Below are 51,398 nucleotides of genomic sequence, written 5' to 3' on the forward strand. Positions count from 1 at the left end.
TTGTACGTCGGGATGATCACGGAAACGCGTGACCCGCTCACGATGGCTCTCCTCGGGGATCTGGGCGACGTCTAGCAGCGTCACCCAGCCCTCGCCGGGGATCACCTCCATGAATGCGACCCGGGCGGCACTCTGGAAGGTGAGAGCCGGCCGGCCGGTTCGCATACTGTTCGAGTGGCGGCAACCAGCGATGCGGATCCGGTACCCCGGGTGAGCGTGGTCATCCCGACCTACAACCGACAGGGCATGTTGCGCGAGACGCTGCGCAACCTGGCCCGGCAGACCATCCCGGCCGACGAGTTCGAAGTCGTCGTCGCCGACGACGGCTCCTCCGACGACACCCGCGCCGTCGTCGAGGAGGCGTCCCGACAGCTGCGGATCAAGTACCACTACCAGCCCGACGAGGGCTATCGGGTGGCGCTGGCCCGCAACTCCGGCGCCCGGCTGGCCTCGGCGCCGATCCTCGTCTTCCTCGACACCGGCGTCTATGTGGGGCCCGGCTTCCTCGCCGCGCACCTCGCGGCCCACGCCGGCTCGGACCGGCTGGTCGTGCTCGGCTACACCTGGGGCTACGACTTCGAGAACGAGCCCGTCGACGGCCTGGCCGAGGCGATCGCCGAATCGCTGCCCGAGGTCGTCGTCGAGCGGTTCCGCGACAAGCGGCCCTTCTCCGATGCCCGCCACGCGGCGTACGCCAAGACCGATTTTGATCTGAGCCGGATGGTCGCCCCGTGGGTGCTGCTCTGGTCGCTCAACTTCTCCGTGCCCGCCGAGGACTACTGGCTGGTGGACGGCTTCGACGACGGCATGAGCGGCTGGGGCCTGGAGGATGTGGAACTGGGCTTCCGGCTGTTCCGGGCGGGCCTCGGGTTCCGGCTCAGCCGGGAGGCCTGGGCGGTGCACGCGCCGCATGAGCGGTCCGACCTGGCCGACGCGCTGGCCAGCACCATGCTGAACATGCGTCGGATGATGACCAGGTATCCGGAGCCGGCGACCGAGCTCGCCTGGAACCTGCTGAACAACGACGACGACCTGCTCGACGTGGACGAGCACTACCGGTTCCTGATGGCCTGGACCGAGAAGGCCCGCTCCCTCGACGTGGCGGCGGAGGTGGCCGAGTTGCTGCCGGAGTTGCCGCCCGGGCGCGTCGCGGTGTTCGGCGCGGGCCGCCGGCTGCCGGGGGAGCCGGCCGGGGTGGTGGCGTTCGACTTCGACGCCGACGCGGTGGCCGGGCTCGGCGCGGCCCACCACGCGATCGGCATCCGTACCCAGCTGCCCGACGGCGCAGTGGACGTCGTGATCGTGACCTCGCGCCTGGCCGGACTGTGGCCGCGCTGGTCGGCCGAGATCCTGGCGGAGGCCGCCCGGATCGGTGGATCGGTGCGGCTCACACCCGCGTTGATACACGGGACGAACAGCGTTTCCCGATAGACTTGAAGATCAAGGTCGATCAATCCCTACCTGGAGGATTCCGGATGGCAACGTCACGACTCGGCAGCATTCTGCTCGGTTCGGCCGACCCGGAACGGCTGCTCGCCTGGTATCGCACAGCGTTCGACCCGGTGCTGCTGCCGTCCGGCTTCATTGACTTCGATGGTTTCGACGTGCTGGTGGACGGCCGCGACGACGTCGCCGCGACGACGGCCGAGCCCGGGCGCGTCATCCTCAACTTCGAGGTTCCCGACGCCCGGAAGGTGGCCGCTCACCTCGACGAGATCGGCGTGACCTGGATCGCCCCGCTCGAGGAGCGCAAGGACGGCCTGTTCGGCACGCTGGCCGACCCGGACGGCAACTACGTGCAGGTCATCGAGCTCAACGCCGCGTACCGTGCCGCCGCACGCGGTGGCTCCGGGCTGCTCGCCGGCTCGGTGGCGTTCAACGGGTTCTCGGTCGACGACATCCCGCGTGCCGAGAAGTTCTACCGCGACACGCTCGGGATCCCGGTGACCGAGGAATACGGCATGCTGCATCTGCAGCTGGCCGGCCACCGGCAGGTTCTCGTCTACCCGAAGGCGGACCACCAGCCGGCCACCTACACGATGCTCAACTTCCCGGTCGACGACATCGACGAGGCCGTGGAGTGGCTGCGTGGGCGCGGCGTGGAGCTGGAGAAGTTCGACGGCGTGGACGACGACGGCGTGTTCCGTCAGGGCGGCCCGCTGATCGCCTGGTTCCGTGACCCGGCCGGCAACATCCTGTCCGTCATCAAGGAATAGAGCGGCGTCGAGCCGCACGGAGGAAGGTGAAGCGCCGCCTCGAACACCCGAGAATTCGGATAACGGCCGGTTCGCGTTCTGGACCGCGCATTGTCCGCAAGGGACGCCCGGACGACGTCCCTGGACCGAGGTTTCGAGGAGGACGCGGTGGAGACCACCGAGCTACCGACGCAGATCGAATGGGTTCACCGGGCGTCGGAACTGGCGCCCGTGCTGACCGAGTACGCCGCGTGGAACGAGGAGAACCGACGGATCCACGACACGGTGGTGGAGGCGCTGACCGAAGCCGGGCTGTTCCGGCTGCGGGTGCCGGTGGCCGACGGTGGATACGAGTGCGACGCCTCCACCATGGTCGCGGTGGCCACCGAGCTGGCGCGGGCCGACGCCTCCGCGGCCTGGACCGTCTCGGTCGGCTGGATCACCTCGTGGATGGCCGCGCTGTTCCCGCCGGAGGTGCGCGCCGAGGTCTTCGCCGACGCGGACGTACGCACGTGCGGAACCCTGAGCCCGTCGGCCGGCGCGGAGCCGGTCGACGGCGGTTTCCTCGTGACCGGGAAGTGGGGCTTCGTCAGCGGAGCGCCGCACAGCCAGTGGCAGATCCTGGTGGCGATGGCTCCCGGCCCGGGCGGCGACCCGTGGCCGGTCATGGCCCTGGCCCCGCTCTCCGACCTGAAGGTCGTGGACGACTGGCACACGTCGGGCCTGCGCGGGTCGGGCAGCATCACCACGATCGCCGACAACCTGTTCGTCCCGGCCGCGAGGGTCGTGCCGCTCGCGCCGGCGCTGCCCGAGGGGTACGGCGCGGGCCGTGCCGGCATCTACGGCGCTCCGCTCGTGGCGACCGCCGCGGCCTCGGTGTCCGGCCTCGCGGTCGGCATGGCCCGGGCCGCCGTCGACCGGTTCCGGCAGCGGATCGCCGGCCGGGGCATCACCTACACCTCGTACCGGTCGCAGGCGGCCGCGCCGGTGACCCATCTCAAGCTGGCCGAGGCCGTCCTGCTCGCCGACGAGGCCGAGTTCCACGCGCAGCGGCTCGCCGGGCAGCTGGACGCCAAGAACGCCGCCGGACAGCCCTGGACGGTCGAGGAACGGGCCCGTGCCCGGGTCGACATGGGACGGGCCTGCCGGCTGGCCCAGGACTCGGTGGACATCGTGCGCCGCGCCAGCGGCGGCTCCTCCATCTACACGAGTGAGCCGATCCAGCGCATCGCCCATGACATCGAGGCGATGAACATGCACGCCCTGATGCAGCCCGAGACCAACCTCGAGCTGTACGGCCGCGTGCTGAGCGGGCTCGAGCCGGACACCCTGTATCTGTGAGCGCGTGACGAACGGGCTCCCCGGCCGCCGGCCGGGGAGCCCGTTTCCGGTGTCGCGTCTACTTGATGGCCAGCGGGTTGATCGGGGAGGCCACCGCCCGGCTCACCTTCAGCGGCGGCGCCGCGAAGAAGAACTCCCAGACCCCGTCGTTCTCGCAGTCGGCCGCGAGCTCCTCGAAGTCGAGGATCTCGCCGAGCGTCATGCCCATGTCCCGGATCAGGACCATGTGGACGGTCAGCAGCGCGTCCGGGTTCTCGCCGGGGAGCACCTCGATCGCCCAGTTGTCCGAGCAGACCGCGGCGACGTCGCGGTCGCGCAGCCAGGCGCAGCAGGCCTGACCGAGGCCGGGCTCGCCGGCCATGAACGCGTTCCGGTCGCCGTCGCGCAGGAACTTGCGGCGCCAGCCGGTGCGGAACAACAGGATGTCACCCGGTCCGACCTCGACGCCGCCCTGCCGCCGGGCGGCCTCGTCGAGGTCCTCGGGGGTGATGACGGTGCCGGCCTCCAGCCAGTCGACGCCCTTCAGCGCCGCGATGTCCAGCAGCACCCCACGCCCGGCGATGCCCGGGCTCTGCTGGTCGATCGCGCAGTGTGCGGCGCCCCGGACGGTCACGCCGCCGGCCGGGAAGCCGTTGTACATCCGGTCGTCGTAGTAGACGTGCGACAGCGCGTCCCACTGCGACGACCCCTGGAGCGCCATGAAGACGTAGTCGTCGGCGAACCGGAACCCGCCCGGGAACACCTGCTCGGCACCGGTCTCCGACATCAGGTGGACGGGGTTGATCCGTCCACCGCCCGGCTGCGGCCCGTTCTCGTCGAGCGGGATGCCGAGGTCGAACACCTTGCCCCGCCGGATCAGGCGGCCCGCCGCGACCAGCCGCTCCGGCGTGATCAGGTTGGTGGTGCCGCGCTGGTCGCCGGGTCCCCAGCGCCCCCAGTTGCTCAGCCGCGCGCCGAGCGCCCGGAAGTCCTCCGTCGTGGCCTGCTCGGTCATGTCATTCCTTGATCAGCCGGCGGAACGCCCGGACGTCCTCGACGAACAGGTCCGGCTCCTCCAGGGCGGCGAAGTTGCCACCCCGGTCGAACTCGCTCCAGTGCACGATCGACGGGAAGTCCCGGTCGGCGAAGCGCCGGATCGGCACGAACGGCGCGTGCGGGAAGACGGCCACGCCGAGCGGCGCTTTGATCGCCGGATAGCGTCCGGTGGACACGTTGATCGGCAGGTTCTCGGCGATCTCGTAGTAGAACTGGGCCGAGGAGCCGCCCGTGCCGGTGAACCAGTAGATGCTGGCGATGGCCAGGAGGCGGTCACGGTCCACCGCGTCCTCGGGAGCGGTGGCCGAGTCCGTCCAGTCCTTGAACTTCTCGGCGATCCAGGCCAGCTGCCCGACCGGCGAGTCGGTGAGCGCGTATGCCACCGTGTGCGGCCGGGTCGCCTGCAGCTTCATCGATCCGGCGAGGTCCCGGACGAACCGGGCCGACCGCGCCAGCCGGGCCCGGTCCTCGTCGTCGAGGTCGTCGAGCTCGCCCGGATCACCGCTGGGCGGCGTGGGCAGCGTGTTGAGGTGCAGCCCGGCCAGGTGCTCCTCGTCGACGCCGGCCAGCGCGAGCGACACCCCGGAGCCGAAGTCGGCGGCCTGGGCGAGGTAACGGTCGTAGCCGAGACGGCTCATCAGCTCCGCCCAGGCCCGGCCCGTACGAGGGTTGTTCCAGCCCACGTTCGGGTTGGGGCCGGAGAAGCCGAACCCGGGCAGTGAGGGGATCACGAGGTGGAACGCGTCGGCCGGGTCGCCGCCGTGTGCCCGGGGATCGGTCAGCGGCCCGATGACGTCGAGGAACTCCACGACGGAGCCCGGCCAGCCGTGCGTCATGATCATCGGCATCGCGTCCGGCTCCGGCGAACGTACGTGCAGGAAGTAGATGGTCGTGCCGTCGAAGTCGGTGGTGAACTGGGGGTACTCGTTCAGGCGGGCCTCGACGGCACGCCAGTCGAAGCCGGTGCGCCAGTGATCGACCAGGTCCTTGAGATAACTCGTCGGCACCCCCCGTTCCCAGCCGGCGTCGGGCAGCTTCTCCGGCCAGCGGGTCTGGTCCAACCGGCGACGGAGATCGTTCAGTTGCGACTCGGGTATCTCTACGCGAAACGGCTGCATCCTGCAATGGTCGGCGCGACGCCCGGCGAGGCGCATCTCCTTCCTTGCCGTCCACCGGCCGTCGTACCGTGGAGGCGGACGCGGGCACGGAGAAGGGACATCGATGAAGTACCTCATGCTGGTCTGTGTCGACGAATCGCTGGTTCTGGGGCCGGAGGAGGCCGCGACCATGTCGGACTGCCCCGGGCCGTGGGCCGATGTGGACGGGCGCACCGTCTGGCGGGCCGGTGGGCAGCTGCAGGGCGTCAGCGACGCCACCACGGTACGGGTCCGTGACCGCGAGGTGCTCATCTCGGACGGCCCGTTCGCCGAGACCAAGGAGCAGATCGCGGGCTTCGACGTCATCGAGTGCGCCGACCTGGACGAGGCGATCGAGGCCGCGTCCAGGCATCCGGTCGCCCGGCTCGGCGTGGTCGAGCTGCGGCCGTTCCGGCCCGAGTGAGGCCGGCTAACGGTAGGCCCGGGCCTGCAGGCTGAAGAGGTCGTAGTAGAGCTCGCCGCGTCGCATCAGCTCGTCGTGACTGCCGGTCTCGACGACCCGGCCGTCGCGCAACACGATGATCAGGTCCGCCATGCGCACCGTCGAGAAGCGGTGCGACACGAACAGGGTGATCGCGCCGGTGCCGGCTCTCAGCTGCTCGGCCTGCTGGGCGTAGGACTCGAACAACCGGTGCTCGGCCTGCGGGTCCAGCGCCGACGTGGGCTCGTCGAGCACCAGCAGCAACGGGTTCTCCCGCATCAGCGCCCGGCCCAGGGCGAGCTTCTGCCACTGGCCGCCGGAAAGCTCGGTGCCCTCCGTGTAGCTCTTGCCGAGCTGGGTGTCCAGCCCCTGCTCCAACTGCCGCAGGACGTCACTGCCCTGCGCCCGGTCCAGCGCGTCGGCGATGGCGCCGTCGTCGCCGATCCGGGGCACGTCACCGAGACCGACCACCTGGCCCGCGAGCAGCTCGAAGCGGACGAAGTCCTGGAAGCCCGCGGCCAGGTGCTCGCGCCAGGACTCGGCCGGGATGCGGCGCAGGTCGATGCCGTCGACCAGGATCTGCCCGGTGGTCGGCCGGTAGAGGCCGCAGAGCAGCTTGACCAGGGTGGTCTTGCCGGCGCCGTTCTCGCCGACGATGGCCACACTGGCCCCGGCCGGCAGGCTCAGTGACACGTCGGTCAGCACCGGTTCGCCGGTTCCCGGATAGGTGAAGCTCACCTCGGTCAGCGTGATCCCGCTGCTCAGCCGCTCCGGCGGCGCCTGGTCGACCGGCACCGGGTGGTCGACCGCGACCAGCTTGCGCACGAAGTCGAACCGGCGCAGCATGCTGCCCATCCGCTGCAGGGTGGCGAGCAGCGTGACCGCCGCGGTGACCTGCTGGTTGACCTGAGTGGCGAGGACGATGACGGTGACCACGTCACCGATGCTGCGGCGGCCGGCGATGGTCTCCCGCACCACCAGCAGCACCGCCGCGACGTAGGCCAGGCCGAAGATCACCTGCCCGAGGGTCCGGACCGCGGCGGCCCGTCCGTAGGAGCGGACCAGCCCCCGGCTCGCCCGCTCCCACTCGCGCAGATGCCGCCGGCGCAGCTCGTCGCGGAGCCGGAAGACCCGCAGCTCGCCGGCGAACCGGGCGGAGGTGGACAACCGGAACAGGTTGAGGGCGATCCGGGTCGGAGTGGCGGTGTCGGTCTTGGCCCGGTCGATCCGCGACTCGGCCCAGCGCCCGCAGAGCAGCGGTGGCACCGCCGCGATCGGCAGCAGCAGCAGAACCGGGTTCAGCGCGGCCAGCAGGAACGCGGTGAACACCACGGCCAGGACCAGCCCGAGAATCCCGAACAGCGACTCCAGGGCGCCGATCAGCCCGCGGCTCTCCCGGTGCAGCACGGTCAGCTCGTCGGCGTACTCGGCCCGTTCCTGGTGCTCGATGCCCTCGGAGCCGTTGGTCAGCAGGATCAGATCGCGCACCACCTCGAGCTCGGCCAGCTCCGCCAGCTCGGTGTAGAAGATGTGCGCGAAGTGCGCGAAGGTCAGGCTGACGACGGCCAGGGCCGCCACCGCGATGCCGTACCAGACGGCCGCGGTGACGTGACCGGAGATGACCGCGTCGGTCATCAGGCCCAGCATCAGGGCCAGCAGGGGACCACCCACGGTGCCGGCCACCATCAGGCCGGTCGCCGCGAGAGTCTTGCGGCGGTCGGCTCGCCAGGAGATCGCCAGCAGCCGCCAGGACCCGATCAGCGTCGTCCTCATGCCGTCCTCGCCCTCTCGTCGGTGAACCGGTCGGCCTGCAATCGGAACAGTCGTGCGTACTCGCCGTCCCGGGCCATCAGCTCCTCGTGGCTGCCGTGCTCGGCCACCCGGCCGCCGTCGAGCACCACGATGTGGTCGGCCTGCCGCACGGTGGAGAACCGGTGCGAGATCAGCAACGTCGTGGCACCCTCGGTGAGCTGGATGAACTCCCGGAAGAAGCTGGCCTCGGCGCGGACGTCCAGGCTGGCCGTCGGCTCGTCCAGAACGAGGATCGAGGCGCCGTGGCGCAGGCCGAACAGCGCCCGGGCGAGCGCCACCCGCTGCCACTGCCCGCCGGACAGGTCGGCGCCGTCCACGAGGTGCCGGGCCAGCGGGGTCTCCAGGCCGCGGGGCAGGGTGTCGAGGGCGTCGTGCAGGTTCACCGCCTCGATCGCGGACCGGATCCCGGCCCGGTCGCCGAGGTGCTCCACCGCGCCGAAGCCGACGTTGTCGGCCGCCGACACCTCGAACCGGGCGAACTCCTGGAAGATCACCCCGAGCCGGGACCGCCACTCCTCCAGCTCGAACGAGCGGATGTCGGTCCCGTCCAGCCGGATGGCTCCCGAGGTCGGCTCGTACAGCCGGGCGAGCAGCTTGACCAGGGTGGTCTTGCCGGCGCCGTTGACGCCGACCAGGGCCGTGCAGCGATCGAGCGGGATGGACAGGCTCAGCTCCTCGAAGATCATGCGACGGTCGCCCGGATAGTGGAAGCCGACCCGGTCGAACTCGATCGTCCCGGTCGGCGGGGCCGGTGGCGCCACCACGACCCCGGCGGCCTGCCCGGCGTACCCGGCGACTCCCTCGCGGAAGAGCAGGACCTCCTTGTAGGCATGCATGCCGAGGGCCGTCTGCAGGTCGGACTCCGGCCAGTACTCGCCGAGCCGCAGCGCGCCGAGCGCCGCCTGCATGACCATCGCGAACCCGGTCAGGGTGAGGCCGGCTGCCACCTGGGCCGCCTCCCGGCCCGCGAAGGCGAACACCACGCCGGCGATGAACAGGCCCAGCGCCGTGATCCGGAGAAACTGCCACAGGTAGATCCGCCGCCGCGCCGCCCAAACCGGCACCAGCCAGTCGAGGTAGCTGCCGCGCCAGAAGTCCACGAAGAAGTTGTGCAACCCGAAGACGCGGATCTCCTTGGCCGAGCCCGGCGCGACAGCAACCTCGCGCAGGTAGTCGTTCCTCAGCTCCTGCGGGTCGAGCAGGAACCGCTCCTCGGCGAACTTCCGCAGGCCACCGCGCTGTGCGTACCGCTGCAGCACCACGGCGCCGGCCAGCGCCGCAGCCGCGGGCCAGGACAGCACCACACCGACCACCACGGCATAACCGGCCAGCTGGGTGTAACGCCCGATCAGGGCGGTGAGGCCGGCGCACGCCTCGCCGGGGCTGAACAGCCAGTTCTCCAGTTCCCGGGCGCCCACCCGGAGGTGCTCGACGAGGCTGGGATCCTCGAGCGGAGCGATCCCGGCGGTGCCGGTGGCCAGGCCCATCAGCTCGTCGCTGACCAGGCCGTCGACCCGCCGCGCGATGAGCTGGCCGAGCAACTCCTGTACCGGCGCGACCAGTTGCTGCCCGACGAAGGCCGCCGCGGCCAGCAGGAAGGCGATGACCAGGTCGTCCCATTGCGGCGATCCGAGGCCGGCGTCGACCGCGGCCGGCACCTTGCCGAGCAGGATCGAGGAGAACACCACGAACGCCGGCGGCAACACGCCGGCGACCAGGTGCACCAGCACCGCAGTGACGATCAGCGGGGCGCCGGCGCGCCGGGTCAGCCGGACCATCTCGAGCCGGTCCCGGGTCAGCCGGACCACGGTCTGCCGGCGGGTCTCCGGGGTCATCGCGTCCTCCCGGCGGCAAGGGCGCGGCTGAGCGGGACGGTCCGGCCGTCGCCGGACGAAATGACGGTGTCGCACGTGTACTGGCCTGTCACCGGTCCTCCAGTTCGCCAGATCATGGGGGTACGGGACAACGACGAACGCGGACCCCGCGGATGGACCACCCGCTCCGAACTTTCTCCACCGGTCAGTACTTCGCGGCGCGCTCACGCCCGGGCGGCGCCGGTCACCTCCTCCAGCCGGCGGCTCAGATAACGACGCTCGGCGTCGTTGGCGGTCAGCCCGAGCGCCCGCCGGTAACTGGCGGCGGCGTCGCTCCGGCGGCCGAGGCGGCGCAGCAGGTCGGCCCGCAACGCCGGCAACAGGTGGTAGTCGCGCAGCCGGCCGGAAGCGTCCAGGTCGTCGACCATCCGCAGGGCCGTCTCAGGCCCGTCGACCATGGCCACCGCGACCGCCCGGTTCAGCTCCACCACCGGTGACGGGGTCATCTCGGCGAGGCGCGCGTAGAGGGACGCGATCCGCGCCCAGTCAGTGTCGGCGGCCCGGGACACCTCGGCGTGACAGGCAGCGATGGCCGCCTGGATCTGGTAGGGACCGATGCGGCGGCGGTTCAGCGTCCGGTCCAGCAGGGCGAGCGCCTCGTCGATCTCCGCACGGTCCCAGAGCGAGCGGTCCTGGTCCTCCAGAGTGATCATGTCGCCGGCGGGGTCGACCCGCGCCCGGATCCGGGAGTGCTGCAGCAGCATGAGCGCCAGCAGCCCGGCCGCCTCGGGCTCGGCGGGCAGCATCTCGACCAGCGCCCGGGTCAGCCGGATCGCCTCCGTGCACAGCGTGTCACGGGCCAGGTCCACGCCACCGGACGACGCGTAGCCCTCGTTGAACAGCAGATAGAGGACCGCGAGCATCCCCGACGTACGTTCGGGCAGGAGGTTCGGCGGCGGCACCCGGAACGGGATCGCCGCGTTCTTGATCTTCTGCTTGGCCCGGACCAGGCGCTTGGCCATGGTCGGCGTGGGCAGCAGGAACGCGTGGGCGATCTCCGCGGTGGTCAGGCCGGCCAGGGTCCGCAGGGTGAGCGCCACCCTGGCCTCCAGCGGCAGCGCCGGATGGCAGCAGGTGAACATGAGCCGGAGACGGTCGTCCGGGATGGCGGCGTCGTCGGGGTCGCCCGGGCCGGCGTCGCCGGTCAGGGCGGCGAGTTCGCGCAGCTTGCTGCTCTCCGTGGTGGCGCGCCGCAGCCGATCGTAGGCCCGGTTGCGGGCCACCGTCGTGAGCCAGGCGCCGGGGCGGCTCGGCACCCCCGACTCGGGCCACGTGCGCAACGCCTCCATGAAGGCGTCCTGAGTGCACTCCTCGGCCAGATCCCAGTCGCCGGTCAGCCGGATCAGCGCCGCGACGATGCGCCCCGACTCCTCCCGGAACGCCCGCACGAGGATCTCCCGGTCCTCCGCTCCCCAGGCGGTCGGCTGCCCCATGATGTCCCTTTCCTCCTCCGGCTTCCCAGACAGACCCTAGTGTTCCCGCACCGAGGACATCGACGCGCGCCACCGGATTCGCTCGTCAGGACTGGCCCTTTCCCCCTTCCCGAGGATCTCTGGCGGGCCGGCGAAGTGCGCATCCTCGAGGAAGTGCGGAGCCACCGGCCGCCTCTACGGTGACGGTCATGACTCTTGCGGCCGAGTCGATCGGAAGTTTCCCGCGGCCACCGCAACCGCCACCCGAGCGGCTCGGCACGTGCGGCGACCGCCGTCCGGAGAGGAAGGCCTTGCCATGACGACCGAAGATCCGCTGACCGAGAAGGCGAGCCCGCCGCCTACGGTGACCGGCCTTCGCGCCGGCGCCGTTTCCGGCCTGGGCGTCTTCGCCCAGGGCCTCGCGGCCGCCGCGCCGAGCGTCACCATCGCCGGCATTCCCGGGGCGCTGTTCCTGGTCGCCGGCAAGGGCGCCCTCTGGGCCGCCGTGATCGGCGGCATCCTCGTCTATCTCATCGCCGCCCTGATCGCCTACCAGGCGCGCCGCACCGTCTCGTCCGGCTCTCTCGGTACCTACGCAGGCAACGGGCTCGGGCCGGTGGCCGCCTTCGTGACCGGCTGGGCGCTCATCCTCGGCTACCTCGGCTTCACGGCGGCCGGCATGCTCGGCGCGGTGCTCTACTTCAGCGACTTCCTGCAGGAGGTCGGCGTGCCCGCCGACCAGCTGGTGATCAGAGTCCTGCTGCTGGTCCTGGCGTCGGCGGCCGCCTTCTACCTCCCGTTCCGCGGGGTGACCGTATCGGTGCGACTGGGCCTGCTCTTCGAGATCCTGTCCCTGCTCGCGATCGCCGTTGTGCTGGTGGCGTCCTATGTACGCCACGGAGCGCACCTCGACGGTGGCCAGTTCGCCCTGCACCACCTCGGCAACAGCGCCACGCTCATCGCGGCGGTGACCGCTGTCGGGTCGTACGCCGGGTTCGAGAGCACCGCCTCTCTCGGCCACGAGGCGCGCGACGCCCACCGCAACGTTCCGCGGGCCGTCCTGCGCCTGGTTTTGGTGCTCTCGGCCCTCTACCTGGTGGCCACCTATCCCGAAGTGCTCGGCTTCCAGGGCCCGACGCCGCTGGACGCCGACAGCACGCCGCTGCCCGTCGTGGCCCAGAACGCCGGCGTCCACTGGGTCTCCTACGTCATCAACCTGTCCCTGGGCCCGGCCATGATCGTGTTCTCGGCCGCCGTGATCAACTCCGGGGCCCGCAGCCTGTTCACGCTGTCCCGGGAGGGCGCGCTGCCCGCGGCGCTCGGCCGGGTGCACTCCGCTTTCCGGACCCCGCACGTGGCGATCATCCTGGTCAGCGTGATCGGCTTCGTCATCAGCCTGATCGGTACGGTCGGCTCGATCGGCCGCCTGCAGTGGAACGTGTACGTCGTCGTCGCCTCCAGCTACGCCTACCTGTTCGCGTACCTGCTGGTGGCGATCGCGACGCCGCTGTGGCTGCGCCGGATCCGGGCGCTGACCCCGGCCGCCGTCGTCCTCTCGGCGACCGCCGGTCTCGGCATCCTCTACGTCATCTACAAGAACCTCGTTCCCGTGCCGCCGGGCGCCTACAAGTACCTGCCCTACGTGTTCCTCGGCCTGCTGCTGGCCGGGCTGGCCGGGTTCCTGCGACTGCGGGCGACCCGCCCCGGCGTGGCCGCCCGTGTCGGCTCCATCCAGACGCTGTCCGAGGCCGAGCAGGATCGCCTCGCCGAGTTGGGCATCCTCGACACCGTCAACGGCAGCCACCGCGCCGATCGGGCCGTGGACGCCATCGTCGACCGCCGCGGGAAGTGACCGGAATCGGCCGGTGACCATCGGCCGTGGCTCTCCGTCGCGGGGCTTCTTCACGGATGCTCACCTCGGTCCGGGACCTCCCGCCACGGTGAATCATCGGGCTATCGTGAGCCCGGGAAAAGCGATCATCGCGCGCAGTTCTTCGTAACCGGTCTCGCCGATCGGTGAATTGCTCGCGGCCGTTCCCGGGACATGCCCGCCCCTTCTTCGAACGCCACGTGACCGGAGCTCTGTCCGGCCGCGTGGTGGGCCATGCCCGGGTCCGGCGCGGAACGAGTCAGGAGTCGCATTGATGTCGGCCGTGCGCGTCAACACGCTGGGCCCGCTGCAGATCACCGCGGGAACGACCCTGACCGTCGCTGCCGGCAAGCAGCGCGCCGTGCTCGCGGTGTTGCTCCTGTACGCGGGCCGGGTGGTCCCGCTGCACCGCATCGTCGACGAGCTCTGGGAGCAGGCCCCGCGTACGGCGGTCAGCCTCGTCCGGCAGTACGTGTTCCACCTGCGCCGCATCCTCGAGCCGGCCAAGGCCGCCGGTCTGGAGATCCACACCCTCGCGGGCGGCTATCAGCTGTCCCTGCCCGCGGCGGCCGGTGACGCCGACGAGTTCCATCGGCTGGTCCTGCTGGGCCGCCGGCAGGTCACCGAGGGGCGCCCGGCCGAGGCGCGGCTGACGGCCGACCGGGCGCTGGCGCTGTGGCGCGGGCCGGCCTTCGCCGACGTGCCGGCCGGGCCGCTCATCGCCGCCGAGCGCGAACGGCTCGACGAGGCCCGGCTCGGCCTCCAGGAGCTCGCCGCCACCGCCGACATGCGCAGCGGTGACGTCACCGGCGCCGTCGGACGCCTGCGGGCCCTGGTGATCGAGCACCCGCTGCGCGAGAACCTGCACGAGGCTCTGGTCCTCGCGCTGTTGACCGCCGGTCGCCGGACCGATGCGATGATCGCCTACCGCCGGGCCCGGGCGACGCTGCTCGGCGAGCTCGGCCTGGAACCGGGAGCGGGCCTGCGCCGGCTGGAGCGCGCCATCCGGGACGACGACGTGTCCCGGTTCCGGCTGCCCGCGCAGCCGGCCGCCTGTCGCTGGCCGGCCGGCTGCGCGCCGAGTTGCCGGTACGCGGGATGACCGCCCCCGGCGTACCGCGAACGGGTCAGTGCTTCGTCGTGCCGGCCGATGCGAGGAGCCGTTCGAAGCACGCCAGCTTCACGTCCTCGTCCTGCGTGCCGTGCATCGAGCCGGGCACTGTTCGCAGATCGCTGTGCCGCACGCGCAGCGGCCAGCCCTCCGGATAGGCGATCCGCCGGCCGCCGCTGGTGCCGACGTGGCTGGCCAGGTTCTCCCACTGGTACTCGAAGCCCTTCTGGGCGACGAAGATGTCCCGTTCGAAGCCGCCGAACCGGCGCGCCACCGGCGCGAAACGGGCGGTGTCGTACGCGATGAACTGGTCGACGACCCGGTTGACCGACCGGACGCCGATCTCGACGTCCGGTCCGACGTCGAACAGCGGCCAGTCCCACTCCTCGTGGTCGTCCACCTTGCTCACCATGACCACCTCGGGATGGCGCTCGAACACCGTGGCCACCGCGTCCAGCACGTCGAAGTCGGGGTCGGTCTTGTGCATGAACGTGTCGTCGGTGAAGGTGATCAGGTAGGGGCTGGTCGTCGTGAAGTGGTGACCGTGGAAGTTGTTGGACGGCGCCCCGGAGAACGCGTTGCGGCTCGTCCGGCGGAAGCGCAGCTCGTCAACGCCGTAATCGTCGAGGCGCGGGATCAGGTCACGGGCCACCTCGGGCGTGGACCGCTCGGCGACCAGGATCACCTCGAAGTCGTGCCGGGTGGGCCGGGTCAGGGTCTCGATCGCGCGCGGCAGCGTCCGTTCCAGCAGCCGCGGGGTGTCGTGGAAGGCACAGGCCAGGGTGAAGAAGGACATGTGGGAGTCACCTCTCGTCGGTGCGTGCGGGGACGATGGCGGCCAGGGCCACGGCCAGCTTCCAGCTGTCGTGGGTGGCCTGCCCGGTTCCGGTGAGGTCGGCGCGTACCACCGGGAGGCGGACGTCGCCGAGCGCGAGGGAGGTGCCGTCCGGAACCAGCACGATGTCGGCCTCCACGCCGTGGCGGCTCAGCGCTGCCACATGGGCGGCCACGTCGTAGCCCTCGGTCTCGCCCGGCTCCGGTTCCATGTTGCAGACGTAGACCCGCTGGGCCGTGGTGGTGGCCAGGGCCACGCGCACCTCGGGGACCAGCGCGGCCGCGAGGATCGACGTGTAGACCGAACCCGGCCCGAGCACGACCTGGTCGGCCCGGTGGATGGCATCGACCACGCCGTTCGGTGTCTTGACCTGCGGCGGGTCCAGCGCCAGGCGGTCGATGCCCGGGGTCTTCGAGATCGCGTACTGGCCGTTCACCTCGCGGCCGTCGGTGGTGGTGCAGGTGAGGTGCACCGGCTCGGCGGTGGCCGGCACCACCCGGCTCCGCGCCGGGTCCATCCCGATGAGCCGGGCCACCTCGTCGGTGGCCTCGACGAAGTCGCCGGTCACCTCGAAGAGCGCGGCCAGCAGCAGGTTGCCCAGGGTGTGGCCGGCCACGTCGGTGCCGGCGAACCGGTGCTCCATGGCGCGGCCCAGCGGGCGGTCGTCCACGTCGGCCAGCGCGGCCAGGCAGCGGCGCAGGTCGCCCGGCGCCGGGATGGCCAGGGCGGTGCGGAGGCGACCGGTCGAGCCGCTGTCGTCGGCGGTGGCCACGACGCCCATGACCGAGTCCGCGTAGCGGCGCGCCGCCCGCAGGGTCGCGGTCAGCCCGCGGCCGCCTCCGATCGCCACGACGTGCGGTCCGCCGCTCATCGGCCCAGGTCCCGGTGCAGGACCGCGGCCGAGACGCCGTGCCGCCGGAGCCGGTCGCCCGCCTCCTCGGCAATCGCGACCGACCGGTGCCGTCCGCCGGTGCAGCCGATCCCGACCGTGACGAAGCCCTTGTTCTCGGCGGCGAACGACGGCAGCAGGTCGGTCAGCAGATCGGTCACCCGGTCCAGGAATCGGGGCGCGGCCGACTGCCCGAGCACGTAGTCGCGGACCGGCTCGTCGAGACCGGTGCCCGCCCGCAGCCGCTCGACCCAATGCGGGTTGGGCAGGAAGCGGCAGTCGAAGACGAGGTCGGCGTCGAGCGGCAGGCCGTGCTTGAAGCCGAACGACACGAAGGTGACGTGCACCGTGCCGGTGCGGCTGCCGCTCTCCGGGCCGAACATCGCGGCCACCCGCCGGCGCAGGCCGTGCTTGCTCAGCTCGCTGCTGTCGAGCAGGATGTCGGCGGCCTCGCGGACCGGCCGGAGCCGCTCGGTCTCCCGCTCGATGGCCGACAGGAGATGGGTCTCGGTGTCCCCACCGGTCAGCGGGTGCACGCGCCGGGTCTCGTTGTAGCGCCGGACGAGCGTCTCGGGCGACGCGGCCAGGAACAGCACGGTGACCGTGGCGCCCGAGGACCGCAGCAGCCGTGCCGTCGGCTGCACCTGATCCTCGCGGGCCGGCCCCAGCACCAGCGCGGTGCGGTCCCCGGCGCGGGTGACGCGGTCCAGGTCCGGCACCAGCTCGGCCGGGAGGTTCCGGACGACGTGCCAGCCCAGATCCTCCAGCTGGTCGGCGGTCACGGTGCGCCCGGCGCCGGACTGGCCGGTGACGATGAGGAAATGGCGGTTGTCCATCGGCGTATCCCTAGGCCAACGCGGACGCGAACAGGTCGAGCCGGCCGATCGGTTCCCGCGGCCGCCAGCTCAGCGGCGGGATGTGGGCGTTGACCAGCTCGCCGTCCTCCCGCAGCTCGGACGCCGGCGGGTGCGGCATGTGCAGGTTGGGATCGTCGTACGTGTCGAAGGCGGAGGCGAAGTCCATCCGGTAGGCGAAGTCGTTGTCCTCGCCGCCCCAGCCCTGATACCGCTCGTCCATCCCGCCGATGTTGTGGAAGGCCGACGTGCGCACCCACACGCAGGCGCCCGGCGGCCGCCGCAGGTGGAAGGCGCGCAGCCGGTCCCGGTCGGGCTCGGCCAGGCCGTCGCGCAGCCGGTCGGCGATGGCGGCCGCCGCTGCCGCGTAGTCCAGGCAGACCATGTCCCGGTACGGGATGTGCCCCGCGGTGCCGGGGCGGCGGAAGCGGGCCATGTTGCGTTCGATGAAGTCGCGCTCGACCAGGATGTCGGCGTCCAGGATGCAGATTGCCTGCGCGCCGGCGGACGCGTGCACCACGCCGACGTTGACCGTCCACGACTTGGCGAAGACGCCCGGGTTGGGCGCGAAGAGATACTCGTCGACCAGCGGTTCGATGCTCTCCCGCCAGCGGGGCTCGGCGTCGGACTCCACGACCACCACCCGGTAGCGGTCACGCGGCACCGACTGGTCGCTCAGGGCCAGCAGGCAGGCGGTGAGGTTGTAGAGCCGCTTGCCGCCGGTGTGCCGGTCCTGGAACGGGATGACGACGAGCACGTCCGGGTCGCCGGCGCCGCGCCGGGCCGGGGCGGCCGCCACGCGGGCGCTGAGCTCGCGCAGTTCCGCCATGTCGACCGCCGCGGTGCCGGGATCGTAGTTCCGGCCGATGTGGTAACCGACCCGCGATCGGCATTCGGCCGTCCAGCCCGCGTCGAGCAGGGGCCGGACCGCGTCCCGCCCGGGTCCGTCGATCTCGGTGAGGGCCTGGCGCAACGCGAAGTAGGGCGCGGGCCGGTCGGGCTGGGTGAGGACGGCCTCGCTCAGCTCGCGGACGTGCTCCACGGGAGAGCGGCGGGCCGTGTCGACCACCGCGTCGGTGAACGGCTGGGCCAGCTCGCAGTAGTACAGGCCGGAGCGGCGGGCGCCCGGGTCGGCGGCCACGACGAGGTTGTCGGCGACGGCCCGGGCCAGGACGGCGGGGTCGGTGGGGACGAGAAGCGACATGGGAACCTCCGGTGAGTAGGCGGTGCGGGGAGCCGGGCGGGGCCGCGGTGTCACGCGGCCGCCGGCGCGATCTGCTCGAAGCCCTGGGTGAGCCAGATGCCGCGCCACACGGCGGGGTCGGACGGCAGGACCAGCTCGACCAGGCTCGGCCCGTCGACCTGGGCCGCGCGCCGCAGGGCGGCGGAGAATTCGGTCAGGCCGGTCCGGACCTCCTCCGGGTCACCGCCGATCGGCACGGCCACCCGCTCGGCCGCGACGCCGAGGGCCTCGGCGACCGCGCGGTACCGCATGCCGCTGACGTTGCTGAGGTAGTGACGCGGCCGGGTCTCGTACGAGGCCGCGGCCTGCTTCTTGAGCGAGACCGACTCGCCGTTGTTGCAGACCACGAAGACGATCCGGGCGTTCTCCTGCAGGGCGGCCACCAGACCCTGGAAGGAGTTGGTGAAGGCCTGGTCGCCGAGGGTGCACATGACCCGGACATCGGTACGGGCGATCGCCAGGCCGGTGGCGATGGGCAGGCCACCGCCGACGAAGCCGCCGTGGCCGCCGAAGACGCGCAGTCCCGCCGGCAGCTCGTCGTAGCTCTCGGAGATCAGGCCGCCGAACATCTGGCTGTCGTCGATCAGCACCGGGTTGTGCCACTCCCGCAGCACCCCGGCGAGGGCACCGACGATGGCGCCGCGCGCCTCCGCCACCTCGGCCGTGGCCGGCTCGGGGGTCACCCGGGCGGCTTCCCTGGCGCCGTCCGGGAACCAGGCCGGACGCCGGTCGGCCAGCCGGTCGGCCAGCCGGTCCAGGATCGCCCCGGGCGTGCCGACCAACATCGTGTCGCCGTCGCCCAGGTACTCGTTCTTGAGCACCTTCTCCGGATCGGTGTTGATCGCGATCTTGGTGCACCGCGGGAGCCGCCCGACGACCCGCTCGTACATGTTCCGGTCCTCGACGGTCACCAGCAGATCGGCCGCGTTCAGCAGGTCCATGTGCGCGGCGCTGAACTGGTTGAGCCAGCCCGCGAAGTTGGTCACCTCGTCGGTGCGCAGCCGCTCGAACAGCATCGGGCCGCGCCGGTAGCGCACCTGCAGGACGGGCGCCCCCACGGCCTGGCTGAGGCGGTCCAGCCCGGCTCGTACGCCGTCGTGGCGCAGGGCGTAGTCGTCGATCAGGATCAGCGGGCGCTCGGCGGACCGCAGGACGCGCACGGCGGCCTCGATCGACGCCTCGTCGGCGACGGCGGCCGGTGGCCCGGCGGGCGGGGTGGTCAACTCCGTCACGTCGATCCAGCGCTGCTCGGCCACGTCCTGCGGCACGCCGACGAGCGCGGGCCGGTGCGGCGCCTGCGCGACCGAGGCGAGAGCGTGCCGGACCTGCGCGACGAAACGGTGTGCGGCGCGCCGCCGGTCGGCCTCGCCGTCGGGCACCGGCGGCGCCTCCCACGACCAGCTGGCGAACGCGCTCATCCCCTCCGACAGGTCCGCCTCGCCGTGCGGTGGCAGGAAGCGGGTCGAGCCGGTCGACGGAAGGCCGACCACGTAGACGGTGCCGGCCTCGTTGCGGCGGGCGTCGGCGACGGCGCCGGCGGCGTTGGTGAAGCCCCGCGCGCCGTGCAGGATGGCGGCGCCGACGTTCGGCTTCAGCAGCGAGGCGCCGGCCGCCATGAACGCCGATTCCTTGTCGCCGCGGCCGTTGACCACCCGGATGCCGGACGCCTGGTCGACCGCGTCGCAGAGCGCGAGCTCGGAGGTGCCGGCGTAGACGAACACCTCGCTGACACCCGCCTCGGCCAGCAGCACGGCCACCGTCTCGGCGCCGGTCAGCATGATCTTCCAGTCGGCGATCTCGGCTGCGGCGGCGTGCGCGGTGGCCGGGAGGGCGTCACCGTCGCCCAGCCCGTCGAGCAGGCGGCGCCCGGCCGCGCCGGCGCCGCCGGCGAGCAGTTGGCCACACCGCAGCGCGTCGGGAGATCCGTCGGGCCGGCGGAACCGCGCGGTGATCCGGGCCACCGCCCCGGCCGATGCGTCGCCGTTGCCGTTCGGCGTGTTGATCGAACTGTTGTCCTGTGGCATCGCCTGGAACCCCCATGGTGTCGAGGAACTGACGAGGTCCACGGTGGACCGTCCGGTTTCAGCCTGAGTTCGGCGTGAATAGGATGGAGATTCAGCACGCTTTCAGTGAGCCTTTGGTGAGGGCACGATCAAGGGCGTGGCCAGTCGCGATGTCTGGAGGAGCCATGGAGAACGCCCCGTGGAATCGCCGGCGGCTCTGGCGGGGGCGAATTGCCACGTCGCTCGCCTTTCTGCTCTTCGGAACGGCATTGGGTGTTTGGACGGCGCGCATTCCGGCGATCAAGCAGAAACTCGGCCTGAGCGACGGGCGGCTGACGTTCGTCCTGCTCTCCTTCGCCGCCGGCTGCATCCTCGGCCTCGCGCTGCTGGGCCGGCTGTCCGACCGCGTCGGCAGCTCCCGGCTGCTGGCGGTGGCGGCGCTGCTGGAGGGGATGTTGCTGGCCGCGGTCGGGTTCAGCGGCAACCTGGCCGAGCTGTGCGTCGCGGTCTTCTGCTTCGGCGCCGCGCACGGCACCCTCAACATCGCGATGAACGCCAACGCGATCGAGGTGCAGCGCGGGTGGGGCGGCCCGATCATGTCCTCGTTCCATGCGATCTACAGCATCGGCGGTTTCGCCGGTGCGCTCATCGGGGGCCAGTTCGCCCGGCACTCCGTCGGTGTCGGCCCGACCTTCGCCGCCACCGGCCTGGGCGTCCTCGTCCTGGCGGCCTGGGCGGCGCTGTGGGTTCTGCCGGTCCGGCCCGCCGTCGGCGAGCCGGGTGCCGAGCCGGGTGCCGACCGGTCCGGCGGCCCTTCGCTGATCGTGGTGTTCTTCGGCGTGCTCGTGCTCTGCACCCTGGTCGGTGAGGGCGCGGCGGCCGACTGGAGTGCGGTCTACCTGCGCGACAACCTGCTGTCGACGCCCGGTTTCGCCGCGTACGGCTACGCCGCCTTCGCCATCATGATGACGGTGGGGCGGGTCTTCGGTGACTGGCTGGCCGCCACCCTGGGTCCGGTCCTGCTGGTACGCCTGGGTGGCGCGGTGGCCGCGGCCGGCCTGGGCGCCGGGCTGCTGATCGACCGCCCGGTGGCCGGGGTCGTCGGCTTCGGCCTGCTCGGGCTGGGGCTGTCAGGCATCGCCCCGCAGGTCTTCTCGACCGTCGGCAGCCGCGACACGCAGCGCTCGGGCCGCAACCTGTCGACGGTGGTGAGCATCGGCTACGTCGGGTTCCTGGTCGGTCCGATCCTCATCGGCGCGGCCGCCACCGTCGTCGGGCTCCCCACGGCGTTGTGGATTCCCGTCGTCCTGGCCGTTTTCGTCGCGGCCAGCGCCGGCGTGATGCGCCCGGAGCGGCGTAGGTCCGAGGCCGTGCCCACCGTGCCGTAGGGCCTGATCGGACTCGGTGCCCGGGGTAGCGACCGGGCCGGGCCGTGACCCGAGGCGGGGTGATCACCCGACGGACGTGCCGGCGTTTCCGCGGCCGCGGCGCCGGGCGCGTCTTCCTGCGTGCGCAGTGACTTTCCGCCCAGCACAGTGGGAGATGCTCCGGGGTGCCCGTTCCGGCATGGTCGAACCAGCCGGGACGCGAAGAACGACGCCGCCGCCCGGTGATCGGCCCGCCGCCTCTCCTCGCGGCTCGGAGGCCAACTCCGTCATCGGTGTCACCCACCAAGCAAGGGGGATCTCTTGCCCAGCCAACCTGTCGGACCGCTACGCCGGCTCGCCCCGGTCGTCTTCGTGCTCGCCCTGGCCGGCCTCTTCTTCACCGTGGCGCGCCTGCCCGGCGCCTCGGCCGCCGAGCGGGCGTCACTGGCGTCCCGGTTCCAGTTCCAGAAGATGGCCATCGCCCTGCCGCCCGGCCTGCCCAGCAACACCGTACGCAAGGTCAATTCGAAGTACGAGCACATCCGGTCCTGGATCTCGTCGGTCGGGGCCGCGATCGCCGTCAACGACCTCGACGGCGGCGGTGTCGCCAACGATCTCTGCCTGGTCGACACGCGGAGCGACGAGGCGATCGTCACCCCCGTGCCGGGATCGGGCGGCACCTACGCCCCGTTCACGCTGAACCCGGCGCCGCTGCCGAAGAGCGACACGATGGCGCCGATGGGCTGCGTGCCGGGCGACTTCAACGCGGACGGCCGCATGGACCTCATCGTCTACTACTGGGGCCGGACCCCGGTGCTCTACCTGCACCGCCCCGGGGCCACGGCGCTGACGATGAGCGCTTTCCAGCCGACCGAGTTGGTCGGGCAGTCCACCTCCACCGATGGCGACTATCACGGGGCGCTGTGGAACACCAACGCCGTGGCGGTGGCCGACTTCGACGGTGACGGGCATCCCGACGTCGGCGTCTTCAACTACTTCCCGGAGACCGCGGTCCTGGATCCGTACGGCAATCCGAACGTGCAGATGAACCATTCGCTGTCGCGCGCCGAGAACGCCGGTGGCCTGCACATCCTGCACTGGACGTCGGCCACCGGCGGGCCGGAGCCCAAGGTGACCTTCGAGGAGCAGAAGGACGCTGTCGACCCCGCGTACACGACGGGCTGGACGCTCGCCGCGGCCTCGACCGACCTCGACGGCGACCTGCTGCCCGAGCTCTACGTGGCCAACGACTTCGGCCAGGACCGCTTCTTCCACAACACCTCCGTGCCCGGGCAGATCAAGTTCGAGCTCGCCGAGGGCCGTCGTGGCGCCTTCACCCCGAAGTCGCTGGTGGTCGGGCACGACTCCTTCAAGGGGATGGGCGTCGAATTCGGCGACCTCGGCAGCACCGGGTCGTTCGACGGCTTCGTCAGCAACATCACTACGTCGTGGGGCCTGGAGGAGAGCAACTTCTACTGGAAGAACAACACCACGTCGCAGGCCGCCGCCCGGGAGAAGCTGAACCGCGGCGACGCGCCCTTCGACAACGACGCGGCGGACTCGGGGCTGGCCTGGACCGGCTGGGGCTGGGACGCCAAGACGGCCGACTTCGACAACAGCGGCAACCTGTCCGTCGTGCAGGCGGCCGGCTTCGTCAAGGGGACCATCAACCGGTGGGCGTGGCTGCAGGAACTGGCCGCGACGAACGACCTGATGCTGCAGAACCCGGACATGTGGCCGCACCAGCGGCCGGGCGACGACATCGCCGGGTCCCAGCCGTTCGCGTTCTGGGTCCGGGACAGCGCTGACCACTACACCAACATCGCGTCGTCGCTGGGAATGACCGACACGACGCCCAGCCGCGGCATCGCCGTCGCGGACACCACGGGCAACGGCGCGCAGGACTTCGCGGTGGCCCGGCAGTGGGGCGCGCCGGAGTTCTGGAAGAACGAACTGCGTGACACCAAGCCGTTCCTCGGGCTGCGGCTCTACCGCCCGCTCGCGGGCTCCGCGGCGGCGGGAGACGGGCAGAACCCGGGCTCGCCGGCCTACGGCGCCCAGGTCCGGATCACCACCGCGAGCGGGCACACCCAGGTGGCCCAGCTCGACGGGGGCGGCGGCCATTCCGGGAAGCGGAGCTTCGACGTGTTCTTCGGCCTCGGGGACAACGGCGCCCAGCCGGTCTCGGCGCAGATCTCCTGGCGTACGGCGGACGGAGCCGTTCAGCAGCAGACAGTCAGCCTGGCCCCGGGCTGGCACGACCTCATGCTCACCGATCAGGCTCAGGAGGTGACCTCGCGATGACCGATTCCCGTCAGATCAGCGCGATCGGTCGCGGCGCGACACCGCTGGTGGCCGACAGTCCGGCCCCGGTCAGTCCGGCCACCGCGCCGGCGACGGTGCCGGCCGCTCCCGACCCGCGGGCAGTCCCGCGCGTCGACCGGCGCGATCCCCGCTACATGGCGCTGCGCAACTTCGCCATCTCGATGTCGGTCTTCAACATTCTCGGGTACGCGGTCCTCGGCTTCGAGCAGCCCTGGACGTGGCCGTTGTTCGCCCTCGCGGTGGGCTACGGCACCGAGCTGATCGTGGAATGGATCTCGGCGCGAGCCTACCGGCGGCCGGCCGGCTATTCCGGCAACGGCCTCTGGGGCTTGTACACCTTCCTGCTGCCCACGCACATCACCGCCCTGGCCGCGAACATGCTGCTCTACGCGAACTCGAAGTTCTGGCCGATCGCCTTCGCGGTCGTCGTCGCCGTGGGACAGAAGGCGGTGCTGCAGGCGCCGATCAAGGGCCGGATGCGGCACTTCATGAATCCCTCGAACCTCGGGATCACGGTGACCCTGCTGGCCTTCTCCTGGGTCAACGTCGCCCCGCCCTACCACTTCACCGAAGAGGTCCCGGACACCTTCCGGATGCTGATCCCGATCATCATCCTCACCGCCGGCACCGTGCTGAACGGGATGCTCACCAAGAAGATCCCGCTCATCCTCGGCTGGCTCGGCACCTTCGTCATCCAGGCCCTGGTCCGGCACTTCATCTGGGACGTGGCGCTCTGGTCCTCGCTCGGGGTGATGACCGGCGTCGCTTTCATCCTGTTCACCAACTACATGGTCACCGACCCGGGCACGACGCCGTCGCTCGGCCGGTGGCAGTTCATGTTCGGATCCTCGGTCGCCATCGTCTACGCCGTCCTGATGCAGTTCAACGTCGTCTACACGTTGTTCTTCGCGGTGACCCTCGTCTGCCTGGCGCGCGGCATCTACTGGTGGATCCGGTGGGCGCGCGAGCGGCGGGCCGGGGAGCCGGTGCCGCCGGCCGGCATCGCGTCGACACCGAACGTCGTGGCCTCTACCAGCTGAGCGCAAGCGTCGACGGCCGGCCCGGCTCGTTCACGCCGGGCCGGCCCTCGTTGAGGGAGGTAAACCATGCCCATCCAGGCCGACCCGGCGATCGATCCGGGCACGTTCGCTCTGGAGGTGAAGGACGCCTCGGATCGGGAGCTGGAGGAGCTCATGCGCGGCTCCCGGCGTACGCCGGTGCTGACCGCGGTCTTCCGGGGAATGCCTGACGTGTTCCGGGCCGATCGGGCCGGATCGCTGCACGCCGTGGTGCACTGGCACGTAGGCCACCCCGGCGGCGGCCCCGAGGACGTGTGGGAGGTCGAGGTCCGCGACCGCCGTTGTGAGGTCCGCCCGGGCACGACGGCCGAACCCCGGCTGCGGCTGACCCTGGACGCCGTCAACTTCATCAAGATGACCACCGGGAACGCGCAGGCCTGGACGCTCTTCCTGCGCGGCCGGCTCAAGGCCCGCGGGGACCTGGGCCTGGCCAAGACGTTCCCGCGCCTCTTCGAGGTGCCCCGCGTCTGACCCGGCCGGACAACGAACGAGCCCACCGCTTCCACTGTGGAAGCGGTGGGCTCGTTCGTTGCCGCCCGCCGTCAGGCGACAGCCGGTGTCGTCGGGCGCGGCTCGGGCGCCGAGCGGGGCGGCGCGTCCACGTAGCGCACGGGCACGCCGCGGTCGAGCGCGGCCTGCACGATGCCCGGCACGGCCCGCTCGGCAAGCGCCGCGATGGTGAAGGCCGGATTCACCGTCAGGCCGGCCGGCACCGCCGATCCGTCGGTGACGAAGATGCCCGGATGACCGCGCAGCTCGTGCCGGTCGTCGAGGGCCGACGTGGCCGGGTCGTCACCGATCCGGCACGAGGCCAGCGGGTGCACCGTGTACGCGCCGATCACCTCGTCGGTCCACGGCATGACGCGGGCCAGCCCGTCGCGTTCGAGGATGTCGCGGATGTCGGCGTCGGCGCGCGCCCAGCCCGCCCTGGTCTGCTCGCTCGGCCGGTATCGCAGGGCGCCACGACTGAGCATCTGCTGGGCGATGCGGTCGGCGTTGCCGGTCTCCGGCGGCGGCCCGAAGACACCCTCGTTGCCGTCCTCGCTCATGATGAAGATGGTCAGCCAGGACCGCCAGCGGCGGAGCATCTCCTTCTTCTCCACGCCGAACCACGACGGCCCGGTCGCGTCCCGGACCTGGGCGAGGATCGTGCCGAAGCCGGGCGGGAAGTAGAGCTGCTCCAGCGAGTGCCGGCTGAACTCGGGCAGGTCCGGGTCCAGCCGGTCCCAGCTCGCGCACACCGGCCCCTTCCCGACCTGGTAACCCTCGTAGGCGACGCCGTCACCCCGGTCGAGCCCGAGCACGTCCCGGGCCTTCGCCTCGTCGATGACGGCCGTGTTGAGGCGCTCGCCGTTGCCGGAGAAGTGCCGTCCGACGGCCTCGGGGATCCCGCCCAGCGCCTCTTGCGACCGCTGGAGGATGACCGGCGTGGCGGCCGCACCGGCGGCCACGATGACGATCCGGGCGTCGATCGTGCCGGTTCCGGTGACGACCCGGTAATCGACCTCGTCCACCGTGTTGTAGTGCACGCGGTAGCCGCCGTCCCCGGTCGGCGCGATGTGTTGCACCTCGTGCAGTGGCCGCACCCGGGCTCCGTGCGAGACCGCGGCGGGGATGTAGTTGAGCAGCAGCGAGCGCTTGGCGTCGAAGCGGCACCCGGACATCATCCAGTTGCAGTTCGTGCACCGGGCCGGGTCGACGGCCGTCGGGACCGGGTTGGCGGTCCGGCCGGCGTGCGCGCACGCGGCGGCGAACAGGCCACCGGAGTAGGTGACGTCCTCCCACTCGCTGCGGGTGATGGGCAACGACTCGGCGACCATGTCGTACCACGGGTCGAGGACGTCCCGGGTGACGGAGCGTGGCCACAGCGGCCGGCCGAGCAGTCCCTGGCGCTCGAAGGTGAACCGGGGCGCGCGGGGCATGGCGGCGAAGTAGACGACGCTGCCACCGCCGACGCAGTTGCCGCCGAGCACGTTCATCCCGTCGCCCATGGTGAACTCGAAGACGCGGGTGCTGGCGCTGCCGAACTTGAGGTCGTGGTCGAAGTCGGCCCCGGTCAGCCAGGGGCCGCGTTCGAGGATCACGACGCGGGCGCCGCCGGCGGCCAGCCGGTACGCCGGGATCGAGCCGCCGAAGCCGCTGCCGATGACGACGACGTCGGTGCTCTCGGTGGGGGTCATGCCGGATCTCCCGTCGCGGCGGTGTGCGGGTGCGGCGTGGCGAGGGCACGCCGGTAGGAGAAGTCGGGAAAGCGCCAGAGGCCGTCCGGGTCGGGCCGGGCGAAGCCCATCTGGATGAGGCCGGGGTGCCCCGCGGCGAGGGCGTCGACCGTGTGCTCGGCGGCGCCGGTGTCCCACGCCATCACGCTGAACATGGCCAGCGACACCCAGAGGTCCTGCTCGGGATGCCCGGCCGCGGTCAGCGCCTGGACCAGCGCGGTCCGGTGCGGGAACGGCAGGGCCACGAACGGGGGCACCCCGGGTTCGAGGCGGACGCCGGCGCGTCCGGCGTACTCGACGGCGTGGTCGTTGAGGCCGGTCACCAGGGTGTCGAGCATGCCGGCGAGGCCACCCTCCACGGAGACCATCAGGTCGACCGCGCCGGAGGCTACGGCGCCGCCGCCGTCGGCCGCTCCGGCCACCGCCAGATCCCCCGCGCCGCGCCGCTCGCCCGGGATGATGGTGTCGGCGTACGCCTCGAGGGTCATCAGTTCGATGGGAGTCAGCTCCACTGCTACGTCGAGCATGCCTGCCCCTTTCGTCCGAAAAGGATTGGACGTCCATCGTCGGCCGGTGCCGTTCCCCGACGCATCTTCGGCGTTGCCCCGCCGCTGGTCCCGCACGCTGGAAGACGCTTGACCGGCCCGGATCCGGACAGGATGGACAGCGATCGCATTCGAGAAGGCACACGGACGAAAGCGGGTACCGAGAATGACCACGAGCACCGATGCCGCCGTCTTCGACGAGCGGGAACAGGCGGCCGTCGGCGCCATGCCGGGCCGGCTGGTGCGGGCCTGGAGCGACCACGACGCCGACGCCTTCGCCGCGCTCTTCGCCGAGGACGGCGCGCTCATCCTGCCCGGGGTGTACGTCTCCGGCCGGGCCGCCATCCGGGAGCACATGGCCGAGGCCTACCGCGGCGTCTACCGGGGCACCACCGTGACCGGCCGGCCGATCGCCGTCAAGCCCCTCGGCCCGGGCGCGGTGGCCCTGCTGACCGAGGGCGGGGTGATCGCGGCCGGGAGCACCGAGCTGGCCGCCGCCGACGCCATCCGGGCCTCGTGGATTCTGACCAAGAGGGACGGCGAGTGGCTCCTGTCGGTGTACCAGAACTCCCCGCGAGACCCGGCCTGAGTGGTCCGGGCGCGCACTCGACGAAGAGAGGTGGACCAATGACCGATGCGGCGCAAGTGACGACGGACCTGGCCGCGGACGGCGAGAGCATCGACGCGCTGGTGCGCGATCTCGAACCCGGCGCCTGGGCCACGCCGACCCCGGCCCCCGGCTGGACCGTGGCGCATCAGATCGCGCACCTGGCGGCCACGTTCCGGATGGCGACGATGGCCGCCGCGGACCCTGACTCGTTCATGGCGCTGACCGCCGGCCTGGGCCCGAACTTCACCGAGAACGTGACTCGGGCGCTCGGCCAGTATCTGAACGACCCGCCCGGGGTGCTGCTGACCCGGTGGCGGGAGGAGCGCGCGGCCGCGGTCAAGGCGCTTGCCGCGCTGCCCTACGGTCAGCTCGTGCCGTGGCTCGTGCGGCCCATCCCGGCCGGGATGCTGGCGTGCGCGGGGATGATGGAGATGTTCGGTCACGGCCAGGACATCGCGGACGCCCTGGGCGTACGCCGTACGCACACCGACCGGTTGCGCCACCTGGTGACCTTCGCCGTCCGGACGTGGGACTTCGGTTATCTGGCGCGCGGCCTCGACGTTCCCGGCGTGGCCTTCCGCTTCGAGATCACCGCACCCTCGGGGGAGCGGTGGGAGTTCGGGCCGGCCGATTCGCAGGAGCGCGTGACCGGCCCGGCCGAGGACTTCTGCCTGCTGGTGACGCGTCGCCGGCACCCCGATGACCTGGCTGTGCGGGCGGAGGGGCAGGTGGCGCCCGGCTGGTTGAGCATCGCGCAGGCCTATCGGGGGCCGGCCGGTGAGGGCCGCCGGCCGGGGCAGTTCGACAGGTCCGCCGGCGTCCGGTGAACCGTCAGGGGTTCCCGGCGCGACGGCGCCGGGGACCCCGGGCCACGGATCAGGAGTCGTCCGACGGGGCCGGCGCCAGCCCGGGCTGACGCGCGAGATAGTGCTCCTGGCCCAGTTCGCGCATCGCCGTGAGCGCCTCACGCAGCAGGATGCTGCGGGTGAGGTGCGCGGCCCGGCCGGTCGGGTCGGACGAGACGCGCCCGATCTCGAGCGCGGCGAGCCGGTCGGCCGCGTCGCGGTAGGCGTCGAGGAAGTCCGGATCGCAATCACAACCGAGGCGGCGCATCCCGGCTATGGCCAGGCCGAGGTGGAGGCGTGCCGCCGCGTCGGGCCGGACGTCCCAGCCCGCCGAGTCGATGATCCGGTCCACTTCCTTGCGGGCGAACTCCATGCTCTCGTCGTTCTCGACCGCGGCCTCCTTGCTCGCGATCTGCACCCGGTTGAGCTCCTCGAACAGACCGATCAGCGACACCTCGTCGTCCTCGGCGGCGGCCAGCAGCCGCCGCACCGACGTCAGGTCGAGTTCGCCGAGCGACGTCAGCGTCTTGATCAGGCGCAGCCGCCGAAGGTGGACCTTGCCGTAGTGGGCCTGGTTGCGGCCCGTCGGCTCACCCGGCGGAAGCAGTTGCGCGCGTTGATAGAACTTGATCGTCGCGACCGGCACGCCGGACTGGCGGCTCAGGTCCGAGATTCGCATCGTGACTCCCCCATGACTGACGACTTCGGGCCGGATGCCGGTGACGGTGCTGGCCAGGGCGGTGTCTCGGTGGGACGTCGGGGATGGTGGCCGGGGGCTCAGTACCGGGTGGATCTTCTGGTGGCTCGTCGGCAAGAAGACTAAGAGATCGCATCCTCATCGGCAACCATGGATAACCTCAGCGTTACCGAGAGTGACGGTTGTTCCGGCAAGTCAGAAGATGGCCGCCGGGTCCGCGACCGGCCACACTGGACAGTGCCGAAAGGGGATCCCGTGGCTACTCTGCTCGCGCGCGGTGCCCGCCGCCTGTCGCTGCGGCACATCCGACGCCTCACTGCCGTTCCTCCGTCCGCCGCGCCACCCCGGGTCCGGGCCGTCTACGACCAGGTGGAGACCGAGTTCGGCATGCTCGCGCCGCCGGTCGCCCTGCACGCGGCCGCCCCCGAGGTGCTGGACGCGGTGTGGCTCATGCTGCGCGAGACGCTGCTGGCCGGACGTCCGGGCGACCGGGCCGAGAAGGAGGCGGTCGCCGCGGCGGTCTCGGCGGCCAACTCGTGCCCCTATTGCACCGAGGTCCACGGCGCGGCCCTGGCTGGCCTGCGGCCCGGCGCCGATGCCCGGCTGATCGCCGGCGGGCGCGTCGAGGAGGTGCGTGACCCGCGTCTGCGCTCGCTGGCCCGCTGGGCGCGGGACGGCCGGCCGCCGCCCCCGGACGTCGGACCGAGCGGCCGGGCCGCCGCCATCGGCGTCGCCGTGACCTTTCACTACCTCAACCGGATGGTGAACATCTTCCTCGAGGACTCCCCGCTCGCCGGTGCGCCGGCGGTGCCCCGGGCGGTCGGCCGGCGGGCCGCGCCCCGGCTGTTCGGCCGCCTGGCGCGGACGCGCGTCGTCCCCGGCCGGCCGGCCACCACGCCCCACCTGCCCGGGGACCTGACGTGGGCGGCGCCGATCGCCTCGATCGGCGACGCGATGGTCCGCGCGTGCGCGGCGATCGAGGCGGCCGGCGCCGCGGTCCTGCCCGGCGCCGTCCGGGACCTCGTCGAGGCCCGGTTGGACGATCCGCGGGAGTGCGGGCCGGGCCTGGGTCTGCGGCCCTGGGCTGACGCGGCGCTGCGGGACCTGCCGGAGGAGCAGCGCGCCGTGGGGCGGCTGGCCCTGCTGGCCGCGTACGCCTCGAGCCGCGTCGCCGACGCGGACATCGCCGCCGTGCGTGCGGCCGGCCTCGGCGACGGCGCCCTGGTGCGGCTGACCGCCTGGGCGAGCATGGCGGCGGCGCGGCGGGCCGGACGCGTCCTGAGCGCCGGCGGCACGGGTTAGGCCCCGGCTGCCCGCCCGGCTGCGACACGCGGCCCGGGGTCGCCGGCCGTCACGATACCGGAAATCGATGCTCTCCATTTCGTGTAGTAGCGGTATCCGCTTCTTCTTCGTCATTGCTCAGCGTGTCCGCGTGGTTTCGAACTGTTGAAGATCCTCGTGGCCTCCGGTAGCGTCGTGGCGGCGGCAGCGATCAAATCCACAAGCATTTAAAAGGCTTCGCGAATCGCGTTTGTCGTTAGTCCTCGAAATGACGGGGCCGACCATTATGTGTCGTCTTCGGTCCTCAATGCGGCGCGTGCCGCTGACATGGGGGGTGTCATGGACGACTCGTCCGAGAAAGCGGTTCTGCGGGCTATCGACGCCATGCGGGAACGCATGGGTGAGCAACTCACGGTCGATGAGCTGGCCCGGACCGCGATGTTCAGCAAGTTCCACTTCACCCGGCTCTTCCAGCGGAGCACCGGCGTCTCGCCCGGCCGTTTCCTCTCGGCTCTGCGACTGCAACGGGCAAAAGAACTGCTCCTGACGACGTCCATGAACGTGGCGGACATCAGCGTGCAGGTCGGGTACAACAGCGTCGGCACGTTCAGCTCCCGGTTCAGCCGCAGCGTCGGCATGTCGCCCACCACCTACCGGCGGCACGCCGGGTTCGCCCCGTCGATCCGGCCGGTCCGGCGATCCCACTCGGCGCGGCCGTCGGACGCCCGCATGGCGGTCCGGTTGCGGGTGTCCGAGCCGGCCGGCGACGCGCTGATCTTCGTGGGCGTCTTTCCCGAGCGCATCCCCGAGGGTCAGCCGGCGCAGTGCGCAGTCGTCGCCGGCGGCGGGCGGGTGCTGCTGGACCAGGTGCCGGCCGGCACCTGGTACCTGCTGGCCCAATCGGTGCTCGAGGACGCGGACGCCGAGCCGGTGATAGCGGTGGCCACCTACGGTCCGGTCACCGTGCGGGCCGGCTCGCTCATCCGGGCCGACCTGGTCCTCAAGCCCAGCCGGGCGCTGGACCCGCCGGTGCTGATGGCCCTGACCGACGCGCGCAAGCACGCGCTGAGCCGGATGCGCGACTCCTACTCCGCGCTGGCCGAGCAAGCGACGGTGGCCTGACATGGTCGCCGATCGCGTCTCCTCGATCGTGACCCAGCGGCACGTCCGGCATGTCGACCCGGTCCTCGCCACGCACGCCACCGGGCTGGTCGCCGAGGTGTATCGGCAGGTGGCCGAGGAGATGCGGCTGGTCATCCCGCCCGCGATGCTGCATTCACCGTCGCCCGAGGTCCTGGCCGCCTACTGGGCGCTGATCCGGGAGCCGCTGATGCCGCCCGGCCGCGCGGGCCGCCTGGTCAAGGAGGCGGTCGCGGCCGCCGTGGCGGTGGCCAGCACCTGTCCGTACTGCACCGACATGCACACGGTGGGGCTGTACGAACTGTCCGGGGAGCGCGACGCCGAAGCGATCGGCGGCGACCACCTCGGCGAGATCACCGACGCCCGGCTGCGCCAGATCGTCGCCTGGGCGCGCGGTGCCCACCGGGACGGCGGCCCGCCGCTGCCACCCGGGATCGCGGCCGCCGAGCGGGCCGAGCTGATCGGCGTCGTGGTGGGCTTCCACTACCTGAGCCGGATGGTCAACGTCTTCCTCACCGGCTCGCTGCTGCCGCCGCGCTTGAGTCCTCGCTCGCGGCGTCGGCTCAAGCGCGGGCTCAGCTACGTGATGAAGCCGTCCGTCCGGGGCGACCACCCGGCCGGCCGTGCCAACGGGCTGCTGCCGCCGGCCCCGCCGCGGCCGGACCTGGCCTGGGCCGGGGACAGCCCGGTGCTGGCCGACGCGGTGGCCCGCGCCTTCGGCGTCTTCGAACTGGCCGGCGAGCGCTCGCTGGACGTCGCCGTGCGGCGCCTGGTGCTGGACCGCTTGGACGACTGGGCCGGTGAGGACACCGGCCTCAGCACCGGGTGGTGCGAGGACCTTGTCGGGGAGCTGCCACCGGCACCGCGCGCGGCGGCCCGGCTGGCGCTGCTCACGGCGCTGGCGTCGCACCAGGTCACGGATCGGGCGGTGGAGGAGTTCCGGCGTCACCACCCCGGCGATCGGCGGCTGATCGACGCCACCGCGTGGGCGAGCGCCGCCGCGGCCGCCCGGGTGGGCGCCCGCCACAACGGCGCGGTCCGCGCGGACACCGCCTAGCAGACAAGCGGAAGGCAGACAGATGTCGATCCCCGGTACGATCCGCCGGCTGGCCATGGCGCCGTCGCTGCGTTCGGTGACCTTCGCGGCGCGCGGTTTCCCGGTCGTCGAGACCCCGGCGACGCGCCGGCTCGAAGCCATCCCGGAGTCGGTGGTCGTCGGCTTCGAATGGGGTATCGAGGTCCGCGGGCTGGACGAGCTGGTCCGCCGGCTGGAACTGGTCGACCCCGAGATGCGCGGCTTCGCGTACGAGGGGGCCGCCATGGCCTGCACGATCCGCGACGCGATGGCGGCCGGGCGCGGGCGCCGGGCGCGGGACCTGCTCTCCGGCCCGGGGGTGCCGCACACCTTCCTGACCTACATCGGCATCGGCTTCGCCATGGCTCGTCTGCCCCGGCCCGCCTGGCGTGGCGTCCTGCCCGACCTGACCGGAACGCCGTACTACCCGACCATGAGCTGGCTGGCCGTGGACGGCTACGGTTTCGACCGCGCCTACTTCCGGACCGACCGCCATGTCGAACGGCAGCTGCGCCTGCCCGCCTATCCCTGGCTGGGCCGGCCGGACTACTTCCCGCGGGCCGTCGACCAGGGCATCGGGCGCGCGCTGTGGTTCATCCACGGTGGACGGCCGGACGCCGTCGGGAGCGGGGTGGCCCGGTTCGCCGCCGATCGGCGCTCCGATCTGTGGAGCGGCGTCGGCCTGGCCGCCACGTTCGCCGGCGGCTGCGACGCGGCCGGGTTGGCCGCCCTGCGCCGGCACGCCGGCCCGGACGCGACCCACCTCGCTCAGGGCGCGGTCTTCGCGGCCAAGGCGCGGGACTTCTCCGGCTTCGTGCCGGCCCACTCGGAGGCGGCGATCGAGGCGCTGGCCGGTCTCACCGTGGCCGCCGCGGCCGAGCTCGCCGACGACGCGGCCGACGGCGGCCCCGCGGCCGCCGGGGAGCTCGACTACGAGAACTGGCGCACCCGCATCCGGGCCCGGATCGCCGATCGCGGGCCCGGCGCCTGAGAAAACCGGCAGATCCCGCCGATCGGCGGCGGCCTCGCGGCAATGGAGAAGATGAATCCCCGCCGCGAGCCGCCGAGAATCGGATGTACATCGTACGAGGACGGGATCTCTCATGGCAGCTCTCGCAGCATTACGTCGCCGCATACTCACCCCGGACGTCGCTGAGACCAGCCTTTCCGTGCGCGGTTTTCATTACAAGAACGCGCAGGCGAAGGAACGGCTCGAGGAGGTCGGCAAGTCATTCCTGAAGGGCTTCGCGCTGGCTGCGGAAAGCCGCCGTCCCGGTGACGCCGAAACCGGCTTGGACGAAATGACCACCGCCTTCCGGGGTTTCGCCTACGAGGGCGCGGCGATGGCGCTGGCCATCCGGGACGCCATTCCGATCGGGGGCCGCCGGCACGTCGAGGAGTTCCTGGCCGGCCCGGGCGACCCCCACGTCTACATGGCCTACGTCGGCGTCGGTTGGGCGATGGCACGCGTGCCACGGCTCTTCTGGTCCGGGCTGCACGCGCCCGACCCGCTGCTGCGGTGGCTGGTACTCGACGGGTATGGATTCCACCAGGCGTACTTCAAGACCGCCGCGTACGTCGACGGCCAGACCCGGCACGAGCGGTTCCCCTGGCCGGCCGGCGGTCCCCAGTGGTACGCGGCCCGGGTCATCGACCAGGGCGTCGGCCGGGCCATGTGGTTCGTCGCCGGGACCGACGCGCGGCGGCTGCACGAGATGATCAGCCGTTTCCCCGAAAGCCGCCGGTCCGACCTCTACAGCGGGGCCGGGCTGGCCGCCACCTACGCCGGGGGCGCCGACGAGGAGGAGCTGCGGTGGCTGCTCGACGCGGCCGGCCCGTACGCGGGTGACCTGGCGCAGGGCTCGTCCTTCGCGGCCGGCGCCCGGGTCCGGGCCGGTCTCGTCGTGCCCGGCACCGAGGTGGGGACGCGGGTGTTCTGCGGCTGCTCGGCGGCCGAGGCGTCGGCGATCAACGACGCCGCCCTCGCCGGACTCGACCACGCCGGGCCGCTGCCGGCCTACGAGCAATGGCGGCAACGCATCAAGGACACATACGTGACGGCCCGCGGCATCCAGTCGCCGGCCGCGTGAGGCTTGGGGAGACAGCATGAGCAGAATCGCCATCATCGGCATGGCCTGCCGGTATCCGGACGCCTCATCCCCGCACGAGCTGTGGGAGAACGCCCTCGCCGGGCGGCGCGCGTTCCGCCGGCTGCCCGACGTGCGCATGCGGCTGGCCGACTACTGGAGTGCCGACCAGGCCACCCCCGACCGGTTCTACGCCGACCATGCCGCGGTCATCGAGGGCTACCAGTTCGACCGGGTCGGCTACAAGGTGGCCGGCAGCACGTACCGATCGACCGACCTCACCCACTGGCTGGCGCTCGACATCGCCGCCGCGGCGCTGACCGACGCCGGGTTCCCGCTGGGCGAGGGACTGCCCCGGGAGCGCACCGGCGTCGTGGTCGGCAACAGCCTCACCGGCGAGTTCTCCCGCGCCAACCTGCTGCGGCTGCGCTGGCCGTACGTTCGCCGGACGGTCGCCGCCGCGCTGCGCGAGCATGGGTGGGACGACGACAAGCTGGCCGGATTCCTCGGCGGTCTGGAGGCGACGTACAAGAGCCCGTTCCCGCCGGTCGACGAGGACACGCTGGCCGGGGCGCTGTCGAACACGATCGCCGGGCGCATCTGCAACTACTTCGACCTCAAGGGCGGCGGCTACACGGTCGACGGCGCCTGTTCGTCGTCGCTGCTGTCGGTGGTGACCGCGGCCCGGGCGCTGCTCGACGGCGACGTCGACGTCGCGGTGGCCGGCGGGGTCGACCTGTCCATCGACCCGCTCGAGATGATCGGGTTCGCCAAGACCGGCGCCCTCGCCTCCCGCGAGATGCGGGTGTACGACCGTGCCTCCAACGGATTCTGGCCGGGCGAGGGCTGCGGCATGGTCGTCCTGATGCGCGAGGAGGAGGCGCTGGCGGCCGGGCACCGGATCTACGCGTCGATCGCCGGCTGGGGCATCTCGTCGGACGGCAAGGGCGGCATCACCCGGCCCGAGGCGGACGGCTACCGCCTGGCGCTGCGGCGGGCCTACGCGCGCGCCCGCTTCGGCATCGACACGGTCGCTCTCTTCGAGGGCCACGGCACGGGTACGCGCGTCGGCGACGCCACCGAGCTGACCGCGCTGACCGAGGCGCGCCGGGACGCCGGTCCGGTGGCGGCGCCGGCGGCGATCGGCTCGATCAAGGGCATGATCGGGCACACCAAGGCCGCGGCGGGCGTCGCCGGACTGATCAAGGCGGCGCTCGCCGCGCACCACGAGGTGCTGCCGCCCAGCGTGGGTTCGGTCGACGCGCACGAGCTGCTGACCGGCTCGGACGCCGCCCTGCGCACCCTGCGCAAGGCCGAGGCTTGGCCGGCGGACGTCCCGGTGCGGGCGGGCATCACCGCGATGGGCTTCGGCGGCATCAACACCCACCTCGTCATCGAGAGCCCGCACCCCCGGCGCCACACCGGGCTGGACACGCACACGCGCATGCTGGCCGGGTCGGTCCAGGACGCGGAACTGCTGCTGCTGGACGCCGCGTCCGCCGAAGACCTGACGAGCCGCGTCGACCAGTTGCTCGCGCTGCTTCCCTCGCTCACCTACGGCCAGCTCGCCGACCTGGCCGCTACCCTGCACGGCGAGCTGCGCGGGCGGCCGCTGCGGGCCGCGGTGGTCGTCACCTCCCCGCAGGACGCGCAGCGGCAACTACGCCGGCTGCGCGAGCTGATCGAGGCGGGTGAGCAGCGGTCGATCACCGCCGAGGGCCGGGTGCTGCTGGCCCGGGTGGCCGGCCCGGCCCGGATCGGCTTCCTGTTCCCGGGGCAGGGCTCCGGCAAGGGCTTCACGGGTGGCGCGCTGCGCCGCCGGTTCGCCGAGGCCGAGGAGGTGTACGCGGCGGCCGCCCTGCCCACCACCGGCGATCACGTGGCCACCGAGGTTGCCCAGCCCCGCATCGTCACCGGCTCGGCCGCCGCGCTGCGGGTGCTCGCCTCGCTCGGGGTACACGCGTCGGTCGGCGTGGGGCACAGCCTCGGCGAGATCGCCGCCCTGCACTGGGCCGGCGCGCTCGACCTGCCGTCCCTGCTGAGCGTGGCCGGCCTGCGCGGCGCCACGATGGCGCGGCACAGCTCGTCCGGCACCATGGCCATGATCGGCACGTCGGCCGAGATGGCCGAGAAGCTCATCGGCGAGATGCGGGCCGTCGTCGCCGCGTACAACAGCGCCGAGCGCACGGTCGTCGCGGGCACGGCCGAGGAGGTCACGGAGGTCTGCCGCCGGGCCACGGCCGGTGGCTGGCAGGCCACGCCCCTGCGGGTCTCGCACGCGTTCCACTCGCCGCTGGTGGCGCCGGCCGCCGACGCGTTCGCGGCCCAGCTCGAGAACGTCGCCTTCGGGCCGGTCGGCCGTGCGGTGGTGTCCACGGTGACCGGGGACGTCCTGGAGCCCGGCACCGACCTGCGCCGGCTGCTGCACCGGCAGATCACCGACCCGGTGCTGTTCCACGGGGCCCTCACCGAGGCAGCCCGCGACGCCGACCTGTTCATCGAGGTCGGGCCGGGTCACGTGCTCAGCGGCCTGGCCGCCGAGATCAGCGACGTGCCCGCGCTGGCCGTCGACACCGACGCGGAGTCGCTGACCGGGCTGCTGAGGGCGGTCGGCGCCGCGTACGTCATCGGCGCGGCCGACCTCGACGCCGGCCTGTTCCGTGGCCGGTTCGTGCGGCCGCTGTCGCTGGACGCCGAGTTCAGCTTCCTGGTCAACCCGTGTGAGAAGGCCCCCGAGGCCGACGACGTGGCCGTGGCGGCACCGATTCCGGCCGCACCGGAGGTCGCACCGGCGGGCACCTCGCCGGTGGCCGCCGAGCCGGCCGGCGACACCCTGGAGCTGCTGCGCAAGCTGGCCTCCGAGCGTGCCGAGCTGCCGCTCGACCTGGTCCGCGGGGACAGCCTGCTCCTCGACGATCTGCACCTGAGCTCGATCACCGTGGGCCAGGTCGTCAACGCGACGGCCACCGCGCTCGGGCTGCCCGCCTCCCAGACGCCGACCAACTTCGCCACGGCCACTGTCGAGCAGCTCGCCGCGGCGCTGGACTCGGCACGGGACACGGCGACACCGGCCGACCTCGCGCAGTCGGTCCCGGTGGCCGGCGCGGCGGCCTGGGCCCGGCCCTTCACCGTCGATCTCGACCTCGAACCGGTGTCGCCGGCCGGCGGGGAGGAGCCGCCCGGCCCGTGGACGGTGCACGCTCCGGCGGGTCACCCGTACGCCGCGGCGCTCGCCGACCGGCTCGGCCGGGCCGCTCTCGGCGGCGGCGTGCTGGTCTGCATGCCGGACGCCTGCACCGAAGCCGATCTGGAGGCGGCCCGAGCCGGTGCCCGGGCGGCGCTGGCCGGGCCGGCCGACGGCCGCTTCGTTCTCGTCCAGCACGGCCGGGGCGCGGCCGGGCTCGCCAAGACCCTCCGCCTGGAGGCGCCGCGGTTGCGCGTTACCATCGTGCAGCTGCCGGCCGGCACGACCGCCGGGGACGAGGTGGTGGCCGAGGTGGCCGCCACCCGGTCCTTCGCCGAGGCGCACTACGACGCCGAGGGCCGGCGGCGGGTGCCCACGCTGCGGCCGATGCCGATCCGCCCGGAACGGACCGAGGCGCCGCTGACCGGAGCCGACGTGCTGCTGGTGACCGGCGGCGGCAAGGGCATCACGGCCGAGTGCGCCCTGGCCCTGGCCAGCGACTCGGGCGCCGCCCTGGCCCTGCTGGGCCGGTCCGACCCGGCCGCCGACCCGGAGCTGGCGGCCAACCTGGAACGCATCGCCTCGGCCGGGGTCAAGGTGCGCTACGAGCGCGCCGACGTCACCGACCCGGCGCAGGTCACCGCCGCGATCGGCCGGTTCACCGCCGAGCTGGGCGCCATCACGGCGATCCTGCACGGCGCCGGGCGCAACGAGCCCGCCTCGCTGACCGCACTGGACGCCGAGGCGTTCCGGTCGACCTTCGCGCCGAAGGTGGACGGGCTGCGATCGGTTCTCGACGCGGTCGACCCGGCACGACTGCGGCTGCTGGTCGCGCTCGGCAGCATCATCGGGCGCGCCGGCCTGCGGGGGGAGGCGCACTACGCCACCGCCAACGAGTGGCTCGCCGATCTGACCACCGAGTACGGCCGGACCCACCCGTACTGCCGGGCCCTGTGCCTGGAATGGTCGGTCTGGTCGGGCGTGGGCATGGGCGAGCGGCTGTCGGTGGTCGAGTCGCTGACCCGTGACGGCGTCACGCCGATCACGCCGGAGCAGGGCATCGCGATCCTGCGCCGGGTGCTCGCCGACCCCGCGGCGCCCGGGGTGGTGGTGATCAGCGGCCGTACGGAGGGCATCGACACGGTCCGCCGGCCGCTCCCGCCCCTGCCGCTGTCCCGGTTCGTCGAGCGTCCGCTGGTGCGCTACCACGGGGTCGAGCTGGTCTGCGAGGTGGAGCTGAACGCGGGCACCGACCGTTACCTGGCCGACCACGAGCTGGACGGCAACCTGCTGTTCCCGGCCGTCTTCGGGATGGAGGCCATGGCGCAGGTGGCCACGGCGGTTACCGGCGTGGAGCGGGTGCCGGTGATCGAGCAGGCCGAGTTCCTGCGTCCGATCATCGTGCTGCCGGAGGGCCGGACGACGATCCGGATCGCCGCCACCGTGGTGGAGGACGACATGGTCCAGGTCGCGATCCGCAGCGCGGACACCGGCTACTCGGCCGACCACTTCACGGCGCGGCTGCGCCTGGGCCCCACCGAGTTGCCGGACGGCCCGCCCGAGCAGGTCGCCGACGAGTTGCCCGCGGTCGAGCTGGACCCGGCGGCCGATCTGTACGACTCGATCCTGTTCCAGGGCAGCCGGTTCCAGCGCCTGCGGCGTTACCACGCCGCGGCCGCCCGATATGTCGACGCGGAACTGGAGGCCGACGCGGCGGCCGGGTGGTTCGCGCCGTTCGTGCCCGGCCACCTGCTGCTGGGCGACGCCGGCGTGCGCGACGCGCTGATGCACGGCAACCAGGTCTGCGTGCCGGACGCCACGTTGCTGCCGGTAGGAGTGGACCGGATCTACCCGGGCGGCGAGAAGCTCACCGCCGCGCGGGGACTGCGCTACTGCGCGGTCGAGCGCGAGCACGACGGCGACTCGTACGTCTACGACGTGGCTCTGCGCTCCTCGGCCGGCGAGGTGCTGGAGCGCTGGGAGGGGCTGCGGCTGCGGGCCGTGCGACGCCGGAGCGCGGCCGGGCCGTGGGTGCCCGCCCTGCTCGGCCCCTACCTCGAGCGCGGGGTGGAGGACCTGCTGGGCCGCGACGTGTCGGTCACCGTGCTCGCGGACGACGGACGCGAGCGCCGCGACGCCACCCGCGTGGCGGCGTCCCGGGCGGCCCGGCGGCCGGTCGAGCTCCGCTACCGGCCCGACGGGCGTCCGGAGCTGGCCGGCGACCGGGTCGTGTCGGCCGCGCACGCGGCGGGCCTGACGCTGTTCACCATGTCCGGCGCCGAGCTCGGCTGCGACCTGGAGCAGGTCGCCGAGCGCGATGCCACCACCTGGTCCGGCCTGCTGAGCTCGCACGCCGAGGTGGCGGCTCTGATCGAGCGGAGCACGCCGGACGACTACGACACGGCCGCCACCCGGGTGTGGTGCGCGCGGGAGAGCCTGCGCAAGGCGGGCCGCCCGCTCGACGGGCCGCTGACCCTGCTGCTCCCGCAGCGTCCGGGGTGGGTCGTCCTCCGGGCCGGAGAACTGGACATCGCCACCTTCAGCACGACGATCCGCGACGTCGACGGCCCCGTCGTCGCCGCCATTCTCGCCGGGACAAGGAAGTGACAGTGGACAAGTACTACGAGTACCCGCACACCGTGGGATTCGAGGAGACGAACATCGTCGGCAACGTCTACTACGTCAACTACCTGCGCTGGCAGGGCCGCTGCCGGGAGATGTTCCTCAAGACCCACGCCCCGGACGTCCTCGCCGATCTGCAGGCCGATCTGAAGCTGTTCACCCTGCGGGTCGACTGCGAGTTCTTCGCCGAGATCACCGCGTTCGACGAGCTCGCCATCCGCATGCGGTTGCTCGACCTCGGTCAGACGCAGCTCGAGTTCGGCTTCGACTACCTCCGGCTGGATCCGGGCGGGGAGACGCTGGTGGCCCGCGGCAGCCAGCGGGTGGCGTGCATGCGAGGGCCCAACACGCGTACGGCACCCACCCGGGTACCGGACGCGCTGGTCCGGGCGCTGGAACCGTACGCGGTGCTCCGGACGGTGACGACATGAGCGCCTCGATGGAGACCACCTTCGACTCCCGCTCCCTGCGCCGGGCGTTCGGCTCATTCCCCACCGGCGTCACGGTGGTCACAGTCGGTGGCGCGATGCCGCACGGGATGACGGCCAACTCGTTCACCGCCGTCTCGCTCGATCCGCCGCTGCTGCTGATCTGTGTCGAGCACGGAGCCGTCATGCACGACGTGCTGACCACGGCCGGCCGGTTCGCCGTCTCGGTGCTCGGTGCCGGGCACGGGGGGCTCGCCCGCTACTTCGCCGACCGGAACCGGCCGATGGGCGCGGAGCAGTTCGCCGACGTGGACTGGCACGCCGGCGAGCACTCCGGCGCACCACTGATCGCCGGGGCCTTGGCCCACTTCGAGTGCTCGGTGTGGCGCTCCTACGACGGCGGTGACCACACCATCTTCCTCGGCGAGCTGCTGGCCGTGCGCCGCGGCGAGGACGAGGACGCGGAGCCGCTGCTGTTCCACGGTGGCCGGCTGCGCAAGGCGGACCGGGACCCCAGCGGGGTGGCGGCGTGAGGGGCCCGCGGCCGCCGGGCCCGCCGCTCAGCGCGGCGCTGCGGATGCTGCTGGTGATGGGCCGCGACCGGCTCGGCATGATGACCTCGGCGGCCGACCGGTACGGCGACGCGTCCCGGCTGCCGGTCGGGCACAAGAAGCTGTGGTTCTTCAACCACCCGGAGCACGCCAAGCACGTGCTGGCCGACAACGCCGCCAACTATCACAAGGGGATCGGCCTGGTGCACGCCCGCCGGGCCCTCGGCGACGGTTTGCTGACCAGCGAGGGCGCGCTCTGGCGGGAACAGCGCAAGGTGGTCCAGCCGGCCTTCCAGAGCCGGCGGATCGCCGCCCAGGCCGACGTCGTCGCCGAGGAGGCGGCCAAGCTGGTCGCCCGCCTGCGGCGGCACGTCAACGGCGAGCCGGTCGAGGTCCTGCACGAGATGACCGGGCTCACCCTCGGCGTTCTCGGGCGCACGCTGCTCGACGCCGACCTGGGCCGGTTCGAGACGATCGGCGGCGACTTCGCCGCGGTGCAGGACCAGGCGATGTTCGAGCTCGCGACGCTGAGTGCGGTGCCGATGCAGGTGCCGTTGCCGCGGCAGCTGCGTTTCCGGCGGGCCCGGCGGCGGCTGCAGCGCACGGTGGACACCCTGGTGGCCGAGCGCGCCGACACCTCGGGCGACGACGTGCTGGCCCGGCTGATCGTCTCGGCCCGGGCCGAGCGCGACCCCGAGGTGGCCCGCACCCGGCTGCACGACGAGCTGGTGACGTTGCTGCTGGCCGGGCACGAGACCACGGCCAGCACGCTGAGCTGGACGTTGCACCTGATCGACAGGCATCCGGAGGTCGGTGACCGGTTGCGGGCCGAGGCCGTCGAGGTGCTCGGCGACCGGATGCCCTCCTACGCCGACCTGCACGAGCTGCGTTACACCTCGATGGTCCTGTCCGAGGCCATGCGGCTCTTCCCGCCGGTCTGGATCCTGCCGCGCAAGGCGGTGGGACCCGACGTGATCGGCGGCTACCGGGTGCCCGCCGGCGCCGACGTGCTGATCTGCCCGTTCACACTGCACCGGCATCCGGCGTTCTGGCCGGACCCGGAGCGTTTCGACCCGGAGCGCTTCGACCCGGACCGGCCGTCCGACCGGCCGCGGTACGCCTACATCCCCTTCGGCGCCGGCCCGCGGTTCTGCGTGGGCAACCACCTGGGCATGATGGAGGCGGCCTTCGTGCTCGCCAGCATCATGCGGGAGCTGCGGCTGGAGACGGTCCCGGGCCACCGCGTGGTCCCGGAGCCGATGCTGTCGCTGCGGATGCGCGGTGGCCTGCCGATGCGGGTGCGGGAAGCCCGCTGATCAGCGCCGGGCCGCCACCGGCCGGTCACCCGCCTGCCGCGGGGTGACGGCGCCGGTGGCGGCCAGCCACGTCACCGTGTCGGTCATCGTCTCGGCCAGCGTCCGGCCGGGGTCGCCCAGCAGATCCGTGGTCGCCCGGTTGTCCACCCGGGGCGCGTGCCCGCACACGTAGATCGACCCGTACGAGACCGGGAGCGTGACCGGCAGCAGCCGCTGCGCCGCGTCGGCCAGCGCGCCGACCGGGACCAGCAGCGACGCGGGCAGGTGCACGGCGGGCAGCGAACGGCCGGTGGCGGTGCGCAACGCGCCGAGGTATTCCCGGGTCGTCACGTAGCGCCCGGGAGCGATGAACCGCCGCGCGCCGAGACCGGGGCGCAGCAGCGCCGCGTGGAGCCGTCCCACATCGCGTACGTCGCCGATGGGGAAGCCGCCGCCGGGCCAGATCGGCATCCGGCCACTCAGCACGTCGCGGACCCGGCGAACCTGATCGCCGAGGCGGTCGTCGCCGGGGCCGAGAGAGGCGAGCGGATAGGTGATGACAACCGGTGCGCCGTCGCGCTGATGGTCGCGAGCGATCCGCTCGGCCCGGGCCTTGCTCGCCAGGTACGCCTCGCGCGGCTCGTCCACCGGCGAGCCGGTGTGCGCGGCGCCGCCGCCGGTCGCGCGCAACACCCCGAACGTCGAGACGTGCACGATCGGGTCGAGGCCGGCCGACCGTGCGGCGGCCAGCATCACCTCGGTGGCGACGACGTTGGCGGGCTCCAGCGCGCGGGCGTCCCGGCGGTCGAAGGAGTATCGCCCGGCGGCATGCACGAGGGCGTCGCATCCGTCGGCCGCCCGCTCGGCGTCGGCGCGCACGGTGGCGTCTCCCTGGACGACCTCGATGCGTTCCCCGAGTGCCCGGGGCACACCACGGGGATCCCGGGCCAGGACCCGGACGTGGTGACCGGCGGCGAGCGCGGCCCGGACCGTGTGCGTGCCGATGAAGCCGGTGCCACCGGTGATCAGGACGCGGAGACGATCGATGCTCATTCCTCCATTGTGGTCGGACTGCGGGCCCGGTCACCTCCGCGTATGCGGGTCGCTACAGAAAGCACTTTGGAAGGTGTCCGGGCGGAACCGCCGCCCCAGACTGGCGATGGACTCCCGCCGTACCCGAAAGGACCGCTCGTGTCTGTCGTCAATCACAGCGCCACCCGGACCGGAGGCGGCTGGATCCGCAGCCTCAACGGGCCGCACCACCGAGCCGCGCTCAGCATCTTCATGGTCATCGTGCTCGCTCACTGGGCCGAGCACATCGCGCAGGCGATCCAACTGTGGGGCCTGGGCTGGAAACCGCCGCAGGCCCGCGGCGTCCTCGGGATGCCCTTCCCCTGGCTGATCCGCTCCGAGTGGCTGCACTACGGCTACGCCATTCTCATGCTGATCGGCCTGTTCCTGCTCCGGCCGGGCTTCACCGGCCGTTCCCGCACCTGGTGGACGGTCGCCCTGGCTATCCAGTTCTGGCACCACATCGAGCATCTGCTGCTTCTGCTCCAGGCCCAGACCGGGCACCACCTGTTCGGCCGCAGCGTGCCGACCAGCCTGCTGCAGCTGGTGGTACCCCGGGTCGAGCTGCACCTGTTCTACAACACCATCGTCTTCCTCCCGATGGTCGTGGCCATGTACTTCCATCTGCGTCCCACCCCGGCCGAGATCCGGGACATCCCGTGCAGCTGCCACCGGCAGCTGACCGGCGCATCGGCATGAGTGGGGCAGCAGCCGCCGGCCACCACCGGCGGCTGCTCGCCGCCGGTGTCCTCGTGCTCGCGACGCTCGTGATCGTGGCCCTGCGCGGCGGGATCGGCGACGAGCCCCGCCTGACCGGCATGGATCCTCCGGACGGCGCCCGGCTGGACGCGATCCCCACGGTGGTGACGCTCGACTTCGCCGACGATCCGCAGCTGGCGCACCTGGTCGTCGAGGATCCGGCCGGGCGGACGGTGTCCTCGGGTGACACCCGCGTCGACGGCGCCCGGGTGGCCGTGCCGGTTCAGGCCGGCAGCGAGGGCCTCTACCAGGTCGGCTATCACGTGACCTTCGCCCGCGGCGGTGAGCTCGCGGGAACCACCTCGTTCACCGTCGGCACGGCCGCCGCGGCCGGGAGACCGGCGGCTCCCGACGCCGCGGCCGGTCACACGCACGCCGGCAAGGACCCGCTCAGCCTGGTGCTGCTCGCCGTGGACCTGCTGCTGACCGCGGTGCTCCTGTTCCTCCTGCTACGCCGTCCGCGGACGAGAACGCCGCGGTGAGACGAAGAGAGGTTTCCACCATGGCCGTCACCGATCGCGATCAACGTCTTCTCGAGCGACCGCTCGACGCTCCGGTACGCCGGGGCCGGATCATCGCCGGCAGCGTCCTGGCCGGGGTGGCGCTGGCCGTCCTCTGGTCGTTCGAGCTGGTCGACCACGTCATCGGCGACAACGTCGCCAACACCATCCTGGGTCACGACGCCAAGGCCACCGCGGTCGGCGGCACTCTGGCCGGCCTGGTGTTCGCCTTCGTCTCGGGTCTGGCCGGCACCTTCACCGCCTGCAACATCGCCATGGCCGCGTCGATCGGGCCGATGAGCGCGGCCGGCGCCGGCGTGCGGGACGGCCTTCGTGGCATGCTGCGGCCGGTCGGCTGGCTGGCGCTCGGCATGGTCGTCGTGTCCGGGCTCTACGGCTTCATCGGCGTGCTGGTCGGCGACCGGATGCCGCAGCTGTCCACCGCCACGGCCGGTGGGATACCCGTACGGCTGTGGCAGTCGATCGTCGTCTTCGGGCTGATCGGCCTGGCCTTCATCTGTCTCGGGCTGGCCGTCCTGGGCGTGCTGCCGGACCCGTTCGCCCGGCGTCCGGTCGCCCGGGTCGTGACCCTGGGCGCGCTCGTCGGCGCGTTCCTCATCGGCCGGCCGTACCCGTTGTTCAACAAGCTGTTCCACTGGGCCGTCGACAGCGGCAACCCGCTTTACGGCGCCGGGGCGTTCATCCTCCAGTCACTGGGCAACATCTTCCTCGTCTCGCTCCTGTTCGGCCTGATCGTCCTGCTCAGCCGGGGACGCGCGATCGCCTGGCTGTCGAGCCACCCGGCCCGGACCGTCGCGGTCACGGGCGCCCTGCTGATCGCGCTCGGCGTCTTCACCGTGGTCTATTGGGACGTCCGGCTGCCGGCGATGTTCGATCACGGCTGGTTCCCGATCATGCCGTACAACAAATAGGCAGTTCAGGCTCCGGCGGCGGCCTCGCGCAGGCGGGCCGCCGCCGACTCCGGGGTCAGATCCCGCTGGGGCCGGCCCAGGAACTCGTAGCCGCCCATGTACTTCCGGACCGTCGCCGACCTCAGCAGCGGCGGGAAGAAATGCGCGTGCAGGTGCCACTCCGGCTTGGCGGCGCGACCGGTCGGCCGTTGGTGCAGGCCCATCGAGTACGGGAACGTCACGCCGAAGACGTTGTCGTAGGTCCGGGCCAGCCGGCGCAGCAGACCGGCCAGCGCCACCCGGCCGGCGGCGTCCAGGTCGGGCAGCGCGCCAGCGTGCGCACGCGGCAGCACCAGCGTCTCGAAGGGCCAGGTCGCCCACCAGGGGACGAGCGCGACGAACCGGTCGTCGCTCAGCACGATCCGCTCGTCGGCGGCGAGCTCCGTGGCGAGGTAGTCGCAGAGCAGGCAGCCGGAGTACGCGGCCATTCGCGCGTCCTCACGGCGTACCAGATCGGGAAGGTCGTCCTCCGCCCAGATCTGGCCGTGCGGGTGGGGGTTGCTGGCGCCGGTCATCGCGCCGCGGTTCTCGAAGATCTGCACATGCTCGATCCAGGGACGCTCGCCCAGGTCGAGGTATTGCGCGGTCCAGACGTCGACGACCTCGGCGACGGCCTCGACGCTCAGCTCGCCCAGGGTCAGGTCGTGGCGCGGGGAGTAGCAGACCACCCGGCAGATCCCGCGCACCGGTGCGGCGGTCAGCAGGCCGCCGCCGGACGCCACCGTGGGCGGCGACGGCAGCAGGGCCGGGAAGTCGTTGTCGAAGACGAAGGTCGACTCGTAGGGCGGCGTCCGGTGGCCTCCGGCCCGCTCGTTGCCCGGGCAGAGATAACAGCCCGGGTCGTGCGCGGGCGGTCGCTGCGCCGGCGTCGCCTCGACGATCCCCTGCCACGGTCGCGTGGCCCGCTGCGGTGACACCAGCACCCAGTCGCCGGTCAGGGCGTTGAGGCGGCGGTGCGGCGAGGTCATCGCGGAGCCGGCTCTTCGAGAGCGGGCGCGGCCGCTGCCCGGCGGGACGACAGCCGGGGCTCGGCGAGCACGGCGACCAGGGCGAGCAGGCTGAACAGCGCACCGACCAGCGCGGTGCTGCGCACGCCGAACGGCGAGAGCAGCAGGCTGCCGATGAACGCGCCGCCGGTGATGCCGGCGTTGAAGGCGGTCGACGTGCCCGCGTTGGCGAGGGCCGAGCTGCTCGGCGCGACCTCCAGCGCCCGGGTGGCGAGCGCGGTGGAGACGCCGGCCAGGGCGAAGCCGGAGACGCAGATCGAAACGATGACGGCGATCTGGTTGTCACCCAGCGCCCACTGGCCGAGCAGCGCCACGGCCTGCGCGGCGACCAGGCCCACCATGGTGAGCCAGCCGTTGCGGGCGACCAGGGAGGCGACCACGAACACGCCGATCAGGCCGGCGAAGCCGCGGACGAACAGCAGCGGGCCGACCATGCCCTCGCCGAAGCCGCTCACGTCGGTGAAGAACGGGCTGATGTAGGTGAACGAGGTGAACGCGCCGATGACAGCGAGGGCCGTGTAGACGACGATCGTCCAGTAGCGGCCGGCGTCGGGGGCCGAGCCACGGTCGGCGTCGCTGGAGCCGGGCGGGCTGGCGGGCAACAGGACGGCGACAGTGGCCAGGATGGCCACGCCGAGGCCGCTCAGCACCACGAAGGTGACCCGCCAGCTGGTCTGCTGGCCGAGCCAGGTGCCGAGCGGGACGCCGGCGAGGGCGGCGACGGAGCTGCCCGCGTACACGATGGAGAGCGCGCGGGGCCGCAGGGCCGGAACGAAGAGTCCGGCGGTGGCCGGGGCGATGACCGCCCAGAAGAGGGACTGGCTCACCGCCACCGCGATCCTCGCCGCCATCAACGTCCCGTAGCTTTCGGCGAACGATGACACCGCGTTGCCGACGACGTAGACCGCCATCAGGCCGCAGATCAGCAGGCGGCGGTCGATTCGCTGGGTGACCAGGGTCAGCGGGATCGACAGGACCACCACGACCAGGCCGTACGTGGTGACGAGCAGCCCGACCGCGGCGGTGGTGCTGTGCAGCTCGCGGGAGATCAGCGGGAGCAGGCCGATCGGCAGGTTCTCGGTCGTCACATACGCGAACGTCGACAGCGACAGGGCGCTCAACAGGGCTATGGCCGAAAAGCCGCTCATCCGTTCGCGCATACTCACTCCTTGGACCCGATCAAGTCCTAGCTACGATGCTGGAGCCGTCCGGAAGTTGCAACACTGTGGACGGTCGATGGGCCCGGCTTCTTCAAACGTGCGCACCCGCTCCGGCCGGCCCCCGGCGGCGGCGTCCGGATGACAGCATGGCTGCCATGTCCCGACCGACTGCCGGCCCCGAAGACCTCCGCGCTCGGGTGGCCAAGTTGTCCCTGGCACAGAAGATCCGCTTGCTGACCGGTGAGGATTTCTGGTCCCTGCCGGCCGAACCCGACATCGGCCTGCGCCGGATCGTCGTCTCGGACGGCCCGGTCGGCGTCCGCGGGGAGATGTGGGACGAGACCGACCCGTCGGCCTGCCTGCCCTCGCCCACCGCGGTCGCCGCTGCCTGGGACGAGGACCTGGCGCACCGGCTCGGCCGGTTGCTGGCCGCCGAGGCCCGCCGCAAGAGCGTCGACGTGCTGCTCGCCCCGGTCGTCAACCTGCACCGCACGCCGTACGGCGGCCGGCACTTCGAGTGCTTCAGCGAGGATCCGCTGCTCTCCGGCAAACTGGCCGCGGCGCTCATCCGCGGCGTCCAGTCGGGTGGGGTGGCCGCCACGGTCAAGCACTTCGTCGGCAACGACCAGGAGACCGACCGCGACCGCACCGACAACCGGATCGACGAGCAGACCTTGCGCGAGGTCTATCTGGCGCCCTTCGAGACGGTGGTGACCGAGGCTGAGCCGTGGGCCGTGATGGCTGCCTACAACGGGGTCAACGGGCACACCATGACCGAGAGCCCGCTGCTCAAGGAGGTGCTCAAGGACGAGTGGGGCTTCTCCGGCGTCGTCATGTCCGACTGGATGGCCTGCCGTTCGGTGGCTCCGTCGGCCCGCGCCGCGCTGGACATCTCGATGCCGGGGCCGAAGAGCCCGTGGAACGCCGGCCTGCTGGCCGCGGTCGAGAGCGGTGAGGTCAGCGAGCAGGACATCGACGAGAAGGTCTACCGCATCCTGGTGCTGGCCGCCCGGGTCGGAGCGCTCGACGGCGCGACCCCGCCCGCGCCGCCCGAGCCGGCCGGGGCCGAGGCCGTGGCCGGGCTGCTGCGCGAGGCGGCCGTCGCGGGCAGCGTGCTCACCCGCAACAACGGGCTGCTGCCCCTCGACCCGTCGCGGCTGCGCAAGGTGGCGATGATCGGGCCGCTGGCCGAGCACGGACGGGTTCTGGGCGGGGGCAGCGCGACGGTCTTCCCGCGGTACCGGGTCGGACCGCTCGACGGTCTCCGCGCGGCTCTCGAGGGAACCGAGATCGTGCACGCTCCGGGGGTCCGCGCGCACACTCGCGTGCCGGCCGCCGACGGTCTGCCGCTGCTGGTGCGGTTCTTCGGCGCGGACGGCGCCGAGGTGGGCCGCGAGGAGCGCACCGGCGGCCGATTCATGTGGCTGGGCCGGTTCGCCGAGGGGCTGCTCGAGGACGCGGTGAACGAGGTCGAGGTCACCACGCGGTGGCGAGCCGGGACGACGGGCGACCACACGATCGGCTTCTCCGGGCTCGGCCGCTACGTGCTCGAGGTGGACGGCCGCGTGCTGCTGGACGACCACGTCGAGGAGCCGCCCCACATGGATCCGGCGGTGGCCGCGATGCTGCCGCCGCAGCGCTCCGCCACCGTGCCTCTCACCGCCGGTCAGGAGATCGGCATCCGGCTGTGGCACAAGGTGGGCACGGGTCCCACGTTCGGAACCGCCTTCGAGCTGACGCTGGAGCCGCCCGTACGGTCCGACGACGCCGAGATCGCGCGGGCCGTCGAGGTGGCGCGGTCGGCCGAGGTCGTGCTGCTCTTCGTCGGCACGACCCCCGAGTCGGAGGTGGAGGGCGTCGACCGGACCTCGCTCGCGCTGCCCGGCCGGCAGGACGAGCTCATCGCCCGGGTGACCGAGGCGAACCCGGACACCGTACTGGTCGTCAACGCGGGCGCGCCGGTGCTGCTGCCGACCGCCTCGGCCGCGGCGGCGGTGCTGATCGTCTGGTTCCCCGGCCAGGAGTACGGGAACGCGCTGGCCGACATGCTGCTCGGCGTCCGTTCGCCGGGCGGCCGGATGCCCACCTCCTGGCCGAGGTCCGGCGACCACGTCCCCTCCGCGCACCCCACCGGCGGCGTGCTGGAATACCGGGAAGGCCGGTCCTTCGGCTATCGCGCCGCCGACGCGGACCCCCTGTTCGCCTTCGGCGCGGGGCTTTCCTACTCGACGTGGAGCCTCGAGCTGGTCCGGGCCGGGCACACGCCGCAGATCCGGGTGACGAATACGGGCGCGCGACGTGACCAGCAGATCGTGCAGGCCTACCTGAACGGGCGCCTGGCCGGCTGGGCCGCCGTCACGCTGGATCCGGGGGCGTCCGGCTCGGTGGAGATTCCGTTGCCGCTCCGCGCTTTCCAGGAATGGGTGGACGGCGGCTGGCGGGTCGCCGCGGGACCGTTCTCGTTGCGGGTCGGCACGTCGTCGGCGGACCTGGGCGAACCGGTGGAGATCACCCCGCCCTCCGTCTAG

41 protein-coding genes are annotated in these 51,398 nt (G+C 72.3%); 25 read left to right on the forward strand and 16 right to left on the reverse strand.

Going from position 1 to position 51,398, the window contains the following annotated elements:
* Positions 1 to 210: 210 nt before the first annotated feature.
* The 3 genes from Acy02nite_RS41540 (at position 211) to Acy02nite_RS41550 (ending at position 3,536) form a co-directional block, all read left to right on the forward strand.
* Positions 211 to 1,431 carry a glycosyltransferase gene (locus Acy02nite_RS41540; protein ID WP_203754413.1) on the forward strand — a complete coding sequence of 407 codons (1,221 nt, stop codon included), beginning with the start codon at positions 211 to 213 and terminating at the stop codon, positions 1,429 to 1,431.
* Positions 1,432 to 1,475: 44 nt separating this feature from the next.
* Complete coding sequence (locus Acy02nite_RS41545) at positions 1,476 to 2,216, forward strand: VOC family protein (protein WP_203754415.1); 741 nt, start codon at positions 1,476 to 1,478, stop codon at positions 2,214 to 2,216.
* A 147-nt stretch (positions 2,217 to 2,363) separates the two neighbouring features.
* Positions 2,364 to 3,536 (forward strand): acyl-CoA dehydrogenase family protein, encoded by a 1,173-nt coding sequence (locus Acy02nite_RS41550; protein ID WP_203754417.1) that lies wholly within the window; start codon positions 2,364 to 2,366, stop codon positions 3,534 to 3,536.
* A gap of 58 nt (positions 3,537 to 3,594) precedes the next feature.
* On the opposite strand, the gene Acy02nite_RS41555 is transcribed toward Acy02nite_RS41550, so the two are convergent.
* Entirely contained in the window at positions 3,595 to 4,530 is a 936-nt protein-coding gene (locus Acy02nite_RS41555) for a cyclase family protein (protein WP_203754419.1), read from the reverse strand.
* A 1-nt stretch (position 4,531) separates the two neighbouring features.
* A complete protein-coding gene (locus Acy02nite_RS41560; RefSeq protein ID WP_203754422.1) occupies positions 4,532 to 5,689 on the reverse strand; it encodes an epoxide hydrolase family protein in 1,158 nt (385 codons plus the stop codon).
* Between the two features lie 103 nt (positions 5,690 to 5,792).
* Between Acy02nite_RS41560 and Acy02nite_RS41565 the strand changes: the two genes are divergently transcribed.
* A complete protein-coding gene (locus Acy02nite_RS41565) occupies positions 5,793 to 6,131 on the forward strand; it encodes a YciI family protein (protein WP_203754425.1) in 339 nt (112 codons plus the stop codon).
* 6 nt (positions 6,132 to 6,137) lie between these two features.
* Here the strand turns inward: Acy02nite_RS41565 and Acy02nite_RS41570 are convergent, their stop codons facing one another.
* From Acy02nite_RS41570 to Acy02nite_RS41580, 3 genes are all read right to left on the reverse strand, one after another.
* Positions 6,138 to 7,922 carry an ABC transporter ATP-binding protein gene (locus Acy02nite_RS41570; protein ID WP_203754428.1) on the reverse strand — a complete coding sequence of 595 codons (1,785 nt, stop codon included), beginning with the start codon at positions 7,920 to 7,922 and terminating at the stop codon, positions 6,138 to 6,140.
* A complete protein-coding gene (locus tag Acy02nite_RS41575) occupies positions 7,919 to 9,796 on the reverse strand; it encodes an ABC transporter ATP-binding protein (RefSeq protein WP_203754431.1) in 1,878 nt (625 codons plus the stop codon). The genes Acy02nite_RS41570 and Acy02nite_RS41575 overlap by 4 nt, the downstream gene beginning before the upstream one ends.
* Before the next feature lie 203 nt (positions 9,797 to 9,999).
* Positions 10,000 to 11,268, reverse strand: coding sequence for an RNA polymerase sigma factor (locus tag Acy02nite_RS41580; RefSeq protein WP_203754435.1), 1,269 nt, complete (start codon positions 11,266 to 11,268; stop codon positions 10,000 to 10,002).
* Positions 11,269 to 11,563: 295 nt separating this feature from the next.
* Here Acy02nite_RS41580 and Acy02nite_RS41585 point away from each other — a divergent pair, with 295 nt between their 5' ends.
* Both Acy02nite_RS41585 and Acy02nite_RS41590 read left to right on the forward strand, forming a co-directional pair.
* On the forward strand, positions 11,564 to 13,099 hold the full coding sequence (locus Acy02nite_RS41585) for an APC family permease (RefSeq protein ID WP_203754439.1): 1,536 nt from the start codon (positions 11,564 to 11,566) through the stop codon (positions 13,097 to 13,099).
* A 292-nt stretch (positions 13,100 to 13,391) separates the two neighbouring features.
* Positions 13,392 to 14,219, forward strand: coding sequence for an AfsR/SARP family transcriptional regulator (locus Acy02nite_RS41590; protein ID WP_203754442.1), 828 nt, complete (start codon positions 13,392 to 13,394; stop codon positions 14,217 to 14,219).
* Positions 14,220 to 14,244: 25 nt separating this feature from the next.
* On the opposite strand, the gene Acy02nite_RS41595 is transcribed toward Acy02nite_RS41590, so the two are convergent.
* Genes Acy02nite_RS41595 through Acy02nite_RS41615 form a run of 5 tightly spaced genes read right to left on the reverse strand, consistent with a single transcriptional unit; the run spans position 14,245 to position 20,073 of the window.
* Entirely contained in the window at positions 14,245 to 15,024 is a 780-nt protein-coding gene (locus tag Acy02nite_RS41595; protein WP_203754444.1) for a glycosyltransferase family A protein, read from the reverse strand.
* Between the two features lie 7 nt (positions 15,025 to 15,031).
* Positions 15,032 to 15,934 (reverse strand): gluconeogenesis factor YvcK family protein, encoded by a 903-nt coding sequence (locus tag Acy02nite_RS41600; protein ID WP_203754446.1) that lies wholly within the window; start codon positions 15,932 to 15,934, stop codon positions 15,032 to 15,034.
* On the reverse strand, positions 15,931 to 16,788 hold the full coding sequence (gene rapZ / locus Acy02nite_RS41605; protein WP_203754447.1) for an RNase adapter RapZ: 858 nt from the start codon (positions 16,786 to 16,788) through the stop codon (positions 15,931 to 15,933). The genes Acy02nite_RS41600 and rapZ overlap by 4 nt, the downstream gene beginning before the upstream one ends.
* A gap of 10 nt (positions 16,789 to 16,798) precedes the next feature.
* Positions 16,799 to 18,010, reverse strand: coding sequence for a glycosyltransferase family 2 protein (locus Acy02nite_RS41610; RefSeq protein ID WP_203754448.1), 1,212 nt, complete (start codon positions 18,008 to 18,010; stop codon positions 16,799 to 16,801).
* Between the two features lie 50 nt (positions 18,011 to 18,060).
* Positions 18,061 to 20,073, reverse strand: a complete 2,013-nt coding sequence (locus Acy02nite_RS41615) for a thiamine pyrophosphate-binding protein (protein WP_203754449.1) — start codon at positions 20,071 to 20,073, stop codon at positions 18,061 to 18,063.
* Between the two features lie 164 nt (positions 20,074 to 20,237).
* On the opposite strand from Acy02nite_RS41615, the gene Acy02nite_RS41620 reads away from it, so the two are divergent.
* The 4 genes from Acy02nite_RS41620 (at position 20,238) to Acy02nite_RS41635 (ending at position 25,294) form a co-directional block, all read left to right on the forward strand.
* Complete coding sequence (locus tag Acy02nite_RS41620) at positions 20,238 to 21,440, forward strand: MFS transporter (protein WP_203754450.1); 1,203 nt, start codon at positions 20,238 to 20,240, stop codon at positions 21,438 to 21,440.
* 300 nt (positions 21,441 to 21,740) lie between these two features.
* Positions 21,741 to 23,723: a CRTAC1 family protein gene (locus tag Acy02nite_RS41625; RefSeq protein ID WP_203754451.1), complete on the forward strand. Its 1,983-nt coding sequence runs from the start codon at positions 21,741 to 21,743 to the stop codon at positions 23,721 to 23,723.
* The gene (locus Acy02nite_RS41630) at positions 23,720 to 24,784 is read left to right on the forward strand and encodes an enediyne biosynthesis protein (RefSeq protein WP_203754452.1); all 1,065 of its coding nucleotides are present in this window, start codon (positions 23,720 to 23,722) and stop codon (positions 24,782 to 24,784) included. The genes Acy02nite_RS41625 and Acy02nite_RS41630 overlap by 4 nt, the downstream gene beginning before the upstream one ends.
* 66 nt (positions 24,785 to 24,850) lie before the next feature.
* Entirely contained in the window at positions 24,851 to 25,294 is a 444-nt protein-coding gene (locus Acy02nite_RS41635; protein ID WP_203754453.1) for an SCP2 sterol-binding domain-containing protein, read from the forward strand.
* 71 nt (positions 25,295 to 25,365) lie between these two features.
* On the opposite strand, the gene Acy02nite_RS41640 is transcribed toward Acy02nite_RS41635, so the two are convergent.
* Together Acy02nite_RS41640 and Acy02nite_RS41645 are read right to left on the reverse strand one after the other, a co-directional pair.
* Complete coding sequence (locus tag Acy02nite_RS41640) at positions 25,366 to 27,003, reverse strand: GMC family oxidoreductase N-terminal domain-containing protein (protein WP_203754455.1); 1,638 nt, start codon at positions 27,001 to 27,003, stop codon at positions 25,366 to 25,368.
* Positions 27,000 to 27,569, reverse strand: a complete 570-nt coding sequence (locus tag Acy02nite_RS41645) for a DUF5987 family protein (RefSeq protein WP_239175743.1) — start codon at positions 27,567 to 27,569, stop codon at positions 27,000 to 27,002. Before Acy02nite_RS41645 ends, Acy02nite_RS41640 begins: the two co-directional genes overlap by 4 nt.
* 184 nt (positions 27,570 to 27,753) lie before the next feature.
* Between Acy02nite_RS41645 and Acy02nite_RS41650 the strand changes: the two genes are divergently transcribed.
* Together Acy02nite_RS41650 and Acy02nite_RS41655 are read left to right on the forward strand one after the other, a co-directional pair.
* Entirely contained in the window at positions 27,754 to 28,176 is a 423-nt protein-coding gene (locus Acy02nite_RS41650) for an SgcJ/EcaC family oxidoreductase (protein ID WP_203754459.1), read from the forward strand.
* 38 nt (positions 28,177 to 28,214) lie between these two features.
* Positions 28,215 to 29,024 carry a TIGR03084 family metal-binding protein gene (locus Acy02nite_RS41655; protein WP_203754462.1) on the forward strand — a complete coding sequence of 270 codons (810 nt, stop codon included), beginning with the start codon at positions 28,215 to 28,217 and terminating at the stop codon, positions 29,022 to 29,024.
* A 49-nt stretch (positions 29,025 to 29,073) separates the two neighbouring features.
* On the opposite strand, the gene Acy02nite_RS41660 is transcribed toward Acy02nite_RS41655, so the two are convergent.
* Positions 29,074 to 29,721 (reverse strand): MerR family transcriptional regulator, encoded by a 648-nt coding sequence (locus Acy02nite_RS41660; protein ID WP_203754464.1) that lies wholly within the window; start codon positions 29,719 to 29,721, stop codon positions 29,074 to 29,076.
* A 273-nt stretch (positions 29,722 to 29,994) separates the two neighbouring features.
* Between Acy02nite_RS41660 and Acy02nite_RS41665 the strand changes: the two genes are divergently transcribed.
* From Acy02nite_RS41665 to Acy02nite_RS41705, 9 genes are all read left to right on the forward strand, one after another.
* Positions 29,995 to 31,041: a carboxymuconolactone decarboxylase family protein gene (locus tag Acy02nite_RS41665; protein WP_239175745.1), complete on the forward strand. Its 1,047-nt coding sequence runs from the start codon at positions 29,995 to 29,997 to the stop codon at positions 31,039 to 31,041.
* A 318-nt stretch (positions 31,042 to 31,359) separates the two neighbouring features.
* Positions 31,360 to 32,142: a helix-turn-helix domain-containing protein gene (locus Acy02nite_RS41670; protein WP_203754469.1), complete on the forward strand. Its 783-nt coding sequence runs from the start codon at positions 31,360 to 31,362 to the stop codon at positions 32,140 to 32,142.
* A 1-nt stretch (position 32,143) separates the two neighbouring features.
* Positions 32,144 to 33,217, forward strand: a complete 1,074-nt coding sequence (locus tag Acy02nite_RS41675) for a carboxymuconolactone decarboxylase family protein (protein WP_203754471.1) — start codon at positions 32,144 to 32,146, stop codon at positions 33,215 to 33,217.
* Between the two features lie 22 nt (positions 33,218 to 33,239).
* Positions 33,240 to 34,226 (forward strand): DUF1702 family protein, encoded by a 987-nt coding sequence (locus Acy02nite_RS41680; RefSeq protein ID WP_203754473.1) that lies wholly within the window; start codon positions 33,240 to 33,242, stop codon positions 34,224 to 34,226.
* A 112-nt stretch (positions 34,227 to 34,338) separates the two neighbouring features.
* Complete coding sequence (locus Acy02nite_RS41685) at positions 34,339 to 35,325, forward strand: DUF1702 family protein (protein ID WP_203754475.1); 987 nt, start codon at positions 34,339 to 34,341, stop codon at positions 35,323 to 35,325.
* Positions 35,326 to 35,341: 16 nt separating this feature from the next.
* On the forward strand, positions 35,342 to 41,113 hold the full coding sequence (locus Acy02nite_RS41690) for a type I polyketide synthase (protein ID WP_203754478.1): 5,772 nt from the start codon (positions 35,342 to 35,344) through the stop codon (positions 41,111 to 41,113).
* A 2-nt stretch (positions 41,114 to 41,115) separates the two neighbouring features.
* The gene (locus tag Acy02nite_RS41695; RefSeq protein ID WP_203754482.1) at positions 41,116 to 41,559 is read left to right on the forward strand and encodes an acyl-CoA thioesterase; all 444 of its coding nucleotides are present in this window, start codon (positions 41,116 to 41,118) and stop codon (positions 41,557 to 41,559) included.
* Entirely contained in the window at positions 41,556 to 42,089 is a 534-nt protein-coding gene (locus Acy02nite_RS41700; RefSeq protein WP_203754485.1) for a flavin reductase family protein, read from the forward strand. The genes Acy02nite_RS41695 and Acy02nite_RS41700 overlap by 4 nt, the downstream gene beginning before the upstream one ends.
* On the forward strand, positions 42,086 to 43,423 hold the full coding sequence (locus tag Acy02nite_RS41705; protein WP_264653272.1) for a cytochrome P450: 1,338 nt from the start codon (positions 42,086 to 42,088) through the stop codon (positions 43,421 to 43,423). Before Acy02nite_RS41700 ends, Acy02nite_RS41705 begins: the two co-directional genes overlap by 4 nt.
* On the opposite strand, the gene Acy02nite_RS41710 is transcribed toward Acy02nite_RS41705, so the two are convergent.
* The gene (locus tag Acy02nite_RS41710) at positions 43,424 to 44,455 is read right to left on the reverse strand and encodes an NAD-dependent epimerase/dehydratase family protein (protein ID WP_203754488.1); all 1,032 of its coding nucleotides are present in this window, start codon (positions 44,453 to 44,455) and stop codon (positions 43,424 to 43,426) included.
* A 138-nt stretch (positions 44,456 to 44,593) separates the two neighbouring features.
* Here Acy02nite_RS41710 and Acy02nite_RS41715 point away from each other — a divergent pair, with 138 nt between their 5' ends.
* Genes Acy02nite_RS41715 through Acy02nite_RS41725 form a run of 3 tightly spaced genes read left to right on the forward strand, consistent with a single transcriptional unit; the run spans position 44,594 to position 46,664 of the window.
* Entirely contained in the window at positions 44,594 to 45,172 is a 579-nt protein-coding gene (locus tag Acy02nite_RS41715) for a hypothetical protein (RefSeq protein ID WP_425548151.1), read from the forward strand.
* Positions 45,169 to 45,714 (forward strand): copper resistance CopC family protein, encoded by a 546-nt coding sequence (locus Acy02nite_RS41720; RefSeq protein ID WP_203754490.1) that lies wholly within the window; start codon positions 45,169 to 45,171, stop codon positions 45,712 to 45,714. The genes Acy02nite_RS41715 and Acy02nite_RS41720 overlap by 4 nt, the downstream gene beginning before the upstream one ends.
* A 20-nt stretch (positions 45,715 to 45,734) precedes the next feature.
* Positions 45,735 to 46,664, forward strand: a complete 930-nt coding sequence (locus tag Acy02nite_RS41725) for a hypothetical protein (protein WP_203754492.1) — start codon at positions 45,735 to 45,737, stop codon at positions 46,662 to 46,664.
* Between the two features lie 5 nt (positions 46,665 to 46,669).
* Here the strand turns inward: Acy02nite_RS41725 and Acy02nite_RS41730 are convergent, their stop codons facing one another.
* Complete coding sequence (locus Acy02nite_RS41730) at positions 46,670 to 47,671, reverse strand: UDP-glucose--hexose-1-phosphate uridylyltransferase (protein ID WP_203754494.1); 1,002 nt, start codon at positions 47,669 to 47,671, stop codon at positions 46,670 to 46,672.
* Complete coding sequence (locus Acy02nite_RS41735) at positions 47,668 to 48,870, reverse strand: MFS transporter (RefSeq protein ID WP_239175747.1); 1,203 nt, start codon at positions 48,868 to 48,870, stop codon at positions 47,668 to 47,670. The genes Acy02nite_RS41730 and Acy02nite_RS41735 overlap by 4 nt, the downstream gene beginning before the upstream one ends.
* 155 nt (positions 48,871 to 49,025) lie before the next feature.
* Between Acy02nite_RS41735 and Acy02nite_RS41740 the strand changes: the two genes are divergently transcribed.
* Positions 49,026 to 51,398, forward strand: a complete 2,373-nt coding sequence (locus tag Acy02nite_RS41740; RefSeq protein WP_203754496.1) for a beta-glucosidase family protein — start codon at positions 49,026 to 49,028, stop codon at positions 51,396 to 51,398.

The sequence above is a fragment of the Actinoplanes cyaneus genome (genome assembly GCF_016862095.1).
In the GTDB taxonomy this organism is placed as follows: domain Bacteria; phylum Actinomycetota; class Actinomycetes; order Mycobacteriales; family Micromonosporaceae; genus Actinoplanes; species Actinoplanes cyaneus.

Excerpts from the sequence above, each read along its gene's own strand:
- Acy02nite_RS41685 (WP_203754475.1), top strand. The coding sequence starts at position 34,339 with ATGGCAGCTCTCGCAGCATTACGTCGCCGCATACTCACCCCGGACGTC.
- Acy02nite_RS41620 (WP_203754450.1), top strand. The coding sequence starts at position 20,238 with ATGGAGAACGCCCCGTGGAATCGCCGGCGGCTCTGGCGGGGGCGAATT.
- Acy02nite_RS41700 (WP_203754485.1), top strand. The coding sequence starts at position 41,556 with ATGAGCGCCTCGATGGAGACCACCTTCGACTCCCGCTCCCTGCGCCGG.
- Acy02nite_RS41640 (WP_203754455.1), bottom strand. The coding sequence starts at position 27,003 with ATGACCCCCACCGAGAGCACCGACGTCGTCGTCATCGGCAGCGGCTTC.
- Acy02nite_RS41690 (WP_203754478.1), top strand. The coding sequence starts at position 35,342 with ATGAGCAGAATCGCCATCATCGGCATGGCCTGCCGGTATCCGGACGCC.
- Acy02nite_RS41650 (WP_203754459.1), top strand. The coding sequence starts at position 27,754 with ATGACCACGAGCACCGATGCCGCCGTCTTCGACGAGCGGGAACAGGCG.
- Acy02nite_RS41615 (WP_203754449.1), bottom strand. The coding sequence starts at position 20,073 with ATGCCACAGGACAACAGTTCGATCAACACGCCGAACGGCAACGGCGAC.
- Acy02nite_RS41560 (WP_203754422.1), bottom strand. The coding sequence starts at position 5,689 with ATGCAGCCGTTTCGCGTAGAGATACCCGAGTCGCAACTGAACGATCTC.
- Acy02nite_RS41590 (WP_203754442.1), top strand. The coding sequence starts at position 13,392 with ATGTCGGCCGTGCGCGTCAACACGCTGGGCCCGCTGCAGATCACCGCG.
- Acy02nite_RS41595 (WP_203754444.1), bottom strand. The coding sequence starts at position 15,024 with ATGTCCTTCTTCACCCTGGCCTGTGCCTTCCACGACACCCCGCGGCTG.
- Acy02nite_RS41580 (WP_203754435.1), bottom strand. The coding sequence starts at position 11,268 with ATGGGGCAGCCGACCGCCTGGGGAGCGGAGGACCGGGAGATCCTCGTG.
- Acy02nite_RS41670 (WP_203754469.1), top strand. The coding sequence starts at position 31,360 with ATGGACGACTCGTCCGAGAAAGCGGTTCTGCGGGCTATCGACGCCATG.
- Acy02nite_RS41740 (WP_203754496.1), top strand. The coding sequence starts at position 49,026 with ATGTCCCGACCGACTGCCGGCCCCGAAGACCTCCGCGCTCGGGTGGCC.
- Acy02nite_RS41565 (WP_203754425.1), top strand. The coding sequence starts at position 5,793 with ATGAAGTACCTCATGCTGGTCTGTGTCGACGAATCGCTGGTTCTGGGG.
- Acy02nite_RS41720 (WP_203754490.1), top strand. The coding sequence starts at position 45,169 with ATGAGTGGGGCAGCAGCCGCCGGCCACCACCGGCGGCTGCTCGCCGCC.
- Acy02nite_RS41635 (WP_203754453.1), top strand. The coding sequence starts at position 24,851 with ATGCCCATCCAGGCCGACCCGGCGATCGATCCGGGCACGTTCGCTCTG.
- Acy02nite_RS41545 (WP_203754415.1), top strand. The coding sequence starts at position 1,476 with ATGGCAACGTCACGACTCGGCAGCATTCTGCTCGGTTCGGCCGACCCG.
- Acy02nite_RS41710 (WP_203754488.1), bottom strand. The coding sequence starts at position 44,455 with ATGAGCATCGATCGTCTCCGCGTCCTGATCACCGGTGGCACCGGCTTC.
- Acy02nite_RS41575 (WP_203754431.1), bottom strand. The coding sequence starts at position 9,796 with ATGACCCCGGAGACCCGCCGGCAGACCGTGGTCCGGCTGACCCGGGAC.
- Acy02nite_RS41610 (WP_203754448.1), bottom strand. The coding sequence starts at position 18,010 with ATGTCGCTTCTCGTCCCCACCGACCCCGCCGTCCTGGCCCGGGCCGTC.
- Acy02nite_RS41600 (WP_203754446.1), bottom strand. The coding sequence starts at position 15,934 with ATGAGCGGCGGACCGCACGTCGTGGCGATCGGAGGCGGCCGCGGGCTG.
- Acy02nite_RS41660 (WP_203754464.1), bottom strand. The coding sequence starts at position 29,721 with ATGCGAATCTCGGACCTGAGCCGCCAGTCCGGCGTGCCGGTCGCGACG.
- Acy02nite_RS41730 (WP_203754494.1), bottom strand. The coding sequence starts at position 47,671 with ATGACCTCGCCGCACCGCCGCCTCAACGCCCTGACCGGCGACTGGGTG.
- Acy02nite_RS41645 (WP_239175743.1), bottom strand. The coding sequence starts at position 27,569 with ATGCTCGACGTAGCAGTGGAGCTGACTCCCATCGAACTGATGACCCTC.
- rapZ (WP_203754447.1), bottom strand. The coding sequence starts at position 16,788 with ATGGACAACCGCCATTTCCTCATCGTCACCGGCCAGTCCGGCGCCGGG.
- Acy02nite_RS41585 (WP_203754439.1), top strand. The coding sequence starts at position 11,564 with ATGACGACCGAAGATCCGCTGACCGAGAAGGCGAGCCCGCCGCCTACG.
- Acy02nite_RS41630 (WP_203754452.1), top strand. The coding sequence starts at position 23,720 with ATGACCGATTCCCGTCAGATCAGCGCGATCGGTCGCGGCGCGACACCG.
- Acy02nite_RS41555 (WP_203754419.1), bottom strand. The coding sequence starts at position 4,530 with ATGACCGAGCAGGCCACGACGGAGGACTTCCGGGCGCTCGGCGCGCGG.
- Acy02nite_RS41680 (WP_203754473.1), top strand. The coding sequence starts at position 33,240 with ATGTCGATCCCCGGTACGATCCGCCGGCTGGCCATGGCGCCGTCGCTG.
- Acy02nite_RS41675 (WP_203754471.1), top strand. The coding sequence starts at position 32,144 with ATGGTCGCCGATCGCGTCTCCTCGATCGTGACCCAGCGGCACGTCCGG.
- Acy02nite_RS41655 (WP_203754462.1), top strand. The coding sequence starts at position 28,215 with ATGACCGATGCGGCGCAAGTGACGACGGACCTGGCCGCGGACGGCGAG.
- Acy02nite_RS41735 (WP_239175747.1), bottom strand. The coding sequence starts at position 48,870 with ATGCGCGAACGGATGAGCGGCTTTTCGGCCATAGCCCTGTTGAGCGCC.
- Acy02nite_RS41725 (WP_203754492.1), top strand. The coding sequence starts at position 45,735 with ATGGCCGTCACCGATCGCGATCAACGTCTTCTCGAGCGACCGCTCGAC.
- Acy02nite_RS41570 (WP_203754428.1), bottom strand. The coding sequence starts at position 7,922 with ATGAGGACGACGCTGATCGGGTCCTGGCGGCTGCTGGCGATCTCCTGG.